Here is a 57,671-nt window from a genome sequence, read left to right as displayed (position 1 = left end):
TCAGGAAAGCGTGGGCATTATGTATGCCGTCAGCGCCGCCATTACCGTCGCTTTGCAGTATCCGCTGGTAAAACTGGCTGAACGTCGATTCGATACCCGGGAAATTTTGACGATCGGTGTGGTCACCATGGCACTGAGTCTCGGTGCGATCGGATTTGTAGAGCAGTTTTACGCTTTCCTTATCTGTGTCGTGTTTTTTACCCTCGGTGTTTTGTTGACGCGACCCACCCAACAAACAATCACGGCTGCGTTGGCTGACGGTAAATCGCTGGGCACGTATCTCGGCTTCAGTTCACTGGGACTGGCGGTTGGCGGCGGATTGGGCAACGCCATCGGCGGCTTGTTGATCGATATCGCCAAAACCCAGCAACTGTTGATGCTGCCCTGGCTGGTTTACTGCGCCGTCGGCCTGCTGAGTGCGGCGGGCCTGTATTGGCTGACCGGGACCACTGCAAGCGATAAAACCAACTTGCTTTCACAAACACAATAAACCCGGGCGCTTAAACGCCCGGCATTGGTTCAGCACTACTTCAAGGGGAGTTACACCATGAATTTTACAGGCTGTCATAACAGGTACATGGGTATGATTTTGTGCTTGTTGGCGCTGCCAGGGTTTTGCATTGGCGCTGCCGCCGCGAGTCCTGCCACAAAGAATGCTATTGCCGATGAGCGATTGGAGGATGAGATGATTATCATCGGTAATCCCATCGGCTCGCTGCGGCTCAACGACCAGTCATCCACCGCCAGTCGCCTGGGGCTGACCGCGCTGGAAACGCCGGCAACCATTGAGATTATCGATGGTTCCGTGATGCGGGCGCGGGGTTACAGCAAACTTTCCGACGCCGTGCAGAGCCTGCCCGGGGTCGTGACCGGGGAGCATCCCACCGCGCCGTCGACTTTCTCGGTGCGCGGCTTTACGCGGGGGCAGATTACCGTGCTGCGCGACGGCCTGTGGATCGGCCCCAGCACCATGGTCATGCGACCGCAAAATACGTTTAATCTCGAACGGGTCGAGGTGCTGCGCGGGCCGGCCTCTGTGATCAACGGTATCGGCTCGGTGGCGGGAACCGTCAACGCCATTACCAGAAGTGCTGAAGTCGGGATGGAAAGCAGCACCAACCTGCTGTTGGGCTACGGTCGCTATGACTCGCGACACCTCGGCCTGGGCAGCCAGGGCGGCCTCGGGGAAAACGCTTGGTTTAATGTCGATATCAGTCGTTACGATACGGATGGTTATGTGGACCGCACCGATAGCTCATCGACCAACCTGACCGGCAGCCTGCTCTGGCAGCCGACCGAGGCCATTTCCCTGAAGTTCGGCGCGGATTATCTGAGCGATGATGTGGGCAGTTACTTCGGCACACCGCTGGTGCCGGCCGAGGTGGCACGTGATCCGCTGGATGTCGTCTCCACCGGCCGTGGAGAAGTGCTTGACGGTGCCATGCGGTTTAGAAACTACAACGTGGACGATGCCGTCGCCGATTCTGACCAATTGTTCCTGCGCCTGGATTTCCAGTGGCAACTCAATGACAGCATGACGCTTAAAAATACCTTGTATCAATTCAGCGCCGATCGCGAGTGGAGAAACGCCGAAGGCTATGCGTACTGCAGGCAGGTGGTCGATGTCTGCACTCAAGTGGGCGAAATTCAACGCTACTACGGTTATTTCCTGTTGGATCACGATCAGGATTTGCTCGGCAATCGCCTGACGGTCAACATCGATTCGCAGTTCGGCGGCATGGAGAGTCGCTTCGTTGCCGGCCTCGAAGCCATCGATATGGATTTTGAACGGAGCCGGGGCTTCAGGCGTGGGGTCGCTCAGGTGCCGGGTGACGGCGTAGACGCCTTCAACCCCGAACCCGGTCGCTACGGCCCGGAAGAGTTGCGCGGCATCAGCCCCACGGATATCAGCACGCTGGCGGCGTTTTTCGGCAACGCCCTGCAGGTCACCGACACACTGAGCCTGGTTACCGGACTGCGCCACGAAAACCTTGACCTCGACCGCCGCAATTTCAATGCCGAGGGCGTAGAGGAAGCAAACGGTTTCTCGCGGCAATACAGCTGGTGGAGTTGGCGCATCGGCGCGGTCTATAACTTTACGCCCGATATCGTCGGCTATGCCCAGTACAGCAATGCCAAGGACCCGATCAATTCCAACGTCTTCCTGGTCAATGCCAACCAGAATTTTGATTTAACCGATGCCAAACAGTGGGAGGTGGGCCTCAAAGCCATCTGGCTGGATGGCAAAGCGGAGTCGACGCTGGCTTACTATGACATCGAGCGGGACGATGTCTTTGAACGTTTTGCACTTGACAGCGCTACCAATGTGGGCGGGCGCGCCTCTCGCGGTGTTGAGTTCTCCACGACAATGAGAGTGGCGGAACAGTGGCGGGTCGGCACTAACGCCGCTTACACCAATGCCGAGTTCCGGCGCTCGGCCAATTTCCAGAGTCTTGCCGGCAACACACCTCCGAACGTACCGCAGTGGACGGCCGCCTTGTGGACGAGTTATCAGGACATTGCCGATCTGCCCCTGGAAGTGGGGGTCTCGGTGCACCACGTGGATGATCGCTTTGGTGATAACCCCAATACCGTCACCTTGAAATCCTACACCCTGACAAACCTCTTCTCCGCCTGGAAAGCCGACAACTTCCGCATTTCCGCCCGGGTGGAGAACCTGTTTGATGAGGATTATGTGCCCTGGGCAGATGTCTTCTATTTGCAGCAGGACGATCCCGGTTTTATCTACGCCAATCAACTGTTGCTCGGATCGCCGCGCACCTATCGATTGATGTTCGAATACCAGATTCAGTAGAGGGCAAGGCATTGGAGAGCCGGCAATGAATATGTCGAGAACGCTGGAGCAGGCGTGGTCCTGGCGGCGCGCCTGTAGGGTCGCCGGGATGACGGCGGTTTCCCTGGCACTGCTGATGGGTGCGGATTCGAGTCGTGCCCAGGGTTCCCAGGCTGGCGCTGAGCGCGGCAGCGAGGAGGTTTATCTGCCGGCTTTCTTTTCCGAGTACGCGCCGCAAACCGCGCTGGATATGGTCCTGCGGCTCCCCGGGTTTGTGCTGGAAGAGGAAGAGGATATCCGCGGTTTTGGCGCCGGCGCCGGCAATGTATTGATCGACGGCACCCGGCCCACCACGAAATCGGGTGGCATAAAGGACGCCCTGCAGCGCATTCCTGCGCTCCAGGTCAGCAGGATTGACCTGCTGCGGGGCACGGCCGGCGCCGTTGACGCCGCCGGCCAGTCTATCGTGGCAAACGTGATCCGGCTCAGGCAGGCAGACGCCAGGCGGTGGCAACTGACGGTGGAGCGGGCGGCCGATGGTGAAGTTTACCCCAAGGGTGAGCTGACACTGTCCCAACACCTGGGGCAGTGGGAGTCGGCCTTGAAAGTCGATGCCATGTGGGAGCGGCAACCGCGGGAAGCCGAGATCACGGCTCGCTCGGGGGATAACGAATTGCTGTGGACACAGGTCGAAGACCGCCCCAGTTTTCTCGGCGAGGTTTTCTTCTCCGGCGAGGCGCGCCGCCGGTACGGGCGCCGCGAACTCAGTGTCAATGCCCGCTTGGGGTGGAGCCGGTATATGCCGGAGACGCAGCGCGCGGGCTACAGCCGGCGGATGCCGGAGGGGCGCCCCGATAGCGTGTTTAGGAACGAACGCGACAGTCAATACTATGCCGGGGAACTGGGTATTGATTGGGGCATGCCGCTGGCGGGCGGCTGGCAGTGGCGGCTGATCAACCTCAACAATACGCAGAACTGGTTTGTGGATGCGGATTCCCGGACCGAAGCGCCACTGTCGATTTTTGCAAGCGGCTCGCAATTGCGGTTCGACGAACATAAAACCGAAAATGTCCTGCGCACCGCGTTCAGCAGGAAAGACTCGGTGCCGGCACAGGAACCGCTCGGCATTCTGCGCCAGGAATACGGTGCGGAATTGGCCTATAACAACCTGGAAAGCTGGTTGAAGTTGCGGCCCACCGATGCCGCCGGGCGGCCCCTGGAAAATACCCGCGACAGCTATGCCAAGGTGATCGAACAGCGCGGTGAAGTTTTCACCAACCTGACCTGGAAATTGTATGGCCTGACGGTTGAGACCGGTCTGGCCGCGGAGTATTCGCATATATCTGTTGCAGGCGACAGCGACGACGCGCAGTCGTTGTTTTATCTGAAGCCTTCCCTGGGGCTGATTTACAACGACGATGAACAAACGCAGTATCGCTTTACGCTGCGGCGTTCGGTGGGACAGTTGGATTTCAGCGATTTTGCCGCCAGCGCTGACCTGGTCAACGACCGGCAGTTTTCCGGCAACCCGCAACTGCGCCCCGAGAGAAATATCCGTGCCGGGCTCGCTTTTGACCGCCGTTTTGCCGCAAAAGGTGCCTTCAGCGTAGAAGTCTACCAGGAGTGGCGCAAGGATGTTCTCGAGCAGATCGTACTCCCCTCCGGTGACCAGGCTCTTGGCAATGCCGGTCGCGCCAGGGTACGCGGTCTGGCATTGAGCGGCAACCTGCCGCTGGAACCGCTGGTCCCCAAGGGCCTGGTAGAAATAAAAGCTGATATTGTGGACTCCCGTTTTGATGATCCGGTTACCGGACAGACCCGGGAGCTGACCGAATTGGAGAGCCCGCTCGTGCAGGTGGATTTTCGCCAGGATTTCAGCAAAGCGGGGGTTTCCTGGGGGTTGGGCTATGAAAGCTATAAGGAAAGTGAGGAATACTTCGTCAACGAAAGTAACTTCTTTCGAACGCAGGGACGGTGGAATGCGTTTATCGAGACTGTGCGTTTTAGCGACTTCAAATTGCGGCTGGCGGCGAGAAATATCGGTGATGAACGCCAGCGGTGGCAACGGCTGGTTTACGCCGATAACCGCAACGGCAGCCTGATGCAGCGAGAGGACACGCGGCGCGAGAGGGGGGTCTTCTTCAGCGTTACCATCGATGGCCGGTTTTGAGTCCTCTTCAGTGTCATGGGCTCAGGTGGCCAGTTCCCAAGCTTGAACAGCTTGGCGAAATTCCCGCAACTGTGCTCAGCGGCATAGCGATACTGTGATAAGTTCTACTATATCGTCCTCCCCATTTATTTATACTGCCTGGCGTTAACCGGAAGCAAAAAGCAATAATTGAGTAAACAACACTTACAAAAATACACTGCTCGAAAAACGGGGCTATGGGTGCTATGCGCAACGACGAAAAATCGATACATCACGTTCTTTTGGTATCAGCGAGTTTGGTACTGACGCTATTATCGACGGTAACAGCGGCTCAAGAAACAATACTATTCGACGATTTCAATTACAGTTCAACCGGTGAACTCTCTGCCAACGGCTGGCATATAAGGAACTACATTGGCGGCCCTGGCTTATCGAATGGAGGATGGAGTACACAGAACATCTCTTTCGTTGACACCGGGGTCAAGAAATCCATGCGTTTGAAGGCCGGTACCAACGTCAACGGCGGCAATATCGTGAATAGGGCGGCTACTTCAGGTCAGTCTACACAAGCCGAAGTGTCGCGGGTGGAAGAGGAATACAAAAACGGCACTTGGGCAGCTCGCATGTTCTTTACTGACGCCCCATCGGTCGGGCCCGACGGCGACTCGGTCGTGCAGGCATTTTTCGGGATAACGCGCTACATTGAGGGCAGTGAGCCCTACAGTGAAATTGATTTCGAATACCTGCCAAATGGCGGTTGGTATACCGGATCATATGAACCCAGCATGTGGTCAGGCACATACCGTATCGTTGACTTTAGCGATCCGTCCAACCACGCAGTTACAAGAACCACGGGGTCTCTGCAGGGCTGGCACGATCTCGTTATGCAAGTGAGGGACGGGCAAATAGATTTCTTTATTGACGGCCAGCATCAAACAGGCTTTAGCGGTTCGGTTACGCCCGATTACCCAATGTTCCTCATGTTCCAAATCTGGTTCAGCAACGATTGCTTCGACCTGTCCTGCACGAAGCGAGGCTATCTCACTGACTCCAACTACCGGGAATACTACCAGGATGTGGATTGGGTTTATTTTGAAAAGGACACTATTTTATCTCCTGCTCAGGTACTGCAAAATGTCCAGGATTTACGTGCACAGGACATTGACTTCGTCAAAGGCAACAAACCCGCCGGTGGCGGTAGTACCACGCAAAGGTGTAACTGGTGGGGAACGATCTATAATATCTGCACGCATATCGAGACCGGCTGGGGCTGGCAGAACAATGCTGACTGCGTTGGCATAAACACCTGTGCGACCCTGCCGCCGCCCTACGGCATCATCGAACAAGGCAGCGCATTTTCCCGGCTTATCCAAGCCGAATCTTACAGTAATATGGCCGGCGTGGACGTTGAAAACACAACCGATACAGGGCAGGGGCAGAATGTAGGCTGGATCGATACGGGTGACTGGATGAGCTACTACGACATTGCCATCCCAAGCACCGGCTCTTACCGGGTTGAATATCGTGTTGCCAGTATCAACGGCGCCCGGCTCTCTCTCGATCTCAACGGCGGCGATCTGGTATTAGGGGCAGTTGATATACCTGCCACCGGCGGTTGGCAGAGCTGGGAGACGGTATCCCATACGGTTACGCTTGCAGCCGGTAGCTATAATGTTGGTATTTATGCGCTTTCGGGTGGATGGAATATAAACTGGTTTAGGATTACCAAGGTGGAGTAAGGAAAACCAAGGCAGGTAAACTCGTTGGCAGGGCTCTGCAGTGCCTTTCTTGGCAATAACCGACTTCATTACCCTAATGCCATTCGGCAGGTCTGAGGTCGGTTGGTCCTGGCTGCGTTTGTAGCGTGTGCATTGTCATGACAAGCCCTGGTTACCGAATCAAGGTAGAATCGGCGGGTTTCAATCCCACTTCAGTATTTTAGCCAGCGCTTGCTGATATTGTCGGTCGACTGCCGTTCCCACGTCCATCTGTTGACTGCTCATGATCGGAGACGGCGTTTGAGGAACGAGATAGTCAGGAATAATCGCTTCATGGAGAATATCCCGCTGGTCAGGGGTTATTAAACGTCCGACAGGAAACATCAAGGCCGTATTGTTTGCCAAGGGCGTTAGTGTATGGAGGAGTCCCTTACCATAGCTTTTTTGGCCGACAATTATGGCTTTGTTATTGGCGCGCAGGGCGCCGGCGATAAGTTCAGCGACACTGGCCGAGCCTTCATTTTGCAGAATGGCTGTAGGGCCTGTCCAGACGGCCCGATCCGTCGCATAGTATTCCCGCACAGTTCTCGCTTGACCTGCTCTGAGCGTGGCAATCGGGGCGCCTTTTTCCAGGAACAGATCGGCAACCGCGAGGCCGTCGGGGACGCTGCCGCCGGGGTTGTTGCGCAGGTCCAATACCAGTGCGTCAGCGCCCTGGCGGAGCAGGGATGAAAGGCCGTTGCGGAAATCGATGGCGGAATCTTTGGCAGCGATCAAGTATTGAATATAACCGATCGTTTTATCATCAAACTGTTGTGTAAAGGTACGAACGGGTGATGGAATGTTCCGGGCCGCTTCACCGGGGACCGAAAAGGTGAGAGGGACACTGTCGCGAAGAATATCCAAAGATAAGTCCAACCCCGGCGCCACTCTCAATTTTGACATCGCTTGTGCAAGAGACAGTCCTGCTGTAGGCACACCATTAATTTTTATAACTTGATCCCCGCTTCTGAGCCCGGCTTTAGCGGCCGCGGTCTGTGGCAGGCAGGTGACAATAGTCAGTACTTTTGTGTGTTCATCGATATCAATAGATAGCAGCTCAATCAGTCCAATCCCCATTGGTAATTGACCCGATACTTCATTCAGGAAAAGTGCTTTCTGTGCCTCTGTTAACAAACGGACAGCGGGGGCTTCAAGGGTTTCCAGCATAGACTCGATTGCCGCATGCTCGTCATAAAGTGTTTGATAGTTCTGTAAAGTAAACTGTCGTTTGGTATTGGCCCACTTTTGTGAATTAAAGCCTTCTCCACCAAACTTGTCGTTTATAACAGTCCAGACGTGAGAGATATGCGTGTTACCCTGTGTGCGATTGTCAGGTGTGGAGTCGATAAGACTCCCCTGGCAACCCGCCAGTAGGAAAACCAGGGTGGTGTAGGTGAGGGTGTTGATGACAACTCTGCTGGTCAAAAGTCTATTCCATCTTATCTTGCTGCGGGGTATCTAGTGTGGGGAAAAATGTTTCCAATGGCCATATCTCCTTTTGGTTTCATGCCTGTTATCGCGATTACCGCGTCGATCATAACGGATTGTGTGTTTGCACTATATAGACTCTTGCTGCATTGGTTGTACTGAAATTGCTTTTTTCAACGCTTTCTAAATTGTCAAAATATGAGCCTATACGGCCGGCCCCGGTCAATGCGCCAGGTGCGCGTAAAGCCCGGTCAATTTTTGGCAGGCCAGATGCCCGCCACACCGGTATATAATGCCTGTGGCGTCGGTCCGGATTAACAGGGTGCGAACACGGATTGGTCTGCTTGGCAAATAGCAAATAATCGCCAATGAGGTGTTCACCTTACCATTGTGCTGTCAGTTGACGTCACAATGGTTTGTGGGTTCTGCTGCCATGGGGTTGTAGTCGGCGTTTATAGCAACGACGTTTACAGAGGGTATGTTGGTTGTTGCTTAAAGAGCAGACTGTTTCTTTTACCTATGCGGACGGTATTTTCGTTATCGAGTACGGTCAAGCAAAAGCCTGCTCTGATAGTCTCTCCGGGTTACTGACGTAAACGAGGCCTGATTCCAGCCGTATCAGCCCCTCACTCTGCAGTGCGTGCAGTTCTTTGTTGATACTCTGCCGGGAGGCTCCCACCATTTTACCCAACTCCTCCTGGGAGAAGCGCGGGCGGATAACGATGCCGTCGCCCGCCGGTTCACCGTAGGCGCTGACCAGCGCCTGCAACCTCCGCAATAGCTTCTGGCGTAAACTCAACAGGGCGGCCCCCTCAATCATTTCGAGGGTCAGGCGCATGCGCCTGCACATAAGTTGGAGAAGCTGTTCATTAATAGAGGGGTAGTCTTTCGACAAGGCGCGGAATATTTGCTTGGGCAGAAGTCGCAGGCACGTTTTGCCCTGCACGTTGGCGGAGTTGGCGCGAGGCGTACCCTCGATCAGGCCGACTTCCCCGAAACAATCGCCAGGTCGCATAACAAACATCAGGATTTCTTTGCCATCGGGCGACATGACCGTGAGGCGCACCAGGCCCTCGACCACTTGATAGAGCGCCTCCGACGGGGTACCCGCCAGGTAGACGAATTCGCCGTCGCTGAAGGTGCGTGTCGTCATTGTATTGACAACAGCCTGTTTGGCCGTGTCGGGCAGGGCATCAATCCAGTTGAAGTTGAAACTGTTTTTGTCCAGCAAATGGCGCCCCCTTGCAACAATTACGCGCTGCGGTATCTAGTGGCTGAGTATGATGACAGAAAGAGTAAAACAGCGACTACAGGTTGACAATCAATAACTGTCACTTGCTTGACACAGGTCGCGGTAATTGCGGTGTAGGCTGTTCAGGTAAAGCCTCATTGCAAAGCAAAGGACTCAATAGCAACAACAACAGGCTCTAAATCGCTGGTTACAACCGGTTGTGATGCTGAGGATTCAGGTTCGGCAGGCGATGGACTAGCCGTAGTGGGCGGCTTGTCGGTTTTGCGTCCTCACGGTTTTGCGTCCTCACGCAGGAAGTACAGTAACGCCTAACCGGTGCCCGCACCCGATAACGTTAATATTTGGAGGACAGGTCCTATGAGCCAGCTGATCGAGGAGTTAAAGGGAAAACTCGACGCCCCGGCGATGATAACAGGCGCCGATCTGCAGCAACGCCCTGGCGATATGAGCGGAAATCTCTGCCGGGCAGAGGCCATTGTGCGCCCGAAAACAACAGCCGAGGTTGCCGAGATTCTGAAGCTTTGTAATATTCATAATCACCCTGTGGTCACCATGGGCGGGCTTACCGGTTTGGCTGGCGGTTGTGCCACCCGGCCCGGCGATATCGGCTTGTCGATGGAGCGCATGACCGGTATTGAGGAAGTTGATGTCAAGAATCACACCATGACGGTACAGGCCGGTGTACCCTTGCAGTCTGTCCAGGAAGCTGCGGCGGAGGTCGGGCTTATGTTTCCGGTGGACCTGGGGGCCCGGGGCTCTGCCACCATCGGTGGCAATATTGCCACCAATGCAGGTGGTAACCGTGTATTGCGCTTTGGTATGACGCGGCAGTTAGTACTGGGCATCGAAGCTGTGCTTGCGGACGGCACTGTTATCAAATCTTTGGGTAAAGTGCTAAAGGACAATAGCGGCTACGATCTGAAACAGCTTTTTATCGGCAGCGAAGGTACGCTGGGCGTTGTTACCCGCGCGGTGTTGCGGCTGATTCCCGAGCCGCGCAGTCAGAACACCGCATTGGTGGCGGTACCCGATTTTGAATCGGTTATTGCGTTGTTACACCGGGCCAAATACTGCTTGGGGAGTAACCTGAGTGGTTTTGAGCTTATGTGGGACTCCTTCTTCCAACTGGTCATGGCCCACCGCGACAGGCATCGGCCTCCGTTTGCCGATCAGTATCCATTTTATGTCTTGATAGAGACCCTGGGTTCCGATATCGATACGGACGCCGCGTTGTTTGAGAACGCTTTGGAAGATTTTTACGCCGCTGGCCTTATCGCCGATGCCGTGGTCGCAAAGTCTAATACCGAGAGAGATGCACTCTGGGCGATTCGCGAGGATGTCGAGGCGCTGATTAGTTTATATCCGATGTTTTTGTTTGATATAAGCCTGGCACTCGACAACATGCAAGCCTATCTCGCAGATATCAATGACAGTCTGAAACGGCGCTGGCCCGAGAGTCAGTGTGTTGTCTTCGGGCACTTGGGCGATGGCAATTTACATCTGGTTGTAGCGGTGGGTGATGGCGAGCCCGATACCCGTACGGCGGTCGAAGAGATTGTTTACGGTACTTTGCGTGATTACAGCGGCGTTGTATCGGCCGAGCACGGTATAGGTCTGGAGAAAAAAGACTACCTTTCTGTCACCCGCAGCGATGCGGAAATTGCAATGATGAAGTGCCTTAAGCGCGCTATGGATCCGAAGAACTTACTCAATCCAGGCAAAATATTTGCGCTTTAGAGGCGGTCGGTGTGTCATCGGGAGCGAACGGGCCTGATGGGATTTATACTTTCATCGAGGCAATGTGCCGGATGACACACGGGACTTTTCCCATATCCACGGCCCGCTGTCGTTCCGGGCTGGATGTACAAAGTTCGCTATGCATTCCAGCTTGGTCGTGCACGCATGCCATTCGCCCATTTACCGACATAGGCGCAGTCTTCGGGGACGCCAAGGTCGAAAATATCAGCGATGGTCAGGGCCGTCATTCCCTGCACGTCAGCAAAAGTAAAATTATCGCCTGCGATAAACGGCCTGCCGTCTGACATCTCTTGATCCAGCCACTTCCACCTGTCGGGCATGGCTCTTCGCTGTGTTGCAGCAAATGCCGGCACCTGCTCGATAACCTCCTCAAACAGAGGTAAAGTGTGGCGCACCATCAAGCCGACGGTGAGAAAGATCTGCTGGTAGATGCGTTGGCTCCACATTTCTATATGGCCCTGCTCCTGCGCATGGGTGCCCATCAGCGGATTTTGTGGGAAGGCGATATCGAGATACCGACAGATGGCGTTGCTTTCCGTGATAACATGCCCATCGTCCAACACTAAAACCGGCACTTCACCCAGAGAATTGAGGTTGCGGAACCACGGCGCGCGGGTGTCTTTACCGAGCTCCACTGTTTGACGGGGGACCTCGATCCCCTTTTCCTCAATGAATATACGAACCCGCTTGGCATTGCCTGCATTGGCGTCGTAGAGTTTCAAAACAAGTCTCCTAACGTAAAAAGTGGTAAACCAGCCAGGCCCCTGCCCAAAGGCAGATGATGTGCTGCGAGATGATGGACGAAAGCCCGATAAAAGAAGAGGAGTGCTCCTGTCAGCGTTGAAGTGACGGGTAGGGGGGAATTATCAATCATGGCGTCCAGCCTCTATTGTTTGGGTTGTTTTCGCTGCCGCAGCCAGACTCATTTGCCGTCCTCCGTGTCCGCTCGGGAACTGTCATTGTGGCCCAGGAATGCCTCGAGGCGTTCCAATGTGCCTTCCCAGAATTGCTGGTGGCGGGATATCCAGTCCCCGGCTTCGTCCATCGGTGTCGTTACCAGTTCGAAGCGGTGAGTGCGGCCTTTGACCTCCCGGCGCACCAGCCCCGCCAGTTCCAACACCTTCAAATGCTTGGATATGGTGGGCTGCGCCGCAGCAAAGGGCGCGCATAATTCGCCGGCGGAACAGGCCCCTTGGGTCGCCAGGGTTGAAAGAATTTCCCGGCGCGTTCCATCGCCAAGCGCGTGGAAGGTTCGATCCAGAGTTGTTTGATAATGTATAGCCATTTGGCTATATTATGCATAATAGAAAATTAGTCAATCCCTAAATGCAGCCTTGCGGTGTTTTCGTGTCGAGTATTGGGCCGGCGTCTTACCGGGTTTGCTGTTGGGAATGCAAGCCAACCCCTGCATATACTGATCCGGGTAGGGGCTTGGCCGGCGCCGCTATCGACCACAGTGTGGGTTGGGGCAGTCTTTGGTATTGTGCCTGGTGCAGACAGAGGCGATATCAACATCGCAGTACTGGCAGAGCTGGTCATTGCTCGGCAAGATAATCGTGTCATTTTCGATATGAAAGCCTTGATTCTTAAAATGTTTTAACGTGCGTGAAAAGGTTTCGGGTTTCATATCCAGATAAGACGCAATCATAGCTTTATCGTAGGGTAGTTTAATACTGTTCTTGATTCGATTATTGCATTCACTCTGATTCATTAACGTTTTCAATAAAAACCAGCCGACCCGTTCCGTTGTACATTTGAGTCGAACCATTTCGACCTGCTGTATCAGTAATTGCGAGCGGTGGGATAAGTTGGTTAACATATTAACAGCGAATTCGTTGTCATCGCGAATTAACTGGCGAACCATAGCGGCGGGAAAACTGATCAACGTCGCTGGTTCGGCTATTTGCGCACTAAGTGGATAGGGCGTATTTAAAAAAACAGCGGAGCCCACGATCGCATCGCCACTGCTTAGCATCTGCAGAATGGTTTCCTCGCCAGCCGCGGTGCCTTTATAGAGTTTGACCCAACCCTCCAGGATAATATAGAACCGGGTGGGTTGCTCCCTTTCCAGAAACAGAATCTTGCCTTTTTTATAAACCCTTATGTGTGCAGATTGAATTAATTGGTTGAACAGCGAATCCTGTAAGTTGGAGAAAAAAGGCAGTGTCTTGAGAAAAGCGATGGCTCGGGGACTGACGCCGCCCGGTTCGACACCATGGCACGCTGCGCCCTCTTTTGCCGATAGTCGACTTTTGGCCAGTGTGTCGATAAGCAGATTCTCAACCTGATGCATACCGTCAATTTTTTTCGTCATCAGCATGTACCAGAATTTCGCTGTCATGCTATTGAGGAGTTTCTCTTTATTAATACTCTTTCCCGAAGCATCTCCCAGGGCCCGGTGTACTGCCTCAATGGTTTCATCGGTATCCGGTGTCTGGCGGCTATTGAGCACGTTGTTAAGACATGCTTGCTGAGCCGTATCAGCGAGGGCAAGAAAGGTTTCCTTATAGGTTTCCTGTTCAGCAACAAGTACTTTTAATTCCTCGACGAATGTCTCTTGATCGGCCGCCCGGTGTGAAAACCCGAGTACACCCGTAGCGCGCTCTCTGCCAGTGCGTTCTTTCCACTGGATAAAATTGCTATAAGCACTGACATTGCAGGAGTCCGTATGCGGATCAAATAACGCGATCTCCACCATAAACTCCAGCAGGGGGGCAATAATATCGTAGGTGTAAAAATGAATAATGCTGTAGGGCGGGGAATCGGCTGCATTAATCGTAGAGCGCTGTTCGCTGAGCTGTTCTATCTTCTTTATTCGGTAGTTGAGTTTGTCAATGGTTTTTATCTGCTGCTCCCAACGCTGGGCGGCTTCCTTTAGTTTTATCAAGGTCTTGTCCGTGACCTGAAACTGGCGCATCACTTCGTTAGAGCCTTCCTCCCCTTCGCTTCCCCAGAATAAAGCCATGTAGCCGCGTTCTTTTTGCAGCTCATGGACCATATCGCCAGTCAAAGTTAACACTTCTTTCATAAAGTTCGCCCCGGCTCAGGTTCTACTAAGCGAATACCGGTGATCTTAATCTATTTGAACATACGGGTCTGAGGGCACTTGTCCCGCCTGAGAAAATACCGATAGTTTTATTGGTAACCATTTGATTTTAATAGCTTTAATGGGAGCGCTGCTCGACACGGTAGTGGCAGTATAACATGCCGGGCAACAGGGGAATATGTCGCTGAGGGCAGGCGCAGGGCTTCAAAGGCCTACCGCTATTTTCCGATTCTTGATTCCAGTCAATTTACTGCCCCCTGCCGCCTGACATGCTGACCCTGTAAATACGATGCTAATTAGCGGGGGATAAACGATGATGAAGGGCGTATCACCTGGCCAGCAAACTCAGGCATTAACGGCAAGCACTTTAGCTTTTACCGTTTGTTTTGCCGTGTGGACAATTTTCTCCATTATCGGCGTAAAGATTAAGGCGGACTTGGGGTTAAGTGACACCCAGTTTGGCATCCTGGTAGCAACGCCGATTCTCACCGGCTCACTAAGCCGGTTGTTTTTAGGTATTTGGACGGATCAATACGGCGGTCGTATCGTTTTTACCCTGCAAATGCTGGCGACAGCCTTCGCCGCCTTTTTGCTGACCAAGGTTTCAACCTACGCGATGTTTATTGTGGCAGCACTCGGTGTGGGCCTGGCGGGAGGAAGCTTTGCGGTCGGCATTGCCTACGTATCGAAATGGTATGAAAAAGAGCGGCAGGGAACGGCATTGGGTATCTTTGGAATGGGTAATGTCGGTGCGGCCGTCACCAACTTTGGCGCCCCTTTTCTGTTGATTGCCATGGATGGGCGGTGGCAGGGTGTCGCCCAGGTGTATGCCGGCGTACTGGCGACAACTGCCATAGTATTTTTTCTCTTCACGAAAAATGATCCCGCGGTCCAGGCCCGCAAGGCCCAAGGTATAAAACACGCGTCGTTTCAAGAGCAGATGAGGCCCCTGAAGAACCTCCAGGTCTGGCGCTTTTCTCTGTACTACTTCTTCGTGTTTGGCGCATTTGTGGCGCTGGCCTTGTGGTTGCCGCGCTATTATGTCGGTGCTTATGGCCTGGATTTAAAAACCGCCGGTATGCTCGCTGCGTGTTATGCCTTGCCGGGCAGTATTTTTCGGGCGTTCGGGGGCTGGTTGTCGGACGTCGCCGGTGCGCGCAAGGTTATGTACTGGACGTTTATCGCCAGTGTAGCTTGTACTTTTATCATGTCTTATCCCTCTACCGACTACACGGTTGCCGGTATCCAGGGTCCGATACATTTCAATATCACCATTTCGCTTGAAGTGTTTGTCCTGCTCACGGTGGTGCTGGGTTTCTTTATGTCACTCGGCAAGGCTGCCGTCTATAAACATATTCCTGTTTATTACCCCGATCATGTGGGCTCAGTGGGCGGGATTGTCGGGCTGATCGGTGGCCTGGGTGGCTTTGTCCTGCCGATTGCCTTCGGCATTATGAATGACTTGATCGGCGTGTGGACGAGCTGCTTTATGCTGCTGACCGTGCTGGTGGGCATCGCGCTTGTCTGGATGCATTTCGCCGTTGTCGCGATGGACAAAAAGCTTGATCTGAGGTCTGGGGAACCACGCTATTTACCGGAACTGGAGCAGGTTGCCCACGCAGAGAAGCGAGGGTAAGTGCTTATAGCTAAGACGGCGGACTTTAAGGTTGATAGCCGGAAGACCATTGCCTGAAAGCCAAAGAGGAAAAACTTATGGCAAAAGATCTCTATAATTGGAATCCGGAAGATGAACAGCAGTGGGCATCGACCGGTAAGCATATTGCCAACCGTAACTTATGGATCTCCATACCCTGTTTGCTGGTGGGCTTCGCCGTCTGGCTGTATTGGGGCATTATCACCGTACAGATGCTGAACCTCGGCTTCCCCTATTTGAAGTCCGAGCTGTTTAGCCTGGTGGCAATTGCGGGTCTGTCGGGCGCCACCCTGCGAATTCCAAGTACATTCTTTATCCGCATCGCCGGTGGCCGTAATACCATTTTCTTAACCACTGCTTTGCTGATCCTGCCCGCTGTCGGAACGGGGCTGGCTTTGCAGGATATAAACACGCCTTTGTGGCAGTTCCAATTACTGGCTTTGCTGTCCGGCTTTGGCGGTGGTAATTTTGCCTCGTCCATGTCGAATATCAGTTTCTTTTTCCCGAAAAGAGTACAGGGATATTCTTTGGGAATGAATGCGGGCTTGGGTAATTTTGGCGTTACCACCATGCAGATACTCGTCCCGCTGGTGATGACCTTTGCTATCTTTGGCGGCGAAGCGATGATTCTGCAAAATAGCAGTGGGACCCTGGTAGGCAAAATCGAGGCGGGGACGGCCACTTACATTCACAATGCCGGGTTCGTCTGGTTATTGCTCTTGGTTCCTCTTGCCGTGTTTAGCTGGTTCGGTATGAATAATATTCGCGATCAGCATGTCTCTCCCGATATTGGTTTCACCCTGGGCGCTTTTTCCAAAATTCTCTTTATGTTAGCCATCGGTCTGTGCACTGCCGCGCTCGGTTTATGGTTAATACTGCCCGCAAAAGCCAATGGCTCAGGTTGGGAAATCGATAAGATTATTGTGTTGCCTCTCATTATTATAAGCACTGTGTTTCTGTTGAAAATGATACCCGGTGAAATTAACAAGAGTTTGAATCGACAATACAAAATTTTTAGTAATAAACACACCTGGGCCATGACCATTATCTACACCATGACGTTTGGCTCATTTATTGGGTACGCTGCTGCCTTTGCCCTGGCTATCAAAGTCGTATTTGGTTATCAACACCTTGTGGTAGACGGGGTGCTCACTCACGATACCATCAACCCTAATGGGCCAAGTGCGCTGATGTTTGCCTGGACCGGTCCCTTTATCGGGGCATTGATTCGACCGCTGGGGGGCATGATTTCCGATAAACTGGGCGGCGCCAAGGTGACTCAAATTATTTCGATTGTGATGGTGTTCAGCGCTCTCGGTGTGGCTTACTTTATGAGGCAAGCCTATATGTCGGCCACACCGGAAGAGTTCTTTATTCCGTTTTTGATCCTGTTCCTATTGTTGTTTACCGCTACGGGTATTGGCAACGGTTCGACCTTTCGAACTATTGCCGCCGTGTTTAACAAGGAACAGGCGGGCCCTGTGCTGGGCTGGACTTCGGCGGTAGCCGCCTATGGTGCCTTTTATATCCCTAAAGTATTTGGGGAACAAATCAAAGCCGCAACGCCGGAGTACGCGTTGTATGGATTCGCTGCGTTTTACACCGTCTGCATTATCATTAACTGGTGGTTTTATTTACGTAAAGATGCTTACGTGAAGAACCCTTAATAGATCTTGACGAAATGTATTCGCTAAGACGAAAGGAATGAATAATGAGCCACTTTCTCGATAAACTCAGTTTTTTTTCAAAAAAATCACCAGAGATTTTCGCCGGCGGTCATGGCATTACGACCGATGAAAACCGCTCCTGGGAGCGCGCTTACCGCGGTCGCTGGTCACACGATAAAGTCGTGCGCTCGACACACGGCGTCAATTGTACCGGCTCCTGCAGTTGGAAGATTTATGTGAAGGCCGGACTGGTGACCTGGGAGACGCAACAGACCGACTATCCGCGCACGCGTGCCGAGTTGCCCAATCACGAACCGCGAGGCTGCTCGCGGGGCGCGAGCTACTCCTGGTATCTATACAGTGCGGCGCGCTTAAAGTACCCAATGATCCGCAGCCGCCTGATCAGGCTATGGCGCGAGGCGAAAGTGCGATACCCAGACCCGGTAAACGCCTGGGAAAGCATAGTGACCGACCTCGACCAGGCAAAACAATACAAGCAAGTGCGGGGCCTGGGGGGAATGGTGCGTGTCGAGTGGGAGGAGGCGAATGAGATCATAGCCGCCGCCAATGTTTACACCGCCAAGCACTATGGTCCCGACCGGATTGTTGGCTTCTCGCCCATCCCCGCCATGTCGATGGTTTCCTATGCCGCCGGGAGTCGTTACCTGTCATTGATCGGCGGTACCTGTATGAGCTTTTACGATTGGTATTGCGATTTGCCGCCGAGTTCGCCCCAGACCTGGGGTGAACAAACGGATGTACCGGAATCTGCCGACTGGTACAACTCCTCATACATCATGGCTTGGGGTTCCAACGTACCGCAGACCCGCACACCCGATGCGCACTTTTTTACCGAAGTGCGTTACAAAGGCACGAAAACGGTCTCTGTCACCCCGGACTACAGTGAGGTCGCCAAGCTTACCGATCTCTGGCTAAACCCGCGCCAGGGAACAGATTCCGCCCTGGCGATGGCGATGGGGCATGTGGTGCTAAGAGAGTTCCATCTGGAAAGCAAGGGCGCCAGCCCGAGCGAGTACTTTGATGATTACCTGCGAATGTATACGGATATGCCGTTTCTGGTGATGCTGGAGGAAAAGGATGGTGCTTATGTCCCGGCGCGAACCTTACGCGCCTCTGATCTCGGTAGTCTGAGCAGAGAAGAAAACGCGGACTGGAAACCCGTCCTTCTCGATGAGAATACCGACGAAGTGGTGGTGCCGATGGGTACTATTGGCTCTCGCTGGGATAAAAGTGGTCGCTGGAATCTGGAGCTGAAAAACTGTGTTACCGGGGTGGAAATCTGGCCGCGCAAATCACTGGTCGGCAAGCATGACGAGGTGGTCCCGGTTGCGTTTCCCTATTTTGGCAACCTGGAGAACGAGCAGGCGATATTTCAGCATACCCATCACGACAGTATTCTGTATCGAAGCTTACCGGTAAGAAAAGTAAAAACGACAACCGGAGATATTAGGGTCACCACGGTTTTTGATTTGATGATGGCCAATTATGGCGTAGATCAGGGGTTGGGAGGCGATAACGTCGCTGCAAGCTTTGATGATGATATTCCCTATACGCCGGCCTGGCAGGAAAAAATCACCGGTGTCGCACGGGACAAAGTTATCACCGTGGCGCGGGAATTTGCCGAGAATGCCGACAAAACCCGCGGCAAATCCATGGTGATATTGGGCGCGGCGGTAAACCACTGGTATCACATGGATATGATCTACCGTGGCATTATTAATTTACTGACGCTGTGCGGCTGTATCGGTAAATCAGGCGGTGGCTGGGCGCATTATGTCGGTCAGGAAAAACTGCGCCCGCAAACCGGTTGGCAGCCGCTGGCATTTGGCCTTGACTGGCATCGCCCCCCCCGGCATATGAACAGTACGTCCTTCTTTTATAATCACTCCAATCAGTGGCGTTATGAAAAACTCGAAATAGATGAAATTTTATCGCCCTTGGCAGATAAAAGCAGGTGGCGTGGCTATTCGTTGATTGATTGTAATGTGCGTTCTGAGCGGATGGGCTGGTTACCGTCAGCACCACAGCTGGAAGAAAATCCACTGCAGCTCTCAAAGCAGGCAAAGAAAGCGGGGCAGACGTCTGCCGACTATATTGTGGACCGTCTAAAGAACGATAGCCTGCGGTTCTCTTGTGAGGACCCCGATGACCCACGTAACTTTCCCCGCAATCTGTTTATCTGGCGCTCCAATATTCTGGGGTCCAGTGGTAAGGGGCATGAGTATATGCTCAAACATCTGCTCGGAACCCAGAATGGCCTGTTGGGAAAAGATTTGGGCGAGGAGATGGACAGCCAAAAGCTCAAGGAGGTGGCCTGGCACGGCGCAGCACCGGAAGGGAAGTTGGATCTTGTCGTGACTCTTGACTTTCGTATGTCCACTACCTGTGTCTATTCCGATATCGTGCTCCCGTCCGCCACCTGGTATGAAAAAAACGATCTCAACACCTCGGATATGCACCCCTTTATTCACCCGCTATCACGAGCGGTGGACCCGGCATGGGAGAGCCGCAGTGACTGGGATACCTATAAAGGTATTGCGAAGAAATTCTCCGAGCTTTGCGAAGGCCACCTGGGCACTGAGACGGATATTGTTACTCTCCCCATTTTGCACGATACGCCGGCGGAGTTGGCCCAGGCCCTTGATGTCAAAGAATGGAAAAAAGGTGAATGTGAACCCATACCCGGAAAAACGCTGCCGAATCTGGTGGAGGTGGTGCGCGATTATCCTGACACCTATAAGAAATTTACCTCACTCGGACCCTTGATGACCAAGGTCGGAAACGGTGGCAAAGGCATTGCCTGGAATACGGAAGAAGAAGTGCGACTGCTGGGTGATCTCAACTCCACTGTAAAAGACAGCGGTGTCTCTAAAAACCTGCCGAAGATTGAAACAGATATCGACGCATCTGAAGTCATTCTGGCGTTGGCACCGGAGACCAATGGTCACGTCGCCGTCAAGGCATGGGAGGCCCTGGGTAAAATCACCGGGCGGGACCATACGCACCTGGCGCGGCCGAAGGAGGATGAGAAATTGCGCTTTCGCGATTTACAGGCGCAACCGAGGAAAATCATCTCTTCGCCTACCTGGAGCGGACTGGAAGATGAGCGTGTGAGTTACAATGCCGGTTACACCAATATCCATGAGCTGATTCCGTGGCGAACCCTGACCGGGCGCCAGCACTTTTACCAGGATCATAGCTGGATGCGGGACTTCGGTGAAAGCCTTTGTGTGTACAAGCCGCCCATTAATACCAAAACCGTTGCCCCCGTCGAAGATCAATTGGGACGGGGGCGCAAACAGGTCACTTTGAACTGGATTACGCCCCACCAAAAATGGGGCATACACAGCACCTATTCTGAAAACCTGCTGATGCTGACCTTAAGTCGCGGTGGTCCCATTGTCTGGATCAGCGAAATTGATGCAGCAAAAATTGACGTTGAGGACAACGATTGGATTGAACTCTATAACGTCAATGGTGCCATTGTTGCCCGCGCCGTGGTCAGTCAACGCGTCCCGGAAGGCATGAGCATGATGTATCACGCGCAGGAAAAGATTATCAACACCCCGGGTGCAGAAACGACCGGGAAACGTGGAGGCATTCACAACTCTGTTACACGCACCGTGGTTAAGCCTACACATATGATTGGCGGTTATGCGCAACTTTCTTATGGGTTTAACTACTATGGCACGGTGGGAAGCAACCGTGATGAATTTGTGGTTGTGCGGAAAATGGACCAGGTGAACTGGTTGGATGAACCCGACGGTAGTAAGTTGGAAAACTTGAGTCACGGGGGGAAAACGCAATGAAAATACGCGCGCAAATCGGCATGGTGCTCAATCTGGATAAATGTATCGGCTGCCACACTTGTTCGGTGACCTGTAAAAACGTGTGGACTTCCCGCAGTGGTCTGGAATACGCCTGGTTTAATAATGTGGAGTCAAAACCCGGTATCGGCTACCCCAACGAGTGGGAGAACCAGACAAGGTGGAATGGCGGCTGGGAACGTGATAAAGACGGCAGACTAAAGCCGAGAATTGGTGGAAAGTTAAAGGTGCTGGCCAAGCTGTTCGCCAACCCTGATCTGCCGGAAATCGACGATTACTATGAACCGTTAACGTATGACTACGAGCGTTTGCAAAAGGCACCGGAAGTCAAAACGCCTCCCACCGCGCGGGCGCATTCAGCCATTACCGGGGAGCGGGTGGAAAAGCCGAAAACGGGCCCGAATTGGGAGGAAATCCTTGGCGGCGAATTTGCAAAACGCAGTCGCGATTATAACTTTAAGGAAGTCGAAAAAGACATATACGGAAAATTTGAAAACACATTTATGATGTATTTGCCACGCTTGTGTGAACACTGTCTAAACCCGACATGCGTGGCCTCATGCCCCAGTGGGGCTATCTATAAGCGTGAAGAAGATGGCATAGTGCTGATTGACCAGGATAAATGCCGCGGTTGGCGTATGTGTGTCAGCGGCTGTCCCTACAAAAAAATCTATTTTAATTGGGAGTCGGGAAAGTCGGAAAAATGTACTTTCTGTTACCCGCGTATCGAGGCCGGTGACCCCACGGTTTGTTCGGAAACCTGTGTGGGCCGTATTCGCTACCTGGGTGTTTTACTCTACGACGCTGATAAAATTGCCGCTGCTGCGAGTGTTGAGGAAGAGGATTTATATCGAGCACAGCTGGATATTTTCCTCGATCCCAACGACCCTCAGGTTATTGCCCGGGCCAAGCAGGATGGCATCCCGGACAGCTGGCTGGAAGCCGCCCAGCGCTCGCCTGTTTATAAAATGGCGATGGACTGGAAGGTGGCCTTTCCCTTACACCCGGAGTATCGAACCTTGCCTATGGTCTGGTACATCCCGCCGTTGTCACCGATTCAAGGTGCTGTCGAAGTGGGTGCGATTGCTAAGAAGGGTGTCATACCGGACGTGCACCACTTGCGAATTCCTGTTAAATATCTGGCCAATATGCTCACTGCAGGTCAAGAGGAACCTGTTGTGCACGCCCTGGAGAGAATGTTGGCCATGCGTGCCTTTATGCGTGGTAAGACAGTTGAGGGCGTTGTGGATCTGGAAGTATTGGATTGCGTCGGGTTGGATGAAGCCACACTGGACGATATGTATCAGATTATGGCGATCGCGAATTACGAAGACCGCTACGTCATTCCCACTAACCACCGGGAATACGCCGGTGAAACACCGTTTGACAATGATATTGCTTTTGAAAGTCGCTCTTCCTGCGGGTTCAGTTTTGGTAACGGCTGTTCGGGTGGCAATACGAAAACGGGTTTGTTCGAACCGGTCAAATTTGTCAATACCATGAGTGGTCAACCGAAGAAAAGGTGATGTATGAAGACATTTAAAATACTCGGTTTACTCCTTACCTACCCGGTACCCGAGACAGTGGGCTGTTGGCCGGCGTTGGGTGACTTGCTGGTGCGCGAGGGGTTGTTGGCTAAAAAGCCGTTAAAGCGTATCCGGCAGTGGCTGGCTGAAAATGCCGAGCGGGATATTTATGATCTGCAAGAACACTATGTAGACACCTTTGACCGGGGTCGAGGCCACTGTTTACATTTGTTCGAACATGTCCACGGTGACTCGCGGGAGCGCGGGCAGGCAATGGTAGACCTCAGCGAAATGTATGCCGCTAAAGGATTGACGATTAACCAGGCTGAATTACCTGATTATCTGCCTCTCTTTTTGGAGTACTGCTCGCTTTGTGATTATCACCAGGCGCAAGCGTTGTTAAGTGAGATCAGTCATATTCTCGTTTCAATAGGCACCAGGCTCGAGCAGCGGGATAATCACTACCATATTGTTTTTGACTGCCTGCAAGCGTTGGCCAAGACCAAGGTGGATCAGAAAATTATTGATGCCGCGATCAGCTTTGTTCAGGCCGAAGATACCAGTTTGGCCGCACTGGACAAGGAATGGGAAGAGGCAGCGGCGTTTGATGGTGATCCCCAACAAGCTGATTGTGCCGGCTGCCGGTCTGTCGCTGAGGAAATGTTGCCAACGGAGAGGCGCGAGCAAACGGTTAAAATAGTCGGAGGTGTGCAATGAGCGAGTTTATCAATCAGTTCCTATTCGGCATCTACCCTTATCTGGCATTAACCGTATTTTTTGTCGGCAGTTTAATCCGCTACGACCGGGATCAGTACACCTGGAAAGCCGATTCGAGTCAGTTGCTGCGCTCGAGAGGTATGCGGGTAGGGAGCAATTTGTTTCATATAGGCATCATCTTATTATTCTTTGGCCATCTGGTTGGCTTGTTGACACCTGAAGCCGTCTATCATGTCTTTATGTCTGCGGGAACCAAGCAAGTGGTAGCCATGGTTGCAGGGGGAATATTTGGTCTTATCTGTTTTGTCGGGTTGACTATCTTACTGAAGCGTCGCCTGTTTGACCCCCGTATACGCGCCACCAGCAAGCGTTCTGATGTTTTGATTTTGCTGATTCTTTATGTTCAGCTAATTTTAGGCCTATTAACTATCCCTTATTCCGCCCAGCATTTGGATGGCAGCTCGATGGTGGCACTGGCCAATTGGGCCCAATACATTGTCACCTTTCGTTCCGGTGCTGCCGATTTTGTGGCGCACCAAGCCTGGGTATTTAAGGTACATTTGTTTTTAGGACTCACTATTTTCCTGGTATTTCCGTTTACCCGGTTGGTGCATGTATTTAGTGTACCCTTTAAGTATTTATCCCGCAGGGGTTATCAGATCGTGCGCAGCCGGGGTTGAAGCGTGCTTGTTGGGCTGGTTTGTTAGCATTTTACAGCGGCAGAGAGCAGGGCCTCGGCGTTGATTTCTAAGCCTAAGCCGGTTCCTCCAGGTACATTGAGGCGGCCATTCTCCAGATCCAGCGGCTTATTCAAGGTGCGATTGCCAAGGGGGTTGTTCCCAATCCAGTATTCACAAGTCATCGTGTTGGGCATAGCGGCGCCGAGATGTACCGACGCCGCGAAATGTACCGCCGAACCAATACTGCAATGCGGAGCATAGGCGACACCAAATGCATCTGCGAGTTCGGCAATGCGTCTGCATTCGGTTATTCCACCTGCCCGGCACACATCCGGCTGGACCAGATGGAGGCCGCCGCGCCTGAGAAAATCCAAAGTCTCAAATCTTGTCATCAGTGAATCCAGAGCCAATGGAATATCGAGCCGAGCTGCAAGTCGTGCGTAGCCGTCTTTGTTCTCGGGCGGGATGGGCATTTCGAAAAATCCGAAATTAAGACGTTCCAGATCCTTGCCGATGGTAATAGCCTGGGCTGCATCGTAGGAACCTGCCGCATCTGCGTAGAGGTCGAATTCGGGTCCGACAGCCTGGCGCACTACCTCCGCTGATTGAACGTCACCGGGAATATCACGCCCGAGAGCCATCTTGAGTGCGGTGAATCCTTTGTCTTTTACCTCAAGCGCTTGGTTTGCTAAATCGTCAAAAGCCTCGGCTGTGGCGTTGCCCGGAAGGGTCGGAATACCGGAGGCATACACACGCACCGGCTTTCTAAATGCCCCGCCAAGCCCGATATGGATCGGCCACCCGGCAAATTGCCCGGCGATATCCCACAGGGCGATATCGATTCCCGATATCGCCTCTAGCCAGAAACCGGATTGATGCCCGCGCACGCGCATACCGGCGTACAGGGTCTCCCAAAGCCGAACAGTTTCACACGGGTTTTGACCGATAACCACCGGCGCCAGGAGCTGGTCGATCAGCGCTTTGGTAACACGCGCTGCAACAGGCGCTTTTGCCTCCCCCCAGCCTACAAGGCCTTCATCTGTTGTGATACGGATAATAACGGTTTCAATATTTGGTGAGTACAAAAATGTGCGGCGGATTTTGGGGGGGTATTCCGCGGAGAGGTGTCGCGTTGGTGCGCCCTGGCCCCAGGCGCGAGCCCCCCAGTAACCTTTATTATCTATAGGTTTAGCTTCAATCGCGAATGTTTCAACTGAGTTAACCTTCATTGTCACTGCTCCTGCATTCCATATTCAGTAGCGCCCCTTGTCCCCATGGGTAAAAGCCAAATGGGCGGGTGGCATAGGTCGAGTGCTGTCCGATGGGGGTAGCACTACTCACAAGCTCCAGGTGACCGTCGGATGTCACATGAGACCTCACCGCCAGTCTGGCATTCTCAGTCGCAGTTCGAACTGGTGCGCCCCCGACCCGGCGGGAAGTCATTTCTGTGACGAACATGGCGGCGAGTGTGGTCTCCTCATAGGTATCCGTATCGCCGATGACAGTGTTCCACAACCCGCTTGGCTGTTGGCGTGTGACAACAGCTTCTACCAGCCTGAGATATCGCTCATGGAGTTCACTGTAGCCGCGGGTAGATGCAGGTGAATTCTCAAGGACATCTCCCATGCCTGCCAGGGCCCATCCTTGTCCCCGCGCCCACAGTCCGCCGTTTGGGCCGGCGTGGTTGTCGAAACCGTGTAGGAACAGCCCGGATTCAGTCTGCAGGTGCCGAGCGTAGGCAAGGGTTAGCATGACTGCACGCTCGTGCCATTGATCTTCGCCGGTGGCTTTGGCATAGGCAACGTAGAGAGGGCCTACAATATCCATAGAGTCGACCCATATTTGGTGAGCCCAGCCCGGCTGCTGCGCGCGCACTAACAGGGCGCCGTATTTCGTCGTTGGAAGGTGCTCATGAAATGCCACCACTTTTCCCGCGGCATCCAGAAACCTCTGATCCCCGAGGCGGTGATAAAGGCAGAGCAGGGCCCTTGCCGGTACCAGGTGATCGTTGTCATTGCGGCCGATGTTTCGAGCAACTGTGGCTAAAAGTAAAGCGTGTACGTAGGCCTGATAGGTGCTGCGACCCACTGTTGAGGCGGCCTGCAACAGCCCATCCATGGCGATAGCCTCACCGAAGCTCCACAGCCTGAACGGCCATTGCATGGTTGCTTCAGCGATGCGGATTATCCGCTGCCTTGATTCTTTGGTCGCTGCGGGAGCGGGAGGCCTGTTCACAGGTTTCTTTGACCAGATAACCGGCTGTGAAATTCACCGGCAGATCGTCTGATGAAAAAGTGAGTAGTGAAACCAATGCCAATGACTATAGCGCCCAAGATCCCCAACGGCAGTGCGGCACTCTGATTGAAAGGAATCAACAGTAATAGTGTGCTGCCACAGATTAACAGGGCAATGGCGACGACAAGGGCCGGTGTCGTGTCGATGGGTTTCAGGCTCTTTTGCCGGGTAGGTAAAACGCTTTCGGCACAGCTTCCGATCCTTTCCCATCCGGGGGCAACTCCGGCACTAACACTGTGTGCGGTCGACAGGATAATTATTGGCAATACAACTCCCAACAACATATCCGCAGTCTGGGGATTATTGCTAACCCAACTGTGAACATCATCCAGCCAAAGAAAACCCGTCACGGCATTGAGATATCCCAGGCCAAACTTAACGACTACACCCAGACCCAAACAAATAAGTGCGGTCGCCCATACGGCCCTGCCATCTATACGTCGCCCCAGCAGGCCCCAAATAGAAGGCGCCATCAGTGGCCCGGCAACCAAGCTGGAAAGCGAGATAATCACTCGTTCTGCTCCGCCCAGTTGTGGAACGGCAATGGCCAGCACGACAAGGATAAGCCCAAGCAATCCGGTGAATGTCCGACCCGCAACAACCAGAGTGCGCTCTTTTGCCGAAGGGTTAAAAAATTCCCGGTAGACATCATTGGTCAACACACTGGCAAACACGTTGAGTTGGGAACTGATCATACTGGCGGTTGCTGAGAACATAGCCGCCACCATCAGGCCGACCGCACCGGCCGGCAATACCCATTGTCCCGCTAATATGTAAGCCTGCTCCGGGTCGACCCCGGGATGAGTGAGCCTGAACATCAATGGCGGTGCCAGCCACAGAACGGGGCTAACCAGGTAAAGCGCGCCGAATAAGTAGTTTGCCTTACGGGCATCGACCGGAGAACTAACGCTCAGGGAGCGCTGAACAAATGCCCATTCAGCGCCAATCATAAAGAATTGTGAGAGACACCATCCAACCAGAAAGAAGTAGGTGTAACCGCCGGAGACCAGATCGAAAAAGCCGTCCGGAGCGGAGGCAAGCAGGCCGCCAAAGTCATCGATCTTGAGAAAGGTCAGAACAATGATAAATAACACAGACAAATTCAAAATGATAAACTGGAGCACATCAGTCATCAATACTGCCCACAACCCACCCACCAGGGTATAAAAGACAGCCACCAGACCAAATACGATAATCAATGCGACGATCGAGATATTACCTGTCGTGGCGTCGCGAAACGGGCTGCTTTCAGCTAAAGGCATTATAGCGGCGACGATCACTGCCAGTGCGTAGAGCGCCACTGCCGTCGTCACGATACGAAACACGATCAGCGTCCAGGTGTAGAGTTGCAGGGCCGAGCGACCAAATCGCAACTCGACATACTCTGCCGGTGTCCTTACACCGAGAGCATTCCATTTGCCCGCGACCAGAAATCCCGCCGCCAATGCGGCAATGCCATAGGTCATATTGATCGCTACGGCCACTATTCCATGGGTGTAGGCGATACTGCCCCAGATTACAAAGGTGCCCGCGGAAAACATTGTCATAAAACTACTGAGGCCCGTCACCCACCACGGGGAACCGCCGCCGGCAGTAAACATATCGGTCGTGGTTTTGTTGCGGCGGGCGAAGTAGAGGCCAACAGAAAGCGTGCCCGTAAGGTAAGCTGCGAGAACCACATAATCGAGAGCTGTCATGATGCCCCGCTCTCGCGCTGTTCCCGACTAAGGTCGATAACCAGCAAAGAGCCGGACCAGGGCGATGCTTCGAGCGCTGCGTTGCTTAAACGGAACCGCGAGGTCGACACATAGATAGAGTTGCTATCGCCAGCAAAGCAGCAACTGCTGACATTGGGTGTTGGCAGTATGACTTCCCGTGTGATTACGCCCCGGGGTGCCACCCGAACAAGGCGACTGCCGCCCCACATGGCTACCCAAATGGCGCCGTCGGGGGCAACACACAGCCCGTCGGGTTTTCCGGGGACGCCCATAAAATCGGTAACCACTCGTGGCTTTGTAATAGTCCCCAACTCAATATCACAATCGAAGGCAATCAGCGTGCGATGTAGCGTATCCACCAGATAAAACTGCTTGAAATCGGGGCTCCAACCCAAACCGTTAGTCACGCCAAGCCCATCTTTAAGTTTGTGAACTTCACCATCCGGATCGATACGGAACAACTCCCCTTGTCCGGCAAACAGGGCATTGCTCATGGAGCCGCACCAGACTCTACCCTTGGGGTCCATCGCCGCATCATTTAACCGACAGTCGGCAAAGCCTAGAGGTACCTTTGCCACTGTTTTGGACGTGCCCGCTTGCGGAAAGATCTCTACCAAAACATCAGTGCTAACACCAAAAAGCCTGTTATCGGCGCTCTCCATGATCGAAGAAACCGGTCTATCGGTGTTTTTCGCCAGCACGGTGCGGCTCTCCCGGTTATAGAGAAACAGGGTGCTTGTCACAGGATCGACCCAGGCCACTTCTTTGGAGACAGGCCTCCACAAAGGGCTTTCACCTATCACTGACTGTGTCACCGCGCACTGCTTTATTTCACAACCACCTGGTCGAGCATCTCCTGGATGCATCACAGAGTTAACGGCTGTTACAAGCACCCTGGCGCTTTCATACACTTTGCCCGACGCCCGTCCGGGTACAAATAACTCTGTTCCCGCCCCCAGACCCTGACAACCGGCGTGGAAAAACTCGCCGACATTGGCGGCCGATACGCCACCTACAGCCAGCACTTTTGCTTCTGCCGGGAGAACTACACGCACTGCCTTTATCCAACTTGCACCAATGGCACCCGCCGGAAACAACTTCAAATACTGCGCGCCTGCAGAAACTGCGGCAAAAGCTTCAGTAGCCGTGCCCACTCCCGGCATAGGGACCATGCCATGGGCGATCACACTTGTAATTACGTTCACGTCGGTATTTGGGGAAACACAGACTTGGCCGCCGGCATTGGCCACCTCTTCGACTTGCTTGCTTGTGAGTACGGTTCCGGCGCCCACTATCATCCGGTCATTGAAGTGTGAAGACAGCGCGCCGATGCTCTCCAGTGGGCGAGGTGAATTGAGCGGAATTTCAACTATGCGAATCCCGGCACGGTATAGCGCATCACCAATGCCGATAACCTCCTCAGGCGTCACACCACGCAGGATAGCGACGATTGGACATTTGGCAAAAGCCCTGTCGACCCCGCTCCTCTGCTCACTGCTCATTGCCGACACACCAGAGCCTGCCGGTGCAGCGCCGTATACCCTGCGCCGGCGATCTTATCGGCGTCGAGTATGTGCGAACTGACATCGAAGAGCTCAAGAGCAGCGGCGTACAATTTGCAGAGAGGTGCGTTGCCCACCAGGGGTATAGACCCTTGGTACGACGTGATCGAGTAAATTGAATTCGCATCTGCAATTTCGGCTCCGATCAACAGCCCGCGGGCATAGGATGCTGCATCGTCGCCAGATAACCGGCCATCAATCGCCTGTGCCCTTACGCCAAAAAGTAAACGTCCGAGACCGGTAGCCCCGCTGGCGCCTCGTCGCACCCCCTTTGTAAAAGGCTCGCTGACATGTGCCTCACCCGTCATCACCGAATTCAATAGTCCTTTTTCAGCCAGGCGGTCAAAAACTTCTGAGCCCATGGATGTGAAAAACTCTACAATCCTGCCCTCCGACAACTGCACCCATTTGCTATGGGTGCCCGGTAGTGCGGCGATTTTCCCACTTTTGGCGAGCTGTGGCGCTACTGCCAGCATGCCGATAATCTCCAGTTCTTCACCGCGCATGATTTCAGGGTCTCCGTAAGCCGTACTACAACGCACCCCCGGGACTATAACGGCACAACGCCCGCCAATCTCAACAGGGCTCAATGCATTCATTAGTTCATTGAGCCCCACCGGACAGGCTTTGTAAGGAATATCTGTCCAGCCCATCGGTGACCCGATCATACCCGAGAGATAAACGCTGTCGGTGTACGGCCAGTTATTCACCACTTCAAGAAAGGTATCGGTCATACTGTCGTAGTCCAGCTTTGTGACCCCTTTAGGTGACGACGTTGAGTCACACAAGGTACCCTGCTCATCCAGTAAATAGGCCCGTAAATTGCTGCTCCCCCAATTTATACCGATAAAAAACTGTTTCGCCACGATATTTTCCGGTTACCTGTTACTGTTCGAGTTTGGGGGGATTCATCTAACGTCGTGCTATGTGCGCCCCTCCGTCAAGGGGATAAATAGAACCCGTAATCCATCCTGCCTCATTGGAAGCCAGGAATAGGGCGAGACTAGCCACATCCGCAGGGGTCCCCAATCGGTTGAGAGGATGACGCTTGATATTGGCTGCGCGCGCGGCAACCGGTGAAGATCTTTGATCGAAGGAAGACTGTAGTAATGGTGTATCTATGGATGCCGGTGCTATGGCATTCACGCGAATACCATCGTCGGCCAGTTCCAGTGCCAGCGTCCGGGTAAAGGCATCAAGCGCGCCTTTGGTGCTGGCGTAAGCTGCCAGCCCCGGAGCACCCATAGCACCGTTAATCGAAGATATAAATAGAAAGGTGCCTTGGTGCTTTTCCTGCATTGCGGGTGCGAAGGCCTGCACCAGACGCAATGCGCCGACAACATTCACATCATAGGTATGCTGGAAGGCACCGGGACTTGAATCAAGCGTTGTTGCATGTTCGCTGATCGCCGCGGCATGCAAAACAATACCGGGGTTTCCCAGGGTCTTTATTGTCTTTGCCGCCGCAAGGCCGACTGTTTCATCATCGGCCAAGTCACAAGTAAGGTTCTGATCCCCGCCAACAGGTTCGACCCTGTCCCAGGCTGAAACTCTCGCCCCCTCGTCCCGAAAGCGGGCACAGATCGCGCTGCCAATGCCGCCGGCAGCGCCGGTGACTACGGCGACGACGCCTTGGAGACGCCCTGATTCGGTTGTCGAGGTCATAGCTTTTCCTATATCAGAGATCACTTTACCCGGCGGTCCTTGCCTTGAACAGTCTTGTCCTGATAATCAGAGCATCTATAAGCGTGCTGTAAAGGTTAACTTATAGATTGAGCCATACTCGGCATTGGTACGCAATGCATCTTCAACGGCGTTATAGGTTTCCAGCTGGCTGTCAAGCAGATTGAGAGCTTCAAAATTCAGGGAGTATCGATCGTTGATATCCCAGTTGACTGTTGCCGATAAATCGGCGTAATTATTGAAGAAGATACCCGTATTGGCCGGTCCGACACCTTGCAGGTATTCGTCTCTCCAGTTGTACGCCAGGCGAACGCCAAAGGTGTCCGTTTCATAGTATACGATAAGGTTCACATTGTTTTCAGACAAACCGGGCAGTGTCAGCTTGCGGCCATTGTTATCTTCGAGAGGCGTCTCACTATCAATGTACGAGTAAGTGGCCACTATACCAAGTCCGTCAAAGGGCTGCGGCAGGGCTGTAAACTGCTGTTCATAGAGTAGCTCCAGGCCTTTCACATCGGCGCTGTCACCATTGACTTTCTTCGCTATCGTGAATGGCTGGGGAAAGCCTGCAATGTCTTCCTGTTGAGTGGACTGAAAGATAAAGGTATCAACGTCCTTGTCGAAAACACCCAAAGAGATAATGGCCCCTTCGTCGAAGTAGTATTCCACCGAGGCGTCCAATTGTATTGCATCAAATGGATCCAGGTCCGGGTTCCCGCCCACTCCGCGAAAGTCCCCAAACAACTGCAGGCCGTTATTGAGGTCCTCGGTATTCGGGAACGCAATGACTCTCGCGGCACCAAGCCTTACCACTAGCTGGTCATTGACATCTACTTTAACCACCGCCGAAGGCAGGAATTCATCGTCGGTACGATCAAATACATTTGGCGAGACCACCAGGCCGCCAGCCGGGCTATCAACAAGCTGATTGCCGGTAGAGGTCATGTCGCGTTCTAAATAGCGAACACCGATATTTCCCGACACGGCCATATCACCAATACTGCTTTCGAAATTGGCCTTGGCGTACAAAGACGTAAACTCTTCCTCTATAGAATAGCTGTTAAGTAGTGAGCCCGGCCCGGTTGGATTGAGTTTCTCATCACACAGAGCTTGTTGTTCCGGGGTGTAAAAAGCAGCAAGTGATTCACAGCCTGTAAATGCGCGACTTGCCGAAAGATAGGTCCGAGGCAGTTGCGAGAGGTCTCCTTTTAAAAAGTCACTGTTCGAAAAAAGCGTGATGAAAGTGTCAAAACCTGCAGTGTCGGCAGCTAAGTTAGGACGAATATCGACGCTGATCTGCCCGTTTTCTGTTTCCAGCTCCTGATACCTGAAGCCGAACTCAAACGATGTGAATGCGCCGGCATCCAGCATCCACTCCACATCACTTCTCAATGCCACCTCGTCGGTTTCGGCTGTAAACTGCTGATCGAAAAGAATAGCGAGATTGAGCTGGCCCGGATCTGTAAGGTCTGCGGGAAAGCTAAAGTTACCGAAATCCCCGCGGCTAAAGTCGTAGGTAATGTCGGTAGCTGTGCGGGACTGCAAACGGAAGAAAAGCTGATCATAGCTGGATTCAGAGTTGGTTACCGACACTTCAGATGATACCGTCAGGTTGTCGGTGACCAGCCAATCAAAACGTAGTGCCGATGATAAAATCTCCGCTTCCACCTCTGCAAATTCAACGTTAGTCTGAATAGGTCGGGTAACAATACCTGACTGCAAAATCTCGTTACTGTCAAATACCACATCAGTATGTGGGCCAAAACCGGCAAAGTACCCTATCCAATGGCGATCCCGATCCGATTCAAGCTGGGAATAGAAGGTATCAAAGACTACTTCCATATCGTCGTTGGGCTGCCACTGCAGAACAGCACTAAACCCACCACGTTCCCGCTCTTCAGCAATTTGTTGCAGGCGGGGGTCAAGGTGAAAAAGCCCTGAAACGCCGTCGCCATTGGGGTCGTCTGAGACCGGACTACCATCGGCGTCTGATAAGGGTGAAGAGTTATCTGCAATCACGCCATAACCGGAAAAAGTATTCAATCCATGTTCTGCCAGTTCTCTCGAGGAACTGGTCGCAGTGAGTAAAACACCTATCGTATCATCCGCAAATGTGTTGGAGAACATTGCGAAAAGCTCGTGGCCATTTTCATCGGCTAGGTCCTCATAGGTGCCTGCCACACTTCCAACAAATTGCATACCCGGTGTGTCGAGAGGTTTTCGGGTAGTGATATTAACAATGCCGCCCAAGCCACCTTCGATATCGCTGGCGGCGGCCAGTTTACTCACTTCAAGGGAGGAAATAATTTCAGAGGGAACCAGGGTGAGAAGCCCATAGCTCGATGTGTTTAACTGGTCAAGGCCATTGCCGCCGCGCCCCGTTGCATCAAAAATCTGGCGGCCGTTATAGAGAATTACATTTTGCCGTTGCCCGCGGATAGAAATGTCACTGCCCTCGCCAATTCCGCGATCTATCTGTACACCGGATATTCGACCCAATGATTCCGCCACATTGGCATCCGGTAGTTTGCCGATATCGTCTGAGACAATAGAATCCACAAATTGTGCGCTGTTGCGCTTATTTGAAAGCCCCGCCTGCCGTGAGCTGCGAATACCACTGACAACGATCTCCTCCAGTACCATGTCTTCTTTTACTTCATTGTTCTGGGCAAAAGTGACACCGGAAGCCAGTGCCACAGCAGAACAGATGCTGGCGGATAGTAATGTTTTATGAAACCTAGTACTCATTGGGCTCTCTCCAGTCAGTCTTTTTTATAGTAGTTTGGCCGTTGCTATCCACCCTAAAGGTGCACAGGTAGCACTTAAGCTAACATTGGCTTATTTTTAATTGCATCTATTAAAGCATCATTTGGATCAATGTCAAGAAAAAGCTTTGTGAGAGTTGCCTCTATAAATTCTATGAAAGTGGTTTTTATTCGATAAATTTACGCTATTTATACTTTCTAATGACAAATGCCACTTTTATCATTGACATAACCAGCAATATAATTGAATCTATATTAGCAATATAATATTGGCAAACGCTCTGTTTAGACTTTCATCAAGAATACCTGTGTGTTGCAAGAGGCATCCGTACTGTTATTGGACTGAAGAATGAAAACAAACGATTCTATATCTGGTGTATTCCCCGTCTTACCTACTGTCTTCGATAACGCTGGACTGATCGACCCGAGCGGGATGCGGGCGGTTCTGGAATATGTTATCGCGGCGGGTGCCGATGGTGTTGTGTTTCCGGGCCTGGCCAGCGAATACGATCAGTTAAGTAAGGCGGAACGACTGGACCTTGTGAGTAACCTTGGCAAATGGATTGACGGGCGTATACCTTTTGTAGTTGGTGCCAGCGCCGGCACTCCCGAAGATGCTTCCCTTTATGCGCAAAATGGTGCCGACGCCGGCGCCGGTGCCGCTATGATTATGACTCCCGGCGCCTTTGCCGACCAGCCTGGCAGGATGATAGACTTTTATCACAACGTCGGCAGCGTAACCGGCATCCCGATCATGCTGCAAAATGCCCCTAAACCCATGGGTGTTGGTTTATCGGTAGCCGAGGTGGCCAACCTGGTTAAAGGGGTGTCTGAGATCGCTTATATTAAAGAAGAGACATCACCTTCGGGGCAACGCATAACCGCTCTGCTCGATCAGCGGCTGCCCTCTTTACAGGGCGTGTTTGGCGGTGCCGGAGGACGCTATATTATCGATGAGTTAAATCGAGGTTCTCACGGCAATATGCCGGCCTGTGAGGTTACTGAAATCCACGCCGCCCTGTTTGCCGCGCACAAGTGCGGCGACGTGAATACGGCAAGGCATTTATTTGAGCGTTCGCTGCCACTGCTTAATATGCAAGCCATTTTTCGCTGGCGCCTGACAAAAGCTGTTCTATTTACGCGCGGCTTGATTAACAGTACCTATGTGAGAGCTCCCGGCCCACAGCTTGATAAGCAGGACAGGCGGGAACTGTCCGCTATGCTTGACCTTATCGGTGACCTGACCGACATTGCCCAAACAGCCGATAGATAACATAAGGGAACACTCCATGATTGATCCGGTTGCCACCCTTGAAACGTTTATCGTTACGCTCGAGCGCGATACGCCCTATCTTGGCCCGCTCGCTGCAGGCGAGTCTGTTAATTCCAGAGGTTATATCGTACGTCGAGGCAATAAGACCATTTACCCTACTGTCGATCGCTCGGTGGTAGTGAAGATCACCACCGCCGGCGGCAGAGTGGGTTGGGGAGAAACCTACGGCATCTGTGCACCTGCAGCCGTGTGCGAAATAATTGCCGATCTGCTTGCCCCGACCCTTATTGGCCGCAACCCGCTGGATGCGGAAATCATTTGGGAAGATCTGTACGATATGATGCGGGTGCGTGGATTCTTTGGCGGTTTTTATCTCGATGCCATTGCCGGTATCGATATTGCCCTGTGGGATCTCGCCGGGAAAATCTGCGAGCAACCGCTCCATCAGTTGCTCGGCGGGCGCCGCCACGAAACCCTCCCTGCTTATGTCTCCGGACTGCCGGAAGCCGATCTCGACGCTCGCTGTACACTGGCCAAAGCATGGGTAGACAAAGGCTTTAATTCGATTAAATTTGCCGCTGTCGTCAGTCATCAGGGAATAGTCAATGAAATGGTCGCGTTGCGCGAGGCCTTGGGGCCGGATACCAATCTGATGGTGGATCTACACTGGAAATTTAGCGCTGCAGAAGCTATTGCACTGATCCGCCAGTTAGAGTCCCACCGGCTTGGTTTCGCTGAAGCACCGGTAAAACCGGAGGATGTAGACGGTCTTGCCACTGTTGCCCGAGCGGTGAATACTCCCATCGCCGCGGGTGAAGAATGGCGCACAGTCTATGAAGCAATGCCGAGACTGAAAGCGGGTGCAATCAGTATTATTCAACCGGAAATGGGGCACACGGGAGTAACGCAGTTTCTTAGAATTGCCAGATTGGCGGAGAGCTTTCATTGCCGGGTAGCGCCTCACGCAACCATCGGTGTCGGTATTTTTATGGCCGCAAGCCTGCATGCTTCTGCTACACTGAAAACCCTGACCGAGCATGAATACCAGCACTCTGTTTTTGATCGCAATGTGCAACTGCTATCTGGTAAAATGAGCTGCCGAGCCGGAGCCTACAGCCTTCCCGAAGGGCCGGGGTTGGGCATTGAGCCCACAGATACACTGTGGAAATACGCGGAACAGTACAGTTAACGGACAATATAGTTAACGGATAATATAGTTAACGGATAATATAGTTAACGGACAACATAGTTAACGGAAACATAGTTAATGAAGAATTTAGGAAGAATATAGGTAGTACAGGCAGATGCACAACAACTGCCAACTAAAAGGTTGATATGAGAAAAAAGAGCGCCCAGCCCAACCAGAGTCTGATCGACGGCATCGCAACTTTGCAGGCACTGGCTACTTCACAGGAGCCCATTGGTGGCCGCGAGCTGGCAAGGCGACTGGGGTTTGAGCCAACCCGAGTCAACAGGCTTCTCAAAACTCTGGCTTATCTCGGCATCGCCAGACAGACAGCCAACCGAAAATATACCGCGGGGCCGGGCATGCATGTGCTTGCTGCACAAAGCCTGTTTGCCTCAGGAATTATTCACCGCGCGTTGCCTGTCTTGGAAAGTTTACGCCGCTATAACCATGTGATTGCACTGGGCGTACTGTGGCGCGATAACGTCAGCTATCTCTACCATGCTCCCCCGGGACTGCCGTCGGTGGAGGCGCTCGGGCGGATCGGTCTGTATCCGGCCACGAGAGGCGGCATCGGTCTGGCCCTGTTGGCAGAGCACGATGATCACTATGTATCAGAGTTATATGCTGACAGCGATATTCCCAACTTTCCGGAGGGTATCGACAGCCTGCTGCGGACTCTGCACGAAATACGGGAACAGCACTACGTGCGAATAAATGTTAAAGCGGAGCAGCATACGGTTGCCGTAACTGTGGGTGACCCACCGCATTCGGCCATCGGCATGTCGGGCTGGATTCCGCCTGAATCGACCACCTCCATCGTGGAGATCTTGCGCGATGCGGCGCAACGAATAGGTCACGATACAGAGGTTGCCCCCAGTAGTGAGCCACAGGTACTGGCCGACCTGAATCGGATTCGCACATCAGTGTGAACTCAGGTAGATTCACCGTTGGGGCATTGAAGGCCTCCTTATCATATGAATCCTGATCGCTACGGCGGTTTCCATGGCGCGGAATTCCGCCTCTGGCGGGGTCCGCGATCGGGTGCGGCGACTCCTGCAGTTTTAGTTTGAAAATCGGCCTTGTGACAGGCTGTCAGCAGCTAACCCGAATAGCTATAAAACAAGGGCCTGTTAAGAGGCCCTGTTGTTGGTTGCGGCGGCGGGAGTTAATGTCTCCCCGGCGGCTAAAGCTATTGCGGACAAATGGTCCACACTTCTTCCGGTGTATAGGGGGGAGCGTCCAGATCTACAATTGCTCCGGGCGTGCTCGCGCGCAGATGGTTAGGGTTGTGGGCTACGCTAACGATACCGAAAGCACCGTCATTATCGCTGTCCAACAATGTCCAGCGCATTCGCGCTTCTGAAAAACTGTCATAGGAGACAGAGACAGAAGCCACGGCGCCGTTCGCCTCCATGCGCGAATCAAACGCCCTGTTAATCAGGCCGAACTCACCATCGGCATTGCCATCTTGTAGTATCCATCGACTGCGATCAGTCAAGCTAGACGTGAGCGTTAAATTTGCCGTTGCGGCGCTCGCCTCAAGCAGCAACTGGTGCGCTACATTTACCAGGGTATAGGTTCCCGGTCGAGTGCCGAACTGTGTCCCGGAAAGGCAGGGTTGATCGGGTACAGAGGTCAATATGTCACCCGCTACTATTGAAAAGAGATTACCTGAATTGGCATTCTTTGCCGTTGGCGCACTGGCGTAGATCAAGTCGTCGGTGCCGAAAGGCACCACACCAATTCGCTCGATGCTATCCGTATTGCTCAGTGTATAGTGGGTCCACACGCCGGCGGATTTTTCTGCAACGCGAAGGTGTTTGTCCCCGGTCACGTAGTAGGCCCTTACCCTGCTACCATTGTGAGTGTGCCCCAATGCGGCAATCGTGTCGGTATCATCAAAAAGCAATTCTTTATCGACCCACGCCGAGCCATTCCAACGAATGCGGTATACATCATAGTCACGACTGCCGCTGCTACCGCTGGTGCGATACCGATACACCACGCTTGGTTTATTGAGGCCGTCAAGCGCCAACTTTGCGCTCTGCATCCCCTTGCCGGCGCTGGTCGTTGGGTTGGGCTGAGGAATAAATTGCTCCCCAGGCTCCAGTCCCTGGAAAAACAAATCCGGGGTGGCCAGAGAGACCGGCGTACTTACCGTTGCACCATTGGCTGTTTTAAAGTTACCCGTGGCAGGGTTGTATTGGAGATAGCTGCCGTAGTGGCGCATCGGGTTAGTGCCGCCCGCCGACCACTGGAAAATGAAATGAACAATACCCGCCGAGTCAACTACCAGGTCATCCGGGTAGACCATGTCATTTGGATTAAAGGCAAAGGTGGCAACATGGTTCCAGGTATTGGCAGCGTTATTCCAGTGAATCAGCTCGCCCTTGCCACCTTGCCCGCCGGCACGATTACGAATGATCAGGTAGACATCGCCGTTAGGTGCGGTATTTGCCACCGGATAAGTTAACGAGCCGCCATTGGGCAGGATATCGAATTTTTGCCGAATGTCTGACACATCATTGGCCGCTGCCGATCTAAAATAGCGCCAGCCGTCATTATGCATATCGGTAAACACATGGATAAAGCCATCGCCATCAATGGCAATAGTGGGTTGATCGTGGCCCAAATCATCGTTGTGTTGCCATAGCCCCCCGCCGCTGGTCTTCAGGTTACCGTACTGCCAAACACCGGCATCCTTCACGGCAACCACGCCCCGGTGGTTGTTATTCGCTGACCCCGGCTCATTGAAGGCAAAATATTGGCGCCCACCGGCCACGGCAAGGGGTTTCCACCAACCAGCCTGGTTCGATTTATCGACAGTGGTGGATAATTGCTCTTGTGCGACTTGAGCGTCTGTGGTTGTGGCAGTGAGAAAAAGGGCGACTGCGCCGCCCCACTGGAGTACCTTTTTCATCGGCTCTTCCTCGTCATCGTTATGATACTATAATTATTTTTTATAACTATAATAGCAACAAATAAATTGTCAATAGCTGTCCTTAGCAAACGATCCGGATGCCTTGGCAATCGATGGGGTCCCTGGACCCGTTGCCGACCCAGTGAAGCAAAGGCCTTGCCCATGATGAAAGAACACGATTTATATAACGTGAATTATCGACCGTATAGGGTCTGGCGGTTTGATATGGAACACCCTTGGGCCACTCCGACACGTCTTGTATTTACCAGATAACACTCAGGAGAGGCCAATATATATCGCTAAGCTTTACTGGTGATAGTGTAATATTGAGTCAATATTAGCAACAAAACATAGTTGACTGTTGATGAAAGCGGCAGGTCGAAAGGGGGTAGGGATGGTATCCAGGCTCCGCTGCCAGCAACCCTTCCCTTCACTGCTTTAAAGTGTATCCGCTTGCAGTGTCACCACTGGAATTTCAGTACTTGGCGAAGTTATCTATTGAGCATAGAGGAGACAAACCATGCAACGAAGAGATGCATTGTTCAATATGGGAGCAGGGAGCAGGGAGCAGGGAGCAGGGAGCAGGGAGCAGGGAGCGGGGAGCAGGGAGTAGCCAGTACCACTGAATAAACCAGCGGCAATACTGATGTCCGGTGCTGCACGACCCTATCGGAGCGCAACTGCAAACGGCACAAATTTTACCATATCGACGGCAGACGGCACGCCGGCTGCAGGCATAGAACAGTTTTTCTATGAGATTATGGGTTGACCAGTTACGCTGTGATTGCGCCGTATACGGGAGTCGTCGCTTCCGGCGACTATCCCGGTTCGGCAGATGCTTTAGTGGCTTTGCAGCAGCCGTCCGAAGCCTTGCAGCCGATCTTCGATACCATACTGGCGCAAGGCGTGCCAGTAGGTTGCCGCGTTGATAGCGATCACCGGTTTAGCCAATTCGCGTTCCAGCGCGGTGGCAAGTTCCACCATGCACAGATTGGTGCCGACTTGCAGGATAGCATCCACATCGTCGCCATCCAACGCCGCCACGGTCTGCCGCAGCGTGGGTTCAGTCACCTCGGCAATCGCAGTCCAACTGGGGCAGCGCAGGCACTCGTCGCGCACCGTGTGGATGCCGTGATCACTGAGAAAACCGATTACTTCGCGGTTGGCCGCCGGAAAGTAGGGCGACAGCAGCGCCACGCGCTCGATTCCGCCATAGGCGGCAATAGCGGCGACCAGGGCTTCCGAGCCAATCGACAACCGCAGTCCGCTGGCGTCTTCATAGCGCTGCCGCCAGCGCTGGGCGCCCTCAGCTCCGCCGTAAAACGTTACCGCCGACATGCCCATGATCAAATAGTCCGGCGCACAGGTCATCACTCCCTTCACGGCTTCAAGAGTCTTGTCTGAAATCTTCATGGTACCGGCGATAAAGGTCTCGTCCGATACTGCGCTGGCATTCTCGATCACGATGCGGCTGTAGTGGTTGGTGACCCCGGGCACCCGCATATTGTCGAACTCGGGCTGCACGATCGTGTTGGTGGATGGGCCGAGCACACCGAACTTGGCGCGCCAGCCGAGGGCATCGGTCATGGGCTTTGGCTCCCGCTCCTGATTGGCATCTGTCGCCCCAGGCATTATTGATAAGAGGGGTCTTTCCAGGCGCCGGTAGAGCGCGACCGCACCGGCTGGATATACACCGGCGGCTCGGAGCCCGGGAAGTCGTCGCCCCAGTTGACCGGATCGCCTTTCATTTCAACGCTGGCATTCTCGGTGTACCAGTCAACCAGGTCGCCGTCACAGCGCAGTATCCAGGTACAGCCTTCCTTTTCACCGGCGGTAAAATCGCCGTGACGCACACCGGCGGGGCGGAAGAAGTACTGGCCCGGCGCCATGGTGCCAAAGTTGTAATCGAATTCGCCGTCGAGACAATAAGCTTCCTCGAAAACCGGGTGATGGGCCAGCGGATGCTCCCGCCAGCCGGGCTTGGCTTTGATCAGGCGGGTATAGAAACCGGTGACCGGATTGCGGTACAGCAGCTTGATAAACAGCCCCGGCACCGGCGTGCCGCCGCGCTCGAAGTCCATGGGGCTGCCGTTATCGGGGTCGACGACGTCGTACCACTGCATCGCCTCGGAATCGCAAACCATCAGTTCGGCCTCAGGTTTGACGCCGGCGCCGTTGCGGTCAGTGGGGGTGAACTGCGCATCGGCGAATTCCCGGAACAGCAGGATTTTAGTGTCCTTTGCAGCTTTTACCTGCGGTGTCCAGGTGCCCTGGGGCGCGCACCAGTAGCCGCCCTTGCCGAGCCGGTGGGCACCGATCTCGACCTCTCCCTCCAGCACAAACCACTCGGTCTGCGCCGCATGTAACCCGGCCGGACGCTGCCAATCGGTCACAAACTCGACTTTCAGGGAGGCGGCGCCGTTCTCCTCGTCATAGCTCAGGTGGCGCTGGCGCGCCTCGCCGTCGCCCTGCGGCAGCTCGGCGGCGTGCCACATCAGGTCTCGTTCGTCGATCAGTTCAACATGGGGTCTCATCGCTCAGCCCTCGCGCAGTGTCAGTTTCAGTTGATCGATATGTTAGCCGTGACTTGGTGTTGATAATAGTATTTAATAGTTGACTTATTCGTATATTTTTATAGTTATATATTTAATAGTCTACAGGGGAGGAGCTGGCCTGATGGATACACGCCTGCTGGCGCGGCTCGGCACGCTGCGACAACTGGAGATCTTTATGATGGTGGCGGAGACCCGGAGCATTGCCAGGGCCGCCGAGGCTCTGCACCTGAGCCATTCTGCCGTCTCGGTGCAGATTCGCAAGCTGGCCGAGGCCGCCGGCCTGCCGCTGCACGAGGTGATCGGCAAGCAGCTCTACCTGACCGAGGCCGGGCGCGAAGTCGTCGAAACCGGCCACGAGCTGTTCGCCGTCATCCGCCGCCTGGACGACAAGCTTAACGATATCAAGGGACTTACCGCCGGGACGCTGAGAATTTCAGTGATTACCACTGCCAAGTATTTTCTGCCGCGTATCCTCGGGCCCTTTTGCCGCGACTATCCCGATATCGACGTGGCGTTTATGGTGGGCAACCGGGCGCAGATTATCGAGCGGTTGAATAAGAACCTGGACGACTTGTATATATTCAGCGATCCGCCCGCTGAGCCGGAAATCGAGTGCACGCCGTTTTTGCCCAACCCGCTGGTGGTGATCGCGTCGAAGCAGAACCCCCTCAGCCGGCGCAAGCGGCTGTGCTGGGCGGACTTGGCGGAGCAGAAATTCCTGATGCGCGAGCAGGGCTCGGGTACCCACACCGCCGTGCAGAAGCATCTTGACAAGCTGGGGATAAAACTCGGCAAGACCATGGTGATCGAGAGCAACGAGGCGATCAAATATGCGGTTATGGAGAATATGGGTATCACCATCCTGTCCGCCTACGCGCTTGCCAATGCCGCCGAGGACGGCCTGGTGCAACTGCGGGTCGAGGGGTTTCCCATCCTTTCCCACTGGTATGTGGTGCACCTGAAGTCGAAACAGCAGTCTCTGATCGCCGAGCGGTTTCTCGACTTTATCCTCAATCGCAGCCGCGATGTCCTGCCGATGGCGCATATCGAACAACAGGTGCGCCGGGCGTTGGCGCAGGGTTAGTTGCCCCTTATGTCTTTATTGATTGACGTATTGGCCGCCCGAAATCTTATGTGCGGACTCGATTTCACGCTGCCAGTTATCCAGCAGTTTGCGGCAAACGCCGGAAAATTGCGCTTTCAATATCCCGAACACAAGAAGCTCCATGGCTTTCCGTTTAAAGGCCAGGCTGAAGTCCATTTGAATCTTCGTCGTGCCATCGGCCAGTGGTATTACCGACCACACACCCTTTAAGTACTTGAAGGGATAGGGGTAATCCGGGACCTGTGTTTGAACTTCAAATGCATAAGACTGACCTTCACGCCACTGTGTGCACTCCTCTGTCCAGCTGCCGTCTTTATTGGCACATTCCCGCACCATTCCCACACCGCTGCCCGACAGCACTGCAGATTTGTCGATATTAGGTGCGTAGTCTGCATAGACGCCAACCCTGGAGATTACCTGCCAGGCGGTTTCCGGCGGTGCACTTACAACTCTTTGATAGCTTAGACTTTTCATTTGTTGGTTCCGCTCGAGAGTCGTTTAGTCTTTAAATTGGCTGCGTATTTGTTCGCAGGGCCAAGTGCGGGAAGATTAGGATGAAAAGCCAGGTGGAACAATTACCTCCGAGGTAATTGAACGGGAACTTGAACCCTTGCTGCAGGCGCTCAATCAAATGCCTGAAGGGCGGCCTTATCTTTACCGCCCGCTCTATCGGGCTCGCCATCGGCTGTGGTGTGATGCTTGTCAATACATGGAATTTACAATGTTAGGCTCCGATCCATCCTGGCTACTATGTCTCGCTGGCTCGGGGCAGAAAAGCGGAGACGATATACTAAGTATAAAAAAACCGCGCATTTATAAAATGCGCGGAACAAGAGACCCCCTGTCGATAGTTATTATGTCAGTGTTTAACTCCCTACCAATGAAAATGGCTTTTTGATCGCACAGCGGCCGAAGATTTCGTGGTCGAATCTTATCCGCGCCTTGCTGCCGCCGATGCGTTTGGTGCAGGCTTTGACATAGCTGTTCAGACAGGCCAGTCCACCCCGTGTGACTGTATCGTGGCGCTGGCTGCCGCCACTACCGGGTGAGTGATACTCCTTCATATTCAAACCGAACCCTCTGCCTGTGCCCAAGTCGTTGCCCTGGTAAACATCGGTAAAACAGTCGGTGTCTACACCTTCCGTTAAGCAGACGTCCTCATCGACGGTGATACATTTTTTATTCCAGACACCGCCGGTCACACTCCTGGAGTGACTGTTTGATGCCGAGCGCGGCTCCAGGTAGTCGATTTTTCGTTCCATCTCGTTGTAAAGTTGAACCTGGGGCAGTACGCCGGGTCGGTCGGGGTCGCTGCCTACCCCTGCTGTATAGTAGGCGGCAGGGTGTAGGCAATAGGTGCGATCCTGGGGCCTTCCGCACTGTTCTTTTGCTATTTGTATCTCCTGTTTTATAGATTCACAATGACTTAAATCGATATGACTGCCTCCAACTTGCTTGTAGTCGTTCAACGTCTTACAGCGCCTCTCGCGTTCGGCATCCAGGTAGTTCCAGCGGCGCACATTCTCCAGGTTAGGTGCATAACGGTGGAACAGATCGTAGTAGTTATAAGACAGCAGCGATCTGGGGTGAGGATAGTCGCGATAGTATTGTTTCAGGGCGCGATAGTTCCCTTCGTTGGTGCCGTTGACAAAATCGGTGGCTTTTTGGTTAAAGTTGAGAATGTTGATTTGCTTGTCGATATTGTCCGGACCGCCGAGGCTGAATGCCGTTACCGATGTGTTAATGCTGGTTAGCAACCCCTTGAACTGCTGAACTTCGCTGTTCGAGTAAGAGCCGTTAATGGCACCACGCAAGCCGCCGCTAATTTGCGAATTGTAGGATGAGATTTGCTCGGTGGTAAATCTGCGGGCGTCGTAGGCAAATACTAAAAATAGCCGAGCGCCCAGGTCTACACCGGAAATATATCGATCGCCGCAGCGTTGCCGAAACGCGTTTCGACCTGTTTTGTTAGCCAGCGCCAACCAATCGTTCACATGGACGGTCTTGATCGGGTCCGGCTGGGTGTTCAACGACCATGTTTCGCGGTTTTCTACCAGTTTTACCACGAACACTTCGTTGTGAGTGCCCTCCAGACTTTTTACTGCGCGGTCAGAACCAGAGTCGACGCCAGCGCTGACACCTTTATAGGTAAAATCGATACTGGTTGAGTCAGTCACCTCTAAACTGTTGAACAGTTCACTGGTATTACGAATATAAGTGACTTCGAATTCGTCGGCTTTAGAGGAGGGATTCTTGACAATGCGAAATTCCGGATGGTCCATCTCCAAACAAAGACTGGCGTAAGCCGCGTTGAGTAAGTCAAAACCGCTGCCGAGGGAGAACGGCTGATCGGCGTCGCTGCGGCGGGCGGCGGGGTTGGAGTTTGCATTCCCTGCCGATGCGCGCCGGGGAAACTCACCGATAAATGTCTTGGTGGTTCTGGCGTGTGCGTCATTTCTGTTGTCTTCGTGAACAAGGTGGGGATAGAGGCTGTATAAATCCATCGCCTCAGACTGGTTGGCAATCATTGCATCACCATAGCGATAGCTGCTACAGCCATTGGCGTTGCAGGCTCTCACACGAAACCGGTAGTTGCCGTTGTCGAGTGTGACTGTGCTCGACCTGGCACCACCTGAATAGGCGCTAGTCCAACCGCCATTGTTTTTCCGCTTCTCAAGCTTGTAGGTTTTGCCGGAACCGGAAGAGTTTCCCCAGGAGACTCGGACATCTCCCGTGTTGGAGTAGCTGGCATAGTCTATAGAGGAAGGTGTGCTTGGACGCGACGCGACAGTCACCGTGCCGCTGTAGCGAAAGCCGCTGCAACCGACATTGTTACAGGCGCGCACCCGATAGCGATAAGAGCCGTCAGAGACGCTCACTGTTTTGCTGAGGGCCCGGCCACTGTATACATTGCCCCACAGAGACGTTCCAGTCCTGTTTTGAGATAACTCGTAGCGCAGCACGTAGCCGCTCGAGCTACCCCAGCTTACTGAAAAGCTGCCGTTGGAGCTGGAGGACGGTACGCTTATGCGGGTTGGTGTCCCCGGTCCATGGGGTTCATCGCAATTGTTGATGGAATCGGGTAGACGGCCGTCGCCGCTTTCTATCCTTTCAGGTTCACAAGGTATTATTGGTATTCGCGGCGTTTCGGAAAACGACTCACTTGAAAATAGCAAAGCACCAAGCGCCATGGTTGCAAGCAGCGACTTGGTCTGTCGAGAACTTGTCATTTTTAATTTGAAAACAGACATAGTTATATCACCCGTATAGTTATAATAAATAGTGTTGCGGTTTTATGGTGAGCTGCGGCATTTCGATAGGCCTCACACAGGCGACCCAAATCGTTTTAATTTGGTATGGCCTCGAGCGTCTGAAAGTTGCAGATCAAGTGGATCTTTACCGCAATTGCTATACTAGTGAAATTACGGCAAAGCGATTTATTCTGAGTGCATCAGTTGTTGACTCAGCATGCAGTGCAGATGTTGTGGCTATAACCGGTTTCTAAGTGGTGGGTGGGCAGGCTGCTTTGGGAAGGTTATTTCGCGCAGGTCTTTGGCGGTAAAGCCAAACTCTTTTTTGAAGGTTCTGCTGAAATGGGATGTGTCTTTAAAGCCGTGATCTAAAGCGATGGCAGTAATACTCAAATGTGTATTCTCGGGGTTGGCCAAGGCATCCCGGCTTCTTTGCAGCCTGCGCATCATGATAAAGCGACTGACTGTAAATTTCTCTTGTTCAAAAACATTATAGAGATAACGCAAACTCACTTTGTGGGCATCTGCTATTGACTTCGGTGACAAATCGGGGTCGTGCAGGTTTGCTTCTATGTATCGTTTGATTTGTAGGCAGAGTGAATATTTTACAGCCGGAGCGAATTGATTGGCATTTTCCTTCGTGTTGGCCAGCGCGAGAGCAAACAGCTGCAACAGGTTATCGCCAAGCGGTGATTCCAAACCCGGGTCGAGGCGGCCTATCTGCGAAGCTATGGTGCGCACATAGTTAGAGGCTAAAAACCCTGTGGGCGTATTTTTTGATATCACCCGCCCGGCGAAATCTTCGGGACAAGGCAAGTAGTGTTTGATACTTGCTTTGGGGATGATAATAATCAAGGCATTTATGCTGTCTTTTACAAAAAGGAATTGTTCCCTCGAGCCGTCGAAAATTGAGATGTCGCCTCTTGCCGATGGTATCGGCCTGCGGTTAATTGATTTTTCCACACTAAAGGTAAGGGGAATGCTGGCGATAAGGAAATCTTCCTCCAATTGGGCCAGTTGTTGTTTAGATCTGAAAAAAGTTTGTGGCACGGTATACATTTCAGAAAATGTAATATTGCTCAGGTTGTTTGTGCGCAGGGTTCCTTCAAAAGGTTCATTGTCGTGCCTTTTACAGTCGACAAAAATAAGTTGTTTACAGACGGTTTCTATCCAGTAATCAAATTTTTCTTTATTGTCTATACTTTCGGTGGAAAACGTTAGGGTATTTTGATCGCCGAGAATAAAGTTTTCCATTTTTATACCCATGACGTTTAATGAGGGCAGTTTTATTATTTTTGTGCCAAAAGAAAACGATACGTGTCAATACCCTACCGGGACCCTATGTTTTTTCAGGTCCCGGTTAGAGAGCGTTGGCGATCATGCTACGCGTTAAAATAGAATTTGTAAATTGTCGTAAATGCCAGAAAGGTATATATACCACAGCCAGTGCCAACCCGCTTTTGCGGTGACCTTGGCAGGAGGATATGAAGACGGTTTCAGGTTCACCAGGTTATACGTAGTGGGTCCGGCACGGTCAGCCAGACCCCGGGTAAGGAAAGCGGGCAAGCGTCAGTTCAGGGAAGCGCAGTACGATTTGGGTCATAAATACGCTCCCACATACGGATAAAGCTTTCTGCAGAATTGCCGATATTTTCGGTGTCCGCGCCGAGTGTTTGCATATCGTGCAAAAGGCCCGGCAGTAAGCCTATATGGGCAAGACCTTTGTCATTAAACTCTTGCACATAACCCGGCGCAGTTGCGTCGGGCTGACCCTGTGCCGCAGCCTGCCGGTTTTGCTCGCTAGCCGTTGGCGCCGACGCGCAAGCTCCGGCGCCAAAACGCGGCGGCATCTGGGTGATAAAGCCGTTGAAGTCGGAGCCGAAGGCCAGGTTGACGCCCAAGTCATCGGCGTACTGATAAAACTGTGTGAATGACCGACTGGAGCCGTCGCAGTTGTTTGCCACGACCTGCCCCTTGCCTGGCTGTCTATAGCTGAGCATAGCCTCCTCGCCGGTGCGCAGACCCAAGAGTCCGCCGGTTTTGCGCACATAGCTCAACACTTCATCGGTGACCAAATGCTCCTTCAGCACGCTTTTGTCTGCGGCTTTCAGCAGCGCTTCAAGACGGGTGTGGGAATGAAATAAAGGGTAGTGGCGATAGTGGTCGGCAACCAGGTTGTAAATCTGGCGTTGGGTTTTGAGCGGCAGATGGGCGATATCGATAGGCATGTTCAAGCGAATCATTTCATGCAGTAACTGTACCCCGGCGGCGGTCAAGCCGATCGGGTTGTTGGTACCGTTGCCGCCGGAGGCATAGTCTATATCGCGATCGAACCAGGCCTTGATGCGGCTGTTGTATTTAAACGCATCGCGGTGATAGGCCGCGCCCGAGAACAGTGAATTTGACTCGTGCGCCAGCTGGATATTTCTCACTCCCATATCGTACAGATCGTGCAACTGTTGTAACCAGGGGCCGTCGCTGCGCGGCATCAGGTCGCTCACCTCAACCGCAAGCACCACCGCCAGTCTGCCGGCTTCGATAGCCCGGCGCGCCTCCCAGGGATCGCGGACGATTTTATACCAAGTGTTTTCTTCCGACATTTTTTTCAGTGAGATTATTTGCCGTTTTACCGCCTCCATATCGGCCGGAGACAGGCTGTTCTGGTGCTTGCCCGAAGCGATCATAGCGGCTGAGAGCCACTGATTGTTAACCAGTGAGGCGACGATCAGGTTCAAACCATTGTCGTGTGCCTGCTTTAACCAGGCGTGGGTGACCTGTTGGTGTTTGATGTCGCTCCATCGGGGCCAGTGATTGAATGAGGGGTAGCCGTATATCTCCCCGTCGTGGGCGCCGAGAAACGGTTCGAGATTTTGCAGGCCCAGGGCGGACAGGTTGCCGTGATTGTCACCGGTGCAAGCCGCTGCGGCATGTGACAGAAACGGCGAGCGATGATCGCCCCAGTACCAGCCGCCCACATAGGCCAGCGAAGCGGCTTGATGTACATGTACATCGGCAAAGCCCGGCACGGGAGCGGTGTGAACGCTGCGCACCGGCTGCCAGGGGCGACCCTCGCCGGTGAGACGGATAAGGTTGATGCCGAAGCGGGCGCTACCGGTGGGGCTGTTACCCACCAGTCGCACGGCGACTTTCTTGTCTTTGAGGTTGCTCAAGGTGCGCTGCCAGGTGTCGCCGATATTGCGCTTGCCGCCTTTGACACTGAACTCCCAGTGCTTCTCTATGCGTTTGTCTGCGTCAATGGTGCAGACTACGAGCGTTGTCTTGCCGCCGAGACGTGAACCGGAAAGCTTCTCGATGCGGATAGTGATGGCGTCAACATCCATTGCCGTGGCCTGGATAATTCTCTTAGTGGAAAAACTGACGATATTACTGGTTTGATCGGTAACCAGGCGACGGGGACCGGGAGTGCCCTCGCCGTTGTGAAAAATCTCTTCATTCGATATGTCGAACAGGTTGTATATTACGTCCAGGTCACCACAGCCGGCCGCGATCGCTGCCGTTGTCTGGAGAGCAAAACTGACGCTCAATAGCATAGCAATGGAGGTTTTCACGATTGATTCCCCGATCAGTGCAGGTTTGCGTTATTTTCCCGCCGGCGAGGCTTGCCCCGGGCGGATTTGACACCCTTTCTAACTCCACGGGGTTAGCCTAGTGACAACCCGTATCGGTGCATGCCTGTGCATGCACGGGCACTTGTCTGTGCGTGCACGACTCAGCAAGTTTAGCCCCGGGCCATCGACAATAGCGTGCTCAACCCATACGGCAAATCGTGAGCACGCCGGCAGTGCCGGCACGGCGGGCGAGAACCCTGGCGCCGGACTGTCAGTAAGCAGTTGCCGCTCAAGATACTGGTGTTTAAAGTGTCACAATGCTACTTGTGCCGGAAGTGGAGAGGGTCCTGCTGATATGGCTGAAGGTGCTGCCACCGGGAAAGCCCGGGCAGGTCCGGGTGACAGCATCAGTCGGTATTGATTCTATACCCCATACCGCGAACCGTTTCGATAAAGGGAGAGCCGTCACCCTGGCGAATTTTGCGCCGCAACTTGCCGACATAAACATCGACGACGTTGGTTAGGGGGTCCATATCCATACCCCAGACATTGCTCAAAATGCGCTCCCGGCTGAACAGTTGGTTGGGATGCGCCATCAGCAGCTCGAGCACGGCGAGCTCCTTGGCGGTAAGCACGATACGCTCACCGGCAACCGTTACCTGCATCGACTTGCGATCCATCACGACCTCGCCCACGCTCAGGCTGGCGTCGTCTGGCGCGGGAACCGCACCCCGGCGACCGACGGCCTCGATACGGGCCAATAGTTCATCGATAATAAATGGCTTGGTAATATAGTCATCGGCGCCCATCTTCAGGCCCGTAACCACATCCTCGATGTCGTCCATCGCGGTCAACATGATAATCGGCGTGAGCATGCCGCGCATTCTCAGCTCCTGGCAAATGTCCAGCCCGGAAAGCCCCGGCAGCATTAAATCCAGCAAAATCATATCAAAGTCGGCGTGCTTGCCCAGCTCCAGGCCATCGCGGCCATCATCTGTGCGCACACAGGTATGACCCTCGGACTTGAGCGCGCGCACCAGGAAGTCGGCGATGCGATCATTGTCTTCAACCACTAGAATTCTCACGCAATGGACCTCAACTTATTCTCGAACGGCAGTTTCACAACCGCCTCGGCGCCATCGCCGGGCTTGCCGAGCAGCGCGATACTGCCGGCGTGAGCCTCGATAATGGCTTTCGCCACGGGCAGGCCGAGCCCCGTTCCCTGGGCGTGTCGCTCGGCATTGTCGCCCCGGTAAAAGCGGTGAAAGGCCTGCCTGGCATCCTCCTCTGTCATGCCGATGCCCTCGTCTTTGACACTCAGCCTGACGCTGTCTTCGGCGAGGGACAGGTCGACCGATATACTGCCGCCGGTATGGGAGTAGCGAATCGCATTGTCGATCAAAATGGCAAAGACCTGTCGCAGCCGCCCGGCATCGCCATAAACAACTATTTTGTCGTCTATATAAGAATCGAGAATTTCAATGCGCTTTTTCTCCGCAATCGATCTAAAGTCCATACAAACATCCCGTAATAGGCTGGCGATAGCAACCGATTTCTTTTCAATGCGTGCATTGCCGTTTTCTGCTCGGGCAACAAACAAGAGGTCTTCCACCAGGCGAGTAGTGTGCACCGCCTGATCGCGCACGCGATTGAGTGTGTCCTGGTATTCGTCGATGCTTTTTGGCGCGCCGCGCAACGCCATTTCCGATTCACCTTGTATCACGGTCAACGGGGTGCGCAGCTCGTGACTGATATCGGCGAGCAACTGGCGCCGGCTTCGATCCAGGTTTTCCAGTTGCGCGTTGGACGCCTGCAGCTCTTTGGTTCTGTTTTCAATAAGCGCCTCCAGCGATTGTCGTGACTGCTGGGCCGCACCCCGTCGCGCGGCGAGTTCTTCGGCCATCTTGTTGAACGCGCGCCCCAGGCTGAAGAACTCCCGCTCCGGCAGCGAGGGTATGCGATAGTCGAGGTCGCCGGACGTATAGGCCTGTGCGGCTTCACTCAGGGCCTCGATGGAGTGGGTAACACCGCGCGAGACCAGGGTCAGCAACACCATCACCACGCCCAGTATCAGGGCGGTGGTGATGGGCAGGGTGATCATGATCAATTCACCGAGTCTGTTCGCCTCAGCCTGGGTCGCTGCTGTCTCACGTTGTTCCTCGGCTAATGCCTGGTCGATCAGGTCGTTGAATTTCCCCGCCACCGAATCGCTGCGAAGCATACTGAGTTCGCGCTGGGCGCGCTCCCTGTCGCCCATCTGGATGGCTTGCTTTATCTCATCACTGCCGAGGATAATATGCTCGCTCAGGCGCTCGATTTTAACCAGGTGGTCGAGTTCCTCATCTTCTTTTTCGTTGCGAACATAGGCGACTTCGGCGGCGATATTGCGGCGTACCTTCGACAAGGCGTCGCGCAGTGAGCGCTGGTTTTCATCGCGCGCCTCCATATCGTCCACTTCTCCGCGCGCCACGATTTCACCCATGGAGTTGAGCTTTCGATAGGTGTGATTGGACACGGCGAGGTAGCTGGATAACACACTGTTGGCCAACTCCGTGCGCTCCAGGTGATAGTGATAGCGGGCGGTGCTGTAATAAAAAATGCAGGCGAGCACAACAATGAACGTCAGTAGGCTGCCGGCGGCAAGCATAAGCTTGGTCTTGAAGTGGGTGCAGAGTTGTATCATAACGTCTATGAGTCAGTAGGCTCTGGTTACCGGCAAGGCGTCGGCGATTATGCCCGTAAGGCTGCGTGAGACTCTCGCCAAGGTGAACTGCGCTTGCAGTCACGGCCGGCGGCAGTCAAGGCAGGTATCACCATACACCAAGTGAGTATCAATAAAAATGCCGGGCCAACAGGGGCCCGGTACCTGCTGATAAACGCGTTGCCGCCCGGGCTGCTGTCGCTTAAGTCAACAAAAGGTGTTGAGCTGGAATTGTCGCCCAAGCAGGCTAAATCTCTCGCACCAAAAAACATGAATGTAACCTAAATTTTTTGTGAAAGAACATTATCAGGGCTGATCCTATCATCTGGGCAAGCAAATGCCAGGTTGGCGAAGACACAGTGTCGGTTGTTGCCTGGCAATTCGTCAGGCGCCGAGGTTTGACACCGGTTGCTGTTGTTGCAGGTAACGTTGGTAATTACTTTTTGCAATAAGAGACCTTAGTATTCTGTCCAGTACTGTCGGGTTGCATGGCTTGCGTATTCGCAACGCGCTTGAGTTCGCGCTTTGGCCCCGGGAGCCAAGCCAACGCTATCTGCGCTGTCTGCCGCAAAGGGCGCCACCGGCACAGCGGACGCAATTAGAGACCGCTGCCAGTGCACCGACCAGAAAGTATTTTCACCAGAGTGGCACTTAGGTCTCGATGGGGGAATAGCCCTGCGAGACTTTCGCCAGCAGGGATGCCGGCGAAAAGCCTACACGGATGTATTCATCGGGGGGACGCCTAGTCTGTGTCTCGCAGGGCTATTCCCCCATCGAGACCGTGCCGGTCAAGAACACCAAACTGCTTTTTTGTGTCCTTTAACCGGCACGGTCTCGATCCAGGCACAGCCCTTCGGGACCTAAGTGCCACCGAAGTAAAAATATTTCTTGCCGAAGCACTAGTAGCGGTAGCGCGCCTGCAACTTCAACAGCATTGACGAATCAGCATCGTCAAAGGCTTTTCCCGGGTGAAAATAACCGATTACGGCCTCAATATCCCAGCGCTGTCTCGGTTCCCAGCCGACAATAACATCGATCTCCCAGCCGAGGTCCTTGTCGATACCGTTCGGGTCCTCGTCGAGGTCCGTATCGGTCAACTCATCGCGGGCGCGGTGCTGGCGGTAGTAGTTGCCGACCAGATCGATCGAGGTGTGGTCGTCGAAGTTGAAACCGAGCCCGGCGGTTACAATCCGCAGGTTGCTCAGCTCCGGGTCCACCAGTTCGCCGTAATAACGGAATGAGGTTATGCCATTGAATTTGCCATTGTTGTCCTGCAGCTCCGTCTGGCGAAAGGTATAGTCGTGATTGTCATCGGATGTACCGCCCTGGCCGGAGGCGAAGCCCAGCGTTATGCTGGCCCATTTGTTCAGCTCCAGGGTTGCGCCGAGGTCGAAGCCGAAGCCGCTGGTGTCCAGGTCGCCGCGCCGGCCGGTCATATAGGACAGCTCCAGCCAGCTTTCTGTGTCGGGCAGCCATTCGCCGATTGCGCGTGCGCCGATGTGTGTGCGGCGTTCGCTTTCCGTCTGATCGACATAGCGGTCGATCACATAACCCGCCAGGTGGCGACGGCGATCCCGGTTGGATAAATAGATCATCGCGGTGCGGGTGTCGCGGTCGCGCTCATCGCCGCCTTCGAAGGTGCTGGCCAGTGCCAACTCGGCGGCGATCCGGTCGCCTTTCCAGTAAGCCCGCACGCCGTCCAGGTTTTCGTCGAACAGCCACTCCCGTGGATCATCGAAATCCTGCCGGCCGACCTGCAGGTCGAGATTGGGTGCCAGGTCGCGAACCAGAACGTAGGCTTCCCCCAGTTGCGTCTCATCCCGACTGAAGCGCCCGTCCTCGTCGTCGTCGCGGTACAACTGCTGGTGTTTGATCTCCAGGCGCGATCTGACTTGTGGTGAGTGCGTAAACTCCAACCGGGCGCGCAGCCCCAACTGCTGGTCGAGACGATCCTCGGCGTCATCGCGGTCGAGATTATAATTGTCTTCGCTGGTGGCACGACTTTCGAGCCGCATGGTGAGAGAGGCGTTATCGCCGAGGCGCACGCCCTCGCCGAAGCGGTCGTCATCGTCGTCGATGTTCAAACTTCCGCCAATGATTTCCCGATCGTCACGCACCATTTTTGCCAGCGGTATCTCGTGTCTCACTGTGGTGCCGTTCGCCACAGTAACCCTGATACCCAGCATAGTGAGTTGGCCGCCTGCTGCCGACCATTGGATATCATCCACGCGTCCGAGCAGGCGGTCGCGGCCGGCTTTGCGGCTGCTGATCTGGCGCGACGACAGCCGCCGTTGCCCGCGGTAGCGACCCTCCACTTGCACTTTCTGCGCCAGCAGCGCCGAGCGCGACAGATCGCGAAACCGGGTCTTGTCGGAAATTTTCACCTGCAAACCCGCCAGGGAGATATAGTCGTCGCCACGCTCAGAGATGGCGGCGACACCTATCACCTCCTGATACTTTTGCGGAGTCACCAACTCAACCCGCTCGGCGACAAAACCGCCGCGCTTATCGGCCCGGCCGCGCACTTCCACCCAGTGACCGGGCTCTATCACAGCCAGGTCTGAGCGATACTCTGCGGCCTCGGCGCCGAGGCAGAAAAAAAACGCTAACTGCAGCCCTATCAAACGCATCAATAATTTCATGGTCAGGCGCCCAGTCGGTCATAGTCGTTCAGGCAGCGGTCCCCCAGCGACAGCAGGTGGCCGGACAGATCGGCCCACTGGGGGCGCAGGGCGTAGATCAGGGCGAGGCGTAAAAACGTTGCCGCCTGGTAGAAACGCAGCCGTGGCCAAAAGCCCGCCTCCGTATAGCGTTCCAGCCCATCCAGCAGCGCGCGACCGCAGGTGTGGGCGTCGGCAAACGTCGCATTATCGATCTTCTGCAGCGCACGCAGCGAGAGATGGGCGAGCAGGTTGGCAACATCCAGCGTGACGTCGGCTCGACACAGGAGGTCGAAATCGAGCAGGGTCAGCTCCTCCCCATTGACTATAAACTGGCGATCATGCAGGTCGCGATGGGCCGCCGCGCAGTGGTTCGCCGGCAGCGAGCCCAACATGGTCTGCAGGCGTTGCCAGGCCGACTCCCAACCGGGTGGCAGGGCGCCGGTTGCCGCGCGAAACCGATGGGCCCGCCTACTGAGGTTTTCGAGTTCATCGCCCGCCGTATGCAGGTCGGCCGGCGCGACCGCGGAGGTATCCTGAACGCGGCGCAGGCTTTGGCCGATAAGAGTATAGAGGTGCTCATGGTCGCCGGACACCGGTAGGGTTACGCCGCTGTGATAAGCGGTGACCATGCTGGCCTCCGGTACATCCCCATGCAGCAGCGCCGGTACCTGGAGGTGCGTGCCGGCAAAAAGCCTGCGCGCCAGTTGATGGCGGGTGATGGCCGCCGCCAACTTGTGTTGCCGATAGCCTTTGATAACGGCACTGTGATCAGCGTCGCGATGGAGGATCACCAGGCGCCTCCCGGGCCGGTAGCTTAACAGGCGCCACTGGGTCGATCCGGTAAACTTCAGTGATTTGGCCAGTGGCACGCGATTATCCGCGCCGGGAAAGAGTTCTTCCAGGTGGTTGTTACGGTAGCGAAACCAACGCGATTCCCGGCCGTTCACGGCTTCGAAATCCAGCGTTGTATCTTTGCCGACATCAACACGCACGAGTGCCTGATCGCTGGTTTTAATGGCGTTTCGCTTCTCCAGTTCTCGCAGGGCCCGCTGCATAGCGGATTTGCCGGCTTTACCGGACGCCGCCACGCGGGGAGCACGGGGCGCTGTTTTTTTTGCAAAGCCAAGCGCAAAGCGGGCGATTCGCTCCCAAGTGAATTGCGAGGCGTAGGTTGCCGCCCGCTCGCTCATCAGCGCTTTTTCCTGCGGGTTGTCGATCAGCCATTGCAGGTGCTGTGCCAGCGCCGCGGCATCGTCGGGGGCATAAACCAAACCGGTTTCATTGTGCGACACCGTCCGGGCGAGATCGCCCAGGTCCGGCACCACCGGAACGACGCCGCAGGCCATGGCCTCCATCAGTTTCAGTGGCGAAAAGTAGTAAGGTATATCCTCAGTGTAGGCCAGCGGCAGGGCGTCGAAGGCGGCAACATACTCGGGCATTTTGCTGTGCGGTTGCCAGCCGAAGCGCTGGTATTTCGATGGCGGCAGAGATTTTAAGTCGGCAAATTTGCCTTCTCCCACAACGAGGAGCTGGCGCGGCAGGTTGTCGCCGTGCAGGCCGGTGTAAGCCTGCACCAGGCGTTTGAAACCGTGCCACGGGCGCTCGCGGCCGTGAAAGCCGATGACGAAGTGCTCGTCCAGCTTCAGTCGGCTGCGCACGGATTTTTCGCGCATTGCGAGGTTAAAGCGCTCACTGTCGATACCATTGCCGAAAACATGGATACATTCCTTGGGCGCGCCCCGCCGTTTTGCGTAGCCGGCTACCGGGTTGGAGACGGCGATCACGGCGGTGGCGGCGTTAAATAAAACGGCGTCGTTGTCCGAGTCCTCGGCCGATGCGGCCTGTTTGCGCCACTGCTTTTGTTCATCGGCCAGCGGTGCGTTCACTTCAAGTATCAGTGGAATCTTTAATGCCGTTGCGATTTGGGCGCCGGTGTGCTGACCCAGGGCGTAACGCTCATAAATCAGATCGACCTTCTTTGCGGCACACAGTTTCTTGATGCGCTGGGCGACTTCTTCCCGATCCGCGCAATCGATTTCCATCACCTCTGCCCCGATCAAGCGAAAGGCGTCGCGCATGGCATTGAGGTGCACCGCCGCACCCTTGGCGCGGGCGGGGCCAATTCCGGCGTCTTGGTTTAAAC

At 53.9% G+C, this 57,671-nt stretch carries 38 protein-coding genes (2 of these 38 cut by a window edge); 15 read left to right on the top strand and 23 right to left on the bottom strand.

The window, feature by feature from the left end; genetic code table 11:
• The 4 genes from FKG94_RS21360 to FKG94_RS21345 all read left to right on the top strand — a co-directional run.
• Positions 1-490, top strand: the 3' portion of a protein-coding gene (locus FKG94_RS21360) for an MFS transporter (protein ID WP_142928981.1). 734 nt of this gene lie to the left of the window's left edge; the window shows 490 of its 1,224 coding nt (coding positions 735-1,224); the start codon falls outside the window, past its left edge; it ends in the stop codon at positions 488-490.
• A gap of 195 nt (positions 491-685) precedes the next feature.
• The gene (locus FKG94_RS21355; RefSeq protein WP_179957751.1) at positions 686-2,815 is read left to right on the top strand and encodes a TonB-dependent receptor; all 2,130 of its coding nucleotides are present in this window, start codon (positions 686-688) and stop codon (positions 2,813-2,815) included.
• 25 nt (positions 2,816-2,840) lie between these two features.
• Complete coding sequence (locus FKG94_RS21350; RefSeq protein WP_142928979.1) at positions 2,841-4,964, top strand: TonB-dependent receptor plug domain-containing protein; 2,124 nt, start codon at positions 2,841-2,843, stop codon at positions 4,962-4,964.
• Between the two features lie 224 nt (positions 4,965-5,188).
• Positions 5,189-6,682 (top strand): carbohydrate-binding protein, encoded by a 1,494-nt coding sequence (locus FKG94_RS21345; protein ID WP_246125303.1) that lies wholly within the window; start codon positions 5,189-5,191, stop codon positions 6,680-6,682.
• Between the two features lie 180 nt (positions 6,683-6,862).
• Here FKG94_RS21345 and FKG94_RS21340 read toward each other — a convergent pair whose 3' ends face one another.
• Together FKG94_RS21340 and FKG94_RS21335 are read right to left on the bottom strand one after the other, a co-directional pair.
• Positions 6,863-8,128, bottom strand: a complete 1,266-nt coding sequence (locus FKG94_RS21340) for a S41 family peptidase (protein ID WP_142928978.1) — start codon at positions 8,126-8,128, stop codon at positions 6,863-6,865.
• Positions 8,129-8,681: 553 nt separating this feature from the next.
• A complete protein-coding gene (locus FKG94_RS21335; protein WP_142928977.1) occupies positions 8,682-9,362 on the bottom strand; it encodes a Crp/Fnr family transcriptional regulator in 681 nt (226 codons plus the stop codon).
• A 378-nt stretch (positions 9,363-9,740) separates the two neighbouring features.
• Here FKG94_RS21335 and FKG94_RS21330 point away from each other — a divergent pair, with 378 nt between their 5' ends.
• A complete protein-coding gene (locus tag FKG94_RS21330; RefSeq protein ID WP_142928976.1) occupies positions 9,741-11,120 on the top strand; it encodes an FAD-binding oxidoreductase in 1,380 nt (459 codons plus the stop codon).
• A gap of 137 nt (positions 11,121-11,257) precedes the next feature.
• On the opposite strand, the gene FKG94_RS21325 is transcribed toward FKG94_RS21330, so the two are convergent.
• The 3 genes from FKG94_RS21325 to FKG94_RS21315 form a co-directional block, all read right to left on the bottom strand.
• Entirely contained in the window at positions 11,258-11,863 is a 606-nt protein-coding gene (locus FKG94_RS21325; protein WP_142928975.1) for a glutathione S-transferase family protein, read from the bottom strand.
• A gap of 200 nt (positions 11,864-12,063) precedes the next feature.
• A complete protein-coding gene (locus tag FKG94_RS21320; RefSeq protein WP_142928974.1) occupies positions 12,064-12,426 on the bottom strand; it encodes an ArsR/SmtB family transcription factor in 363 nt (120 codons plus the stop codon).
• 159 nt (positions 12,427-12,585) lie between these two features.
• Positions 12,586-14,169: a nitrate- and nitrite sensing domain-containing protein gene (locus FKG94_RS21315; RefSeq protein WP_142928973.1), complete on the bottom strand. Its 1,584-nt coding sequence runs from the start codon at positions 14,167-14,169 to the stop codon at positions 12,586-12,588.
• A 331-nt stretch (positions 14,170-14,500) separates the two neighbouring features.
• Between FKG94_RS21315 and FKG94_RS21310 the strand changes: the two genes are divergently transcribed.
• The 6 genes from FKG94_RS21310 to narI all read left to right on the top strand — a co-directional run bounded on the left by FKG94_RS21310 (position 14,501) and on the right by narI (position 24,279).
• The gene (locus tag FKG94_RS21310) at positions 14,501-15,823 is read left to right on the top strand and encodes an MFS transporter (protein WP_142928972.1); all 1,323 of its coding nucleotides are present in this window, start codon (positions 14,501-14,503) and stop codon (positions 15,821-15,823) included.
• 77 nt (positions 15,824-15,900) lie between these two features.
• Positions 15,901-17,508, top strand: a complete 1,608-nt coding sequence (locus tag FKG94_RS21305; RefSeq protein ID WP_142928971.1) for an MFS transporter — start codon at positions 15,901-15,903, stop codon at positions 17,506-17,508.
• 44 nt (positions 17,509-17,552) lie between these two features.
• Positions 17,553-21,338 carry a nitrate reductase subunit alpha gene (locus FKG94_RS21300; RefSeq protein WP_142928970.1) on the top strand — a complete coding sequence of 1,262 codons (3,786 nt, stop codon included), beginning with the start codon at positions 17,553-17,555 and terminating at the stop codon, positions 21,336-21,338.
• Between the two features lie 20 nt (positions 21,339-21,358).
• Positions 21,359-22,882 (top strand): nitrate reductase subunit beta, encoded by a 1,524-nt coding sequence (gene narH, locus FKG94_RS21295; protein ID WP_246125300.1) that lies wholly within the window; start codon positions 21,359-21,361, stop codon positions 22,880-22,882.
• A 90-nt stretch (positions 22,883-22,972) separates the two neighbouring features.
• Complete coding sequence (narJ, locus tag FKG94_RS21290) at positions 22,973-23,599, top strand: nitrate reductase molybdenum cofactor assembly chaperone (protein WP_179957750.1); 627 nt, start codon at positions 22,973-22,975, stop codon at positions 23,597-23,599.
• Entirely contained in the window at positions 23,596-24,279 is a 684-nt protein-coding gene (narI, locus tag FKG94_RS21285) for a respiratory nitrate reductase subunit gamma (RefSeq protein WP_142928967.1), read from the top strand. The genes narJ and narI overlap by 4 nt, the downstream gene beginning before the upstream one ends.
• Before the next feature lie 23 nt (positions 24,280-24,302).
• On the opposite strand, the gene FKG94_RS21280 is transcribed toward narI, so the two are convergent.
• The 7 genes from FKG94_RS21280 to FKG94_RS21250 all read right to left on the bottom strand — a co-directional run bounded on the left by FKG94_RS21280 (position 24,303) and on the right by FKG94_RS21250 (position 34,285).
• Complete coding sequence (locus FKG94_RS21280) at positions 24,303-25,508, bottom strand: mandelate racemase/muconate lactonizing enzyme family protein (protein ID WP_142928966.1); 1,206 nt, start codon at positions 25,506-25,508, stop codon at positions 24,303-24,305.
• The gene (locus tag FKG94_RS21275) at positions 25,498-26,442 is read right to left on the bottom strand and encodes a glycoside hydrolase family 88 protein (RefSeq protein ID WP_142928965.1); all 945 of its coding nucleotides are present in this window, start codon (positions 26,440-26,442) and stop codon (positions 25,498-25,500) included. The genes FKG94_RS21280 and FKG94_RS21275 overlap by 11 nt, the downstream gene beginning before the upstream one ends.
• A 68-nt stretch (positions 26,443-26,510) precedes the next feature.
• On the bottom strand, positions 26,511-28,271 hold the full coding sequence (locus FKG94_RS21270) for a sodium:solute symporter family transporter (protein ID WP_142928964.1): 1,761 nt from the start codon (positions 28,269-28,271) through the stop codon (positions 26,511-26,513).
• Positions 28,268-29,794, bottom strand: coding sequence for a 2-dehydro-3-deoxy-6-phosphogalactonate aldolase (locus tag FKG94_RS28785; protein ID WP_179957749.1), 1,527 nt, complete (start codon positions 29,792-29,794; stop codon positions 28,268-28,270). The genes FKG94_RS21270 and FKG94_RS28785 overlap by 4 nt, the downstream gene beginning before the upstream one ends.
• On the bottom strand, positions 29,791-30,720 hold the full coding sequence (locus FKG94_RS21260) for a 2-dehydro-3-deoxygalactonokinase (RefSeq protein WP_179957748.1): 930 nt from the start codon (positions 30,718-30,720) through the stop codon (positions 29,791-29,793). The genes FKG94_RS28785 and FKG94_RS21260 overlap by 4 nt, the downstream gene beginning before the upstream one ends.
• Positions 30,721-30,766: 46 nt before the next feature.
• Positions 30,767-31,519, bottom strand: coding sequence for an SDR family NAD(P)-dependent oxidoreductase (locus FKG94_RS21255; RefSeq protein ID WP_142928962.1), 753 nt, complete (start codon positions 31,517-31,519; stop codon positions 30,767-30,769).
• Positions 31,520-31,594: 75 nt separating this feature from the next.
• A complete protein-coding gene (locus FKG94_RS21250) occupies positions 31,595-34,285 on the bottom strand; it encodes a TonB-dependent receptor (RefSeq protein ID WP_142928961.1) in 2,691 nt (896 codons plus the stop codon).
• A 366-nt stretch (positions 34,286-34,651) separates the two neighbouring features.
• Between FKG94_RS21250 and FKG94_RS21245 the strand changes: the two genes are divergently transcribed.
• The 3 genes from FKG94_RS21245 (at position 34,652) to FKG94_RS21235 (ending at position 37,693) form a co-directional block, all read left to right on the top strand.
• Complete coding sequence (locus FKG94_RS21245) at positions 34,652-35,575, top strand: dihydrodipicolinate synthase family protein (RefSeq protein ID WP_142928960.1); 924 nt, start codon at positions 34,652-34,654, stop codon at positions 35,573-35,575.
• Positions 35,576-35,591: 16 nt separating this feature from the next.
• A complete protein-coding gene (locus FKG94_RS21240; RefSeq protein WP_142928959.1) occupies positions 35,592-36,764 on the top strand; it encodes a mandelate racemase/muconate lactonizing enzyme family protein in 1,173 nt (390 codons plus the stop codon).
• Positions 36,765-36,910: 146 nt separating this feature from the next.
• On the top strand, positions 36,911-37,693 hold the full coding sequence (locus FKG94_RS21235) for an IclR family transcriptional regulator (RefSeq protein ID WP_142928958.1): 783 nt from the start codon (positions 36,911-36,913) through the stop codon (positions 37,691-37,693).
• Positions 37,694-37,953: 260 nt separating this feature from the next.
• Here the strand turns inward: FKG94_RS21235 and FKG94_RS21230 are convergent, their stop codons facing one another.
• The 3 genes from FKG94_RS21230 to FKG94_RS21220 form a co-directional block, all read right to left on the bottom strand.
• Entirely contained in the window at positions 37,954-39,684 is a 1,731-nt protein-coding gene (locus FKG94_RS21230) for a BNR-4 repeat-containing protein (protein WP_142928957.1), read from the bottom strand.
• Between the two features lie 840 nt (positions 39,685-40,524).
• Positions 40,525-41,271: a maleate cis-trans isomerase family protein gene (locus FKG94_RS21225; protein WP_142928956.1), complete on the bottom strand. Its 747-nt coding sequence runs from the start codon at positions 41,269-41,271 to the stop codon at positions 40,525-40,527.
• Between the two features lie 44 nt (positions 41,272-41,315).
• Positions 41,316-42,218 carry a DUF4437 domain-containing protein gene (locus tag FKG94_RS21220; protein WP_142928955.1) on the bottom strand — a complete coding sequence of 301 codons (903 nt, stop codon included), beginning with the start codon at positions 42,216-42,218 and terminating at the stop codon, positions 41,316-41,318.
• 142 nt (positions 42,219-42,360) lie between these two features.
• Here FKG94_RS21220 and FKG94_RS21215 point away from each other — a divergent pair, with 142 nt between their 5' ends.
• Positions 42,361-43,323: a LysR family transcriptional regulator gene (locus FKG94_RS21215; RefSeq protein WP_142928954.1), complete on the top strand. Its 963-nt coding sequence runs from the start codon at positions 42,361-42,363 to the stop codon at positions 43,321-43,323.
• Positions 43,324-43,338: 15 nt separating this feature from the next.
• On the opposite strand, the gene FKG94_RS21210 is transcribed toward FKG94_RS21215, so the two are convergent.
• The 8 genes from FKG94_RS21210 to FKG94_RS21175 all read right to left on the bottom strand — a co-directional run.
• The gene (locus FKG94_RS21210) at positions 43,339-43,818 is read right to left on the bottom strand and encodes a type II toxin-antitoxin system RatA family toxin (protein WP_142928953.1); all 480 of its coding nucleotides are present in this window, start codon (positions 43,816-43,818) and stop codon (positions 43,339-43,341) included.
• 392 nt (positions 43,819-44,210) lie between these two features.
• Entirely contained in the window at positions 44,211-46,595 is a 2,385-nt protein-coding gene (locus FKG94_RS21205) for a fibronectin type III domain-containing protein (RefSeq protein ID WP_142928952.1), read from the bottom strand.
• Between the two features lie 237 nt (positions 46,596-46,832).
• Positions 46,833-47,849 (bottom strand): helix-turn-helix domain-containing protein, encoded by a 1,017-nt coding sequence (locus tag FKG94_RS21200; protein WP_179957747.1) that lies wholly within the window; start codon positions 47,847-47,849, stop codon positions 46,833-46,835.
• Between the two features lie 320 nt (positions 47,850-48,169).
• The gene (locus tag FKG94_RS21195; protein WP_142928950.1) at positions 48,170-50,164 is read right to left on the bottom strand and encodes a membrane dipeptidase; all 1,995 of its coding nucleotides are present in this window, start codon (positions 50,162-50,164) and stop codon (positions 48,170-48,172) included.
• Between the two features lie 407 nt (positions 50,165-50,571).
• A complete protein-coding gene (locus FKG94_RS21190; protein WP_142928949.1) occupies positions 50,572-51,249 on the bottom strand; it encodes a response regulator transcription factor in 678 nt (225 codons plus the stop codon).
• Positions 51,246-52,847: a sensor histidine kinase gene (locus tag FKG94_RS21185; protein ID WP_142928948.1), complete on the bottom strand. Its 1,602-nt coding sequence runs from the start codon at positions 52,845-52,847 to the stop codon at positions 51,246-51,248. Before FKG94_RS21185 ends, FKG94_RS21190 begins: the two co-directional genes overlap by 4 nt.
• Before the next feature lie 917 nt (positions 52,848-53,764).
• Entirely contained in the window at positions 53,765-55,507 is a 1,743-nt protein-coding gene (locus FKG94_RS21180) for an alginate export family protein (RefSeq protein ID WP_142928947.1), read from the bottom strand.
• Between the two features lie 2 nt (positions 55,508-55,509).
• Positions 55,510-57,671, bottom strand: partial view of a glycosyltransferase gene (locus FKG94_RS21175; protein ID WP_142928946.1) — the 3' portion only. Its footprint extends 16 nt past the window's final position; the window shows 2,162 of its 2,178 coding nt (coding positions 17-2,178); the start codon falls outside the window, past its right edge; it ends in the stop codon at positions 55,510-55,512.

Origin of the sequence: Exilibacterium tricleocarpae (assembly GCF_007004655.1) — a bacterium.
Taxonomy (GTDB): domain Bacteria; phylum Pseudomonadota; class Gammaproteobacteria; order Pseudomonadales; family Cellvibrionaceae; genus Exilibacterium; species Exilibacterium tricleocarpae.
This window is presented reverse-complemented; position numbering and strand designations above follow the sequence as displayed.

Bases quoted from the DNA above. Each gene is read 5' to 3' on its own strand.
- FKG94_RS21255 (WP_142928962.1), bottom strand. From the start codon at position 31,519: ATGACCTCGACAACCGAATCAGGGCGTCTCCAAGGCGTCGTCGCCGTA.
- FKG94_RS21330 (WP_142928976.1), top strand. From the start codon at position 9,741: ATGAGCCAGCTGATCGAGGAGTTAAAGGGAAAACTCGACGCCCCGGCG.
- FKG94_RS21185 (WP_142928948.1), bottom strand. From the start codon at position 52,847: ATGATACAACTCTGCACCCACTTCAAGACCAAGCTTATGCTTGCCGCC.
- FKG94_RS21215 (WP_142928954.1), top strand. From the start codon at position 42,361: ATGGATACACGCCTGCTGGCGCGGCTCGGCACGCTGCGACAACTGGAG.
- FKG94_RS21230 (WP_142928957.1), bottom strand. From the start codon at position 39,684: ATGAAAAAGGTACTCCAGTGGGGCGGCGCAGTCGCCCTTTTTCTCACT.
- FKG94_RS21350 (WP_142928979.1), top strand. From the start codon at position 2,841: ATGAATATGTCGAGAACGCTGGAGCAGGCGTGGTCCTGGCGGCGCGCC.
- FKG94_RS21220 (WP_142928955.1), bottom strand. From the start codon at position 42,218: ATGAGACCCCATGTTGAACTGATCGACGAACGAGACCTGATGTGGCAC.
- narI (WP_142928967.1), top strand. From the start codon at position 23,596: ATGAGCGAGTTTATCAATCAGTTCCTATTCGGCATCTACCCTTATCTG.
- FKG94_RS21210 (WP_142928953.1), bottom strand. From the start codon at position 43,818: ATGAAAAGTCTAAGCTATCAAAGAGTTGTAAGTGCACCGCCGGAAACC.
- FKG94_RS21355 (WP_179957751.1), top strand. From the start codon at position 686: ATGATTATCATCGGTAATCCCATCGGCTCGCTGCGGCTCAACGACCAG.
- narH (WP_246125300.1), top strand. From the start codon at position 21,359: ATGGTGCTCAATCTGGATAAATGTATCGGCTGCCACACTTGTTCGGTG.
- FKG94_RS21310 (WP_142928972.1), top strand. From the start codon at position 14,501: ATGATGAAGGGCGTATCACCTGGCCAGCAAACTCAGGCATTAACGGCA.
- FKG94_RS28785 (WP_179957749.1), bottom strand. From the start codon at position 29,794: ATGAGCAGTGAGCAGAGGAGCGGGGTCGACAGGGCTTTTGCCAAATGT.
- FKG94_RS21250 (WP_142928961.1), bottom strand. From the start codon at position 34,285: ATGAGTACTAGGTTTCATAAAACATTACTATCCGCCAGCATCTGTTCT.
- FKG94_RS21200 (WP_179957747.1), bottom strand. From the start codon at position 47,849: ATGGAAAACTTTATTCTCGGCGATCAAAATACCCTAACGTTTTCCACC.
- FKG94_RS21225 (WP_142928956.1), bottom strand. From the start codon at position 41,271: ATGACCGATGCCCTCGGCTGGCGCGCCAAGTTCGGTGTGCTCGGCCCA.
- FKG94_RS21300 (WP_142928970.1), top strand. From the start codon at position 17,553: ATGAGCCACTTTCTCGATAAACTCAGTTTTTTTTCAAAAAAATCACCA.
- FKG94_RS21320 (WP_142928974.1), bottom strand. From the start codon at position 12,426: ATGGCTATACATTATCAAACAACTCTGGATCGAACCTTCCACGCGCTT.
- FKG94_RS21345 (WP_246125303.1), top strand. From the start codon at position 5,189: ATGCGCAACGACGAAAAATCGATACATCACGTTCTTTTGGTATCAGCG.
- FKG94_RS21270 (WP_142928964.1), bottom strand. From the start codon at position 28,271: ATGACAGCTCTCGATTATGTGGTTCTCGCAGCTTACCTTACGGGCACG.
- FKG94_RS21205 (WP_142928952.1), bottom strand. From the start codon at position 46,595: ATGTCTGTTTTCAAATTAAAAATGACAAGTTCTCGACAGACCAAGTCG.
- FKG94_RS21275 (WP_142928965.1), bottom strand. From the start codon at position 26,442: ATGCAATGGCCGTTCAGGCTGTGGAGCTTCGGTGAGGCTATCGCCATG.
- FKG94_RS21180 (WP_142928947.1), bottom strand. From the start codon at position 55,507: ATGAAATTATTGATGCGTTTGATAGGGCTGCAGTTAGCGTTTTTTTTC.
- FKG94_RS21315 (WP_142928973.1), bottom strand. From the start codon at position 14,169: ATGAAAGAAGTGTTAACTTTGACTGGCGATATGGTCCATGAGCTGCAA.
- FKG94_RS21240 (WP_142928959.1), top strand. From the start codon at position 35,592: ATGATTGATCCGGTTGCCACCCTTGAAACGTTTATCGTTACGCTCGAG.
- FKG94_RS21245 (WP_142928960.1), top strand. From the start codon at position 34,652: ATGAAAACAAACGATTCTATATCTGGTGTATTCCCCGTCTTACCTACT.
- FKG94_RS21280 (WP_142928966.1), bottom strand. From the start codon at position 25,508: ATGAAGGTTAACTCAGTTGAAACATTCGCGATTGAAGCTAAACCTATA.
- FKG94_RS21235 (WP_142928958.1), top strand. From the start codon at position 36,911: ATGAGAAAAAAGAGCGCCCAGCCCAACCAGAGTCTGATCGACGGCATC.
- FKG94_RS21305 (WP_142928971.1), top strand. From the start codon at position 15,901: ATGGCAAAAGATCTCTATAATTGGAATCCGGAAGATGAACAGCAGTGG.